Here is a 44,075-nt window from a genome sequence, read left to right on the forward strand (position 1 = left end):
GGGTTGGGGTGAGGGGGGGCGCATTGACGGCTGGCCCGACGTGGCATCCAGCGATTGCAGATCAGTCCTGGGCGCCCTCCGCCCTGCGCGATGCGCTGCGCCTTCGCGCCTGGGTGAACCGTCTGGTACGCGAGTTCTTCTTTGCGCGCGACGTGCTGGAAATCGAGACGCCGATGATGTCGCGCGCAGGCAACACCGACGCGAACATCGCCTCGTTCTCGCTGGACTTCTCCGGCCGCACGGACGGCGCACCGCGCACGCGCTGGTTGCGCACCTCGCCGGAGTTTCCGTTGAAGCGCCTGCTGGCGGCCGGCGTGGGCGATTGCTTCGAACTGGGGCGGGTGTTCCGCGATGGCGAGGCGGGCGGTCGCCACAACCCGGAGTTCACCCTGCTCGAGTGGTACCGCGTGGGCTGGACGCTGGAGCCGCTGGTCGACGAGACGGTCGCGCTGGTGCAGGCGGCGCTGTCGATGATCGGGCGGGAGGCGACGGTGTCGCGCATCCGCTTCCGCGAGCTGTACATGCAGCAGCTCGGCTTCGATCCGATGACGGCCGAGCTGGACGTGGTGCGCAATGCCGCTTCCGGCATCGCCATCGACGGCGAGGGACTGACCCGCGACGACTGGCTGGACCTGTTGATGACGCACCGGCTGCAACCGGCGTTTGCGCGCGACCACATCACCGTCGTGCACGACTATCCGGCAAGCCAGTCCGCGCTGGCGCGCGTGGTCGACCGCGATGGCGTGGCGGTGGCGGAGCGCTTCGAGCTGTACCTGGGACCGCTGGAACTGGCCAATGGCTACCACGAGCTGACCGATGCGGTGGAGCAGCGTGCGCGGTTCGAGCGCGACGTCGCGCTGCGGCAGGCGCGCGGTGACGCGGCGCCGCCTTTGGACGAAGCCCTGCTGGCGGCGCTGGGACACGGCATGCCGGCCTGCGCCGGCGTGGCGCTGGGCGTGGACCGGCTGCTGATGGCGATGCTGGATACGCCGCGCATCGCCGATGTGCTGGCCTTCGATTTCGCGCGCGCCTGAAAGCCTGCAGAACTTCGCGCGCAGGTCGTGTGGACTGCGGGCGGTTTCGTGAGGTCGTGTTCATTTCCGACAAGGGCCGCACGCGCAGCTGCGCGGTCGACGGCCGCCGCGTGGACCTGGTGCGACCGCTGTCGAGCAGCGCCTGCATCGAAGGCCGCAGCTGGGGCCGCGACAAGCGGGGCGTGCGGGTGACGTCGGGATGCCGGGGCGAGTTCCGCGGCTGGTGAGTTCCACGAGGGGAACGGCCCGCTCACGGCGGGCCGGTACAATGCGGGCATGAACGACGCCATCGATTACGCCCGCTACGACCGTATCCGCCCCATCCGCTGGACCGGCACCGCACTGGAACTGCTGGACCAGCGCAAGCTGCCGTTTGTGGTGGAGTACCTGAGCTGCACCACCAGCGATGAGGTGGCGGCCGCCATCCACGACCTGGCCGTGCGCGGTGCGCCTGCCATCGGCATCGCCGCCGCCTGGGGCGTGGTACTGGCCTCGCGCGAGGTGCTGGCGGCGACGCCGGCCGAGGCGCTGGAAAAACTGCAACCGGCGCTGCAGCGCCTCAATGATGCGCGGCCGACGGCGGTGAACCTGGCCTGGGCCCTGGCGCGGATGCGCGCGGCCCTGCGTACCGCCGGCGGCGACTGGCGCGGCGTGCTGGAACTGGAGGCGCTGGCGATCGCCGAGGAAGACCTGGCCGCGAACCGCCACATGGGCGAACTCGGTGCGGCGCTGATCGGCGAGGGCAGTGGCGTGCTGACCCACTGCAATACCGGCTCGCTGGCCACCGCCGGCTTCGGCACCGCGCTGGGCGTGATCCGCGCCGGCGTGGCACAGGGCCTCATCGGCAAGGTGTATGCCGGCGAGACGCGGCCGTGGCAGCAGGGTGCGCGGCTGACCGCGTGGGAACTGCAGCAGGACGGCATTCCCGCCACGCTGATCGCCGACTCCGCCGCCTCGCACCTGATGAAGACCGGTGCCGTGCAGTGGGTGATCGTCGGGGCGGACCGCATCTGCGCCAATGGCGACACGGCCAACAAGATCGGCACCTACCAGCTGGCCATTGCCGCGCGCCACCACGGCGCGAAGTTCATGGTGGTCGCGCCGTCGTCCACGGTGGACATGGCCACGCCGAACGGCGACGTCATCCACATCGAGGAGCGCGACCCGGCCGAACTGCTCGGCATCGGGGGTACGCGCATCGTCGCGGAAGGCGTGGAAGCGTGGAATCCGGTCTTCGACGTGACGCCGGCGTCGCTGATCGATGCCATCGTCACCGAGAAGGGCGTGATCGAGCAGCCGGACGAAGCGCGCATGCGGGCCGCGTTCGGCGGATGACGCCCCAGGCCCGCGTGCCGTCAACTATCGACGCGGCACGTCAGCCGTGTGCGGTCGCCAGCATGGCGGTGGCGTGCGTGCCGGCTGACGCACACGGCCCGGCGCGGCGACCGATGAGGTGGCACGCGCATTGCATCGCGGGGGATGTCCCGTCCTGGAACCGCGCATGCACGTACGACTCGTCCACGCACCGATCGCGGTTCCCGGCCTGATGCACGACTTCCGCGTGCTGCTGTCGCGCCGCTCGACGCGTTCACTGGATGCGGCCGAGCGCGAGGACCTGGCCAGGGCCCAACTGCGTGCCACGCGTCCCATCGTCAGCGGCGTACTGCTGTGCGGTGCCGTGCTGATGGCGATCATCGCGATCTTCGAACTGGTGGACGTCACGCCGTCGATCGGCTATCCGGTATGGGCGCAGGTGCTGGCGGCGTTGGGCGTGGCGGCCTGTGCCGCCGGCGTCGCGCGCCTGGTGCAGTGGCAGCAGCGCCTGGTGCTGGTGCTGGCCGGCACGCTGCTGACAGGCGTTTTCATGAGCATGCCGTTGCCCGGTGCGACCGGCCAGCTGGCGTTGCGCACGGGCCTGTTCCAGCTGTTGCCGCTGGCGCTGATGGCGCTGATGGTGCGTCCGGTGTCGCTGCTGGCGCTGGCGCTGCTGATCGTGGTGATGGCGCAGCTGCGCATCGTGCTGCATGGCGCACCCGGCACCGGCACGGCGCTCTACTGGCTGTACACGTTGACGACGATCGGCTTCGGCCTGGTGCTGGCCGGGTATCGCACGGATTTCGCCGTGTCCGCCTGGCAGATGCGCCGACGCCTGGTGCAGCAGGCGCATACCGACGAACTGACCGGATTGCTCAACCGCAATGGCTGGAGCGAGCGTGCGGTCGCCCTGCATGCGCAGGCGCTGAGCGCCGGACGACCGGTCGCGGTGGTGGTACTGGATATCGACTACTTCAAACGCATCAACGATGACCACGGCCACGATGGCGGCGATGCGGTCCTGCAGCGCCTGGGCGGCATCATGCGCGCACGCGTCGGAACGGACGGCTGCGCGGCCCGTATCGGTGGTGAAGAATTCGCCGTGCTGCTGGCCGGGGACGATGCGGTCTCCGCGCAGGCGTTCGCGGAGCGCCTGCGCAACGAGTTCGGCAAGGCGCAGGCGGATCTCGTGGCGACCTTGTCCGCTGGCGTCGCGCATCACCAAGCGGGCGAATCCCTGCGCGAGCAGATGCGGCGTGCCGATCTGGCGCTGTACGAAGCCAAGCGCGACGGGCGCGACCGCGTTCATGTTGCCGGCGTTTCCTGAACGACCTGTTTCGATTCCAAATGTGACATGCCTGCGCTAGCATCGCTGGATACTCGCGCAGGCAGGTCGTTGCCTTGACGCGTCCAGTCGACGCCAGGGGAACATGAACGAAGAACGCGCCCGCACGATGTGGGGAAAATCGCGCCTGCCGGTATTGGGGCTGGTGATCCTGCTGATCGTGGTCGCGCCGGTCATGCTGTTGCAGCGGCTGTCCCGCGCCAACCAGAACGCGACGGACGTCGTCATCCATACCCACCAGGTGGAAGCCGCGGTGCTCGGGCTGGCGCTGGATGTGCGTGAAATGGAGAGCGCCGGCATGCTGATCGCGCTGGGTGCGGACCACCCGCTGGCCCGCCAGCGCCTGGTCACCGGGCGTACGTCGCTGCCGGAGCGGTTCGAGACACTGGTCCGGCTGACGGCGGACAACCCCGAGCAACTGGTGCGCATCGGACGCCTGCGTGAACTGGTCGATGCCCGCATCGAGGTGGTCGACCAGTTGATCGAGGCGCCGGAGGCCTACCGCGGCAGCGTGGTCGCGCCGCTGGCCACGCGTTTCCCGATCCGTGGCCTGCTGAACGACATCCTCAACGATGAGCGCGCGCTGCTCAGCCAGCGGACCGGCGATGCGGTGGAGCAGCGCAAGCGCATCGAATGGATCCGGATGATCGCGCTGGGTGCCCAGCTGCTGCTGCTGTCGCTGGTGCTGATGTCGCTGGGCCGGCAGGTGGCGCGCCGGCTGAATGCCGAGAGGAAGACCGCGCAGGCGAGCCAGCGCGCGCTGGTCGTGCTGGATACCGTCCGCGAGCCGATCGTGCTGCTGGACGGCGAGCAGCACATCCAGATGCACAACGCGGCGTTCGCGGAGCTGTACGGCATCGAGAAGGACCATCGGGTTCCCTCGCTGGATGATCTGGGCGTCGCGTGGCAGGACAAGATCATGCGCCAGCGGCTGCACGACGTGCTGGCGCGCGGGCGCGAGCTGTGGGATTACGAATTGCAGCAGGAAACCGCGGACGGCCTGCGCCGCACCGTGCTGCTCAATGCGCGTCGCATGCCGCTGCCCGATACGGACGACCACGCGGTACTGGTGACGGTCAGCGACATCTCGCTGCAGAAGACCGCGCAGCTGGAGATCGCCGCGCTGAACCGCCAGCTGGAAGGCAAGGTGGAGCAGGTGTCGGAAGTGAACCGCGAACTCGAGGCTTTCAGCTACTCGGTGTCGCACGACCTGCGCGCGCCGCTGCGTCACGTGGCCGGCTTCTCCGACAAGCTGGGCCGTCACCTGGGCGACGGCATCGACGACAAGAGCCGGCACTACCTCGGCGTGATCGGCGACTCCGCGCGCCGCATGTCGCAGTTGATCGACGATCTGTTGGTGTATTCGCGGCTGGGTCGCAGTGCGTTGCGCCTGCAGGCGGTGGACATGCAGTCGCTGGTCGCCGAAGCGCGCGCGATGCTGGATGCGAACGAGGACAACGACGGCCGCGCGGATCGCGTGCAGTGGCGCATCGCGCCGATGCCCATCGTGCTGGCCGACGAGAACATGATGCGCCAGGTCTGGAACAACCTGCTGGGCAACGCGCTGAAGTACAGCAGCCAGCGCGAGCGGTCGCTCATCGACGTGGAGCATCGCATCCAGGAGGACGGCAGCCACCTCTTCAGCGTGCGCGACAACGGCGCGGGCTTCGACATGGCCTACGCGGGCAAACTGTTCGGCGTGTTCCAGCGCCTGCACAAGGCCAGTGATTTCCCCGGTACCGGCATCGGCCTGGCCAGCGTCCGCCGGGTGATCGGCCGGCATGGTGGCCGCATCTGGGCCGAATCGGCGCCGGACGAGGGCGCCACGTTCTATTTCACCCTTCCTGCGGCGCTCGATGCTCCGCCTTCCAGAGAGAAAGACGCATGAGCGACATCCGCACCATCCTGCTGGCCGAAGACAGCCTGGCCGACGCCGAAATGGCGATCGACGCGCTGCGCGAAGCCAACCTGGCCAACCCCATCGTGCATGTGGAAGACGGCGTCGAAGCGCTGGATTACCTGTTCCGCCGTGGCGCCCATGCCGATCGTGAGGACGGCATGCCGTCGGTGCTGCTGCTCGACATCAAGATGCCGCGCATGGACGGGCTGGAAGTGCTGAAGCACATCCGCTCGGACGAGAAGCTCAAGCACCTGCCGGTGGTGATCCTGTCGTCGTCCCGCGAGGAGAGCGACCTGGCGCGCAGCTGGGACCTGGGCGTGAACGCTTACGTGGTGAAGCCGGTCGACATCGACCAGTTCTTCCAGGCGGTGAAGACGCTGGGCACGTTCTGGGCCGTCATCAACGAAACCCCGGCCGGAGGCTGACCGGTGCCGCAGTCCGGAACACCGCTGGGCCCTGTCCGCATCCTGCTGGTGGAGGACTCTGAACTCGATGCCGAGTTGCTGGTCGAGCAGTTGCAGGATGCCGGCATCGCCGCCGAATTCGTCCGCGTCGATGGCGCGGACGACATGCGGGCGGCTCTGGCTGGCGCTCCGTTCGACCTGGTCCTGTCGGACATGGAATTGCCGGGCTTTTCCGGTTACCAGGCGCTGCAGATCCTGCGCCGGCACGATGCACGGCTGCCGTTCGTGTTCTTCTCCGGCACGATCGGCGAGGAAGCGGCGGTCAAGGCCTTGCAGGAAGGCGCCAGCGACTATGTGCTGAAGCACTCCCCCGTACGATTGCCGTCGGCGGTGGCGCGTGCCATCCGCGAAGCGCGCACCGAGCGCGAGCGCGAGCATGCCGAGCGCGAGCTGATGCGTTCGCAGCGGCTGGACTGCCTGGCGATGCTGGCCGCGGGCCTGAGCCACGACCTGCGCAACATCCTGCAGCCGTTGCTGATCGTGCCCGACCTGCTGTCGACCTACAGCGACGACCCGAAGATCCTGCGCCTGGGCGCGGTGATTTCGGAAAGCGGCAAGCGCGGCCACGAAATGGCCGATTCGATGCTGTCGTTCGTCCGCGGTTCGCGCAAGGCCAGCGAGACCATCAGCGTGGCGGCGCTGTTCAGCGCGGTGCAGCTGCTGCTGCAGGGCAGCCTGTCGCGTCAGGTCCGGCTGACGGTCGAGCAGCCGCCGGAAGATCTGGTGATCGAAGGCAACTACACCGAGTTCCAGCAGTGCCTGATCAACCTGTGCCTCAACGGCATCCAGGCGATGGCGGAGCGGGGTGGCCAGCTGACCCTGTCTGCGCTGCCCGCGGTGGCGGCCGACGGCCGCGACTATGTGGTGCTGCGCGTGGCGGACGAAGGCAGCGGCATGGACGAGGCGACGCGGCAGCAGCTGTTCACGCCGTTCTTCACCACCAAGTCCAGCGGCACCGGCCTGGGCCTGATGTCGTGCAAGCGCATCGTGGAGTCGGTGCAGGGGCGGATCGAGGTGCGCAGCGCGCCAGGCCAGGGCAGCGCGTTCGAATTGCACCTGCCGGCACCCGCCATCGACGAATGGATGGGACTGGACGACACGACCTTCCTCGACGGCGAGGGCCGGCGCATCCTGCTGGTCGATGGCGACGCCACGCGCCTCTCGCTGCTGGGCAATGCGCTGGCGGCGCAGGGCTACGACCCCGTCATGGCGCCCGACGGCGCGAATGCGCTGCAGCAGATCGCGCGCGATGGTCTTCCCGCACTGGCGATCATCGACGACGACATCCTGCTGCTGTCGGCGGCGGATGTGTTGGCGGTGTTGCAGGAGGCGGGCTTCGACGGGCCGGTCATCCGCCTGCGCGAACCCGGCAGGCAGTCCGATGGGCGCGATTGCGCGGCCGCCGTGGTGAAGCCGGTGCAGGTGCAGTCATTGTTCGGTGCGATCGAACACGCGCTGGGGTTGCGCGCCTGACGATCCCGACGGGACGCAGGCGCGCGTGAGGACCTCGATCAGACGCGACCCATCGTGGGCGTCGGCTTCAAGCGCTGCCACACCGCGCGCATGATCGGTTGCGCGCGGTACCAGCCGATCGGCGTGTCCGGGCAATCGCGCTGCAGGCGGTCGCGCAGCGACGGCGCGATCTCCTCGAATTCCTGCCGGTGGTGCAGCAGGTAGGCGTCGTAGCCGATCTTCAGGCACCGCTCGAGATCGCCGACCGTGGCCCCGACCACCTGGAACGTGTCTTCATTGAGTCGCGTCTTCCAGTACGCCAGTTCGGCGTCGATATCGACGATCTGTGCGGTGGAATGGGTGCTGCGAGCGTACTGGCTGACCATGGTGATCCCCGTTTCGACATGGTGGTGACGGAACGGAGTTTTTGTTTTCCGCGGTGATGCTTAAGTGAAATAAAGGGCTTTTTAACCGGCATTTAACCCGGTGCAGGCGCATCGGTTCACTTTTGAAAAAGCCGCGTGATGGATGCCGTCAACGACGACGCACGGCGTCCGCCAGCAATGCGCGTTCCTCCATCGCGCCGGACGGCGGCAGGAACAGCGGAGGATCTTCCTCGAGGGGTGCGTTCAGGCGCTCCCATACGCGCGCGATGACGGCATGCGCCAAGGGCCAGTCCAGGCGCACGCCGCACACGATGCCGGCGTCATAGCGCGCGCGCAGCGTCGGCAGCAGTTCCTGCAAGGAACGCCGGTGCGAGAGCAGGTAGGTGTCGTAGGCGAACTTCAGCGTCGGCACGTAATGGCGGAAGGGCGTGCCGGGTCGGTGGAACGTCTGGTGCGCATAGGTGTCGGCCCAGAAGTGCAGTTCGGTCTGGATGTCGATGACGGCGCAGGGCATGGCCTCGTCGGACCACGCATGGGCAAGCGGATCGTGCAGGCATGGCATGGGGTCCCCTCCATGGCGCGAGGCCAGGCAGTGCGTGGACCGCATGGATGGATGACGGCCGGCGTGTGGACGCTGCGACCGCCTGCACCGCTCCGCTGCGACTGCGCGAAGCCCCTGTCGGCAACGTGGTACTCCATCTCCCCCGAAGGAGATGCGTGGCCCGCGACCCTGCCGGGTCTTGTGGTGGTCGCCCCTGCAATGAGGAACACGGCCGCCGGCGAGCAAGCCGGCCAGCCGTTCGTCGTCATCGGTGCCGCAGGTGCATCCGTTCAGTCGTTCAATGCGTGCGCAGGGGCTCGATCTCGTGCTCATCCAGCCATCGCCATGCTTCGCGCAACAGCGTGCGCGTCACCGGCCAGTCCGGCCCGGCATCGCCGCGCAGCCGATCCCAGTGGTCTTCCAGCGCGAGTTCGGTATCGAGGTCGAGCTGGCCTGCATGGTCGGCATGCGAGGCCGCGGCGAAGGCGTAGGCGCGGCATGCGTCTTCCCAGGCGACGTCCGGGTGCAGGCGGCGACGGCGTCCGTAGTCGTAGGCCGTGAAGGCGACGAACGCATCGTCATTCAACGCGGCGAGGCGGGGCGGCGTCTGACGGAGGGTGTCGAGCTGGGCGCGATAGAGCTGTCGGTCCATGGGGGGTCTCCATTGTCACCGTGACGTGGTATCGCGCCACCCGTTACCCGTGGGTGAGAAATCCCTTCGTTGCCCGCTCACAAAGCTGAGAGGGCGATGGCCGATCAGCGCGCGGTCAGTCTCAGTGGTTGAGACGACGGCGACGTCAGATGGCAGTCCGTCGACGAGAGACCGCCATGCCTGCCCAGACCGCCCTGATCCGTCGCCATGCCGACGAGGCCGCGCTGTTGCCCGCCACCACCGCCGATGGCCGTGCCCTGGCGGAACGTCTGTCGGGCAAGTATCGCGATCGCGTCACCGGCCAGTTCGTCATTCCCGCACGCGAAGGACGCTACGAGGCGCTGCCCGACGACTTGCCGGCGGCACTGGCCGACGCATTGCGCCAGCGGGGCATCGAACGCCTGTATTCGCATCAGGCCGATGCCTGGCGGCACGCGCAGGCGGGCGATCATCTGGCCGTGGTCACGCCGACCGCCTCCGGCAAATCGCTGTGCTACACGCTGCCGGTGGTGGCGTCGGCGTTGTCGAAGCGGGGCAAGGCGCTGTACCTGTTCCCGACCAAGGCACTGGCGCAGGACCAGGTGGCGGAACTGCTGGACCTGAGCAAGGCCGGCGACCTGGGCCTGAAGGCGTTCACCTTCGACGGCGATACGCCGGGCGATGCGCGGCAGGCGATCCGCCTGCACGGCGACATCGTGGTCAGCAATCCGGACATGCTGCACCAGGCCATCCTGCCGCACCACACCAAGTGGGCGCAGTTCTTCGAGAACCTGCGCTACGTGGTGATCGACGAAGTGCATACCTATCGCGGCGTGTTCGGCAGCCACGTGGCCAACGTGCTGCGCCGGCTCAGGCGGGTGTGCGCGTTCTACGGTGCCACGCCGCAGTTCATCGTCTGCTCGGCCACCATCGGCAATCCGCAGGCGCATGCGGAAGCGCTGCTGGAACTGCCGGTGCACGCGATCACCGAGTCCGGCGCGCCGAGCGGCGAGAAGCACGTGCTGCTGTGGAACCCGCCCGTGGTCAATCCCGACCTGGGCCTGCGCGCGTCGGCGCGTTCGCAGAGCAACCGCATCGCGCGGCTGGCGATCAAGGCCGGGCTGAAGACGCTGGTGTTCGCGCAATCGCGCACGATGGTCGAAGTGCTGACCAAGTACCTGAAGGACGTGTTCGACAGCGATCCGCGGTTGCCGGCGCGCATCCGTGCCTACCGCGGCGGCTACCTGCCCACCGAACGGCGCGAGGCGGAGCGCGCGATGCGCGACGGGCGCGTGGACGGGATCATCTCCACGTCCGCGCTGGAACTCGGCGTCGACATCGGCAGCCTGGATGCGGTGGTGTTGAACGGCTATCCCGGTTCCATCGCGGCGACGTGGCAGCGCTTCGGCCGGGCAGGGCGCCGGCAGCAGGCCTCGCTGGGCATCCTCGTCGCCAGTTCGCAGCCGCTGGACCAGTACGTGGTGCGGCATCCGGAGTTCTTCGCCGACAGTCCGCCGGAACATGCACGCACCGCGCCGGACCAGCCGATGATCCTGCTCGACCACGTGCGCTGCGCCGCGTTCGAGCTGCCGTTCCTCGCCGGCGAGCCGTTCGGTCCGGTCGATCCTTCGCCGTTCCTGCAACTGCTGGACGAGGACAGCGTGGTCCATCGCGAAGGCGACCGCTACGAGTGGATCGCCGACAGCTTCCCGGCCAATGCGGTCAGCCTGCGCTCGGTGGCCGACGGCAACTTCGTCGTGGTCGACCGCACCGATGGCCGCCAGGAGATCATCGCCGAAGTGGATTTCAGCGCCGCACCGCTGACGCTGTACGAGGGCGCCATCCACATGATCCAGTCCACGCCGTACCAGGTGGAGCGGCTGGACTGGGAAGGCCGCAAGGCCTACGTCACCCGCACGCACGTGGACTACTACACCGATGCGATCGACTACACCAAGCTGAAGGTGCTGGAGCGCTTCGACGGCAGCATCGCCGGGCAGGGCACCTGCCACCACGGCGAAGTGCACGTGGTGCGGCGCGTGGCCGGCTACAAGAAGATCCGCTACTACACGCACGAGAACATCGGCTACGGCCCGGTGAACCTGCCCGACCAGGAGATGCACACCACCAGCCTGTGGTGGCAGCTGCCGCCGGCGTTGCTGGAATCGGCATTCCAATCGCGGCAGGACGCGCTGGATGGGTTCCTCGGTGCCGCGTACGCGCTGCACATCGCCGCCACGGTCGCGGTGATGGCCGAAGGCCGCGACCTGCAGAAGGCGGTCGGCGATGGCGACGGCGCATGGTTCGCGCTGCCGGATACGCAGGGGCGTGGCCAGTTGCGCGGTAGCGAGAGCCAGGTGCTGTCGCCGGTGTCGGGCGAGCGCTTCGTGCCCACGGCCTATCTCTACGACAACTACCCCGGCGGCATCGGCCTGAGCGAGCCGCTGTGGCGGCGCCAGCGCGAACTGGTGCAGCGTGCGGTGCGTCTGGTGTCTTCGTGCGACTGCCGGGGCGGATGTCCGGCCTGCGTCGGTCCGGTGCTGGCGAGCGATGAAGGCGCCGAGACGTCTCCGCGCGCGCTGGCCGCACGCGTGCTGCAGCTGCTGGATGTCGCATGAGCGTCAGCCTGGAGAAACTGCAGCGGCTGCGACGCCAGGCCGGGCACGAGGGGGCTGTGTCGTCGCCCGCCCGGTTGCCGCCGGTGCACGATCCCTTGCCGGCGCTGCGGCGCATGCTGGGAATCCGCGAACGGGCGCAGGCATCGAGGGTCGTGCGCGCATGCGACCGTGCGCTGCCGGGCGACGAGATCGCGCCGGGCCTGCTGCGGCTGGAAGAGATCCTGCCGTTCGCTGCGGTGGCCCCGCACATCGACGGTACGTTCGCGCGGACGGGCATGCTGCCCACGGCGAACATGCTGTTCTTCGACACCGAGACCACCGGCCTGTCCGGTGGCACCGGCACGCGCGCCTTCATGGTGGGTGCGTTGGATTTCGTGCCCGGGGGATTGCGCGTGCGCCAGTTGCTGATCACGCACCTGTCGGCGGAGCCGGCGATGCTGCGCGAATTCTCGCGCTGGCTGGCGGAGGACACGCGCCTGGTCAGCTACAACGGACGCTGCTACGACGCGCCGCTGCTGGCCGCGCGCTACCGGCTGGCGCGGCAGGGTACGCCGCTGGCCGGTCTCGAGCATCTCGACCTGCTGTTCCCGGCGCGCCGGCGCTACCGCGGCGTGTGGGAGAACTGCCGGCTGGCGACCATCGAGTACCGCGCGCTCGGCATCGTGCGCGAGGACGACCTGCCGGGATCGGAAGCGCCCGGCGCGTGGCTGCAGTACCTGCGCGGCGGCGATGCCGGGCTGCTGCGGCGCGTGCTGCAGCACAACTTCCAGGACGTGGTGACGCTGGCGCACCTGCTGCTGCACCTGTCAGGCAGTGCGCCATCGCACGGATCCGGCGCCGATGCCGCACGCTGTCGGGAAACTTCCGACAGCGGAGTGTGAAGCGCTGCGCATTCCCCGCATCGTGTCTCAAGAATGTGCCGTCGCGGCCGACACCCTTGCTAGATTTCATTCAGTCCGTGCCTCCGCAACCAGGGAGGCGCGCGTTGGAACTTGCACGAACGATCCAAGGGGAAGTGCTTTGCGCATTCTGTATGTTGGCGACACCGCCTGCCTGCCCGCCGACCTGGCCGACTACATCGGCGACATGGGGGATGCATGGACCGTCGAATCGGTGGCCGATGGCAAGTCGGCGATGTTCGCGGTGGCCAATGGGCCGGTCGACGTGGTGATGGTGGGGCCGGCGGTGTCCGACCTGCCGCCGGCTACGTTGCTGGGACAGATCCGCACGCTGCGCCCGGAAACCATCCGCATCGCCTTGCTGGAAGGCAGCACCGACAGCATGGCCGCCCCGATCAAGCTGATCGGCGTGGCGCACCGCTTCCTGCCGTTGCCGCTGTCGTCGGAAACGGTGCTGGAATCGATCCACAGTCTGGAAGAGCTGCGCGACCTGCTGGACAGCCCGCGCCTGCGTCGCGCCATCGGCCGCGTCGAACACCTGCCGTCGCCGCCGCACCTCTATTTCGCGCTGACCCGCGCGCTGGAAGAGGACGAAGGCACGGCGAACGATATCGCCACGCTGGTCGCCGGCGATCCGGCCATCGCCGCCAAGGTACTGCAGCTGTGCAACTCGGCCTATTTCTCCAATGGCCGTTCGATCACCGACATGCGGGCCGCGGTGACGCGGCTGGGACTGGGCACGCTGCGCGACCTCGTGCTGGCCAGCGAAGTGTTCTCGATGAAGACCGCGTCCAGCATCGACCGCGGCGCGCTGCAGCAACGTGCATTGCTGGCCTCGCGCCTGGCGGCGAAGATCCTGCCGCGCACCAGTTCCGAACTGGGTGCCACCGCTGCGCTGCTGGCCGACATCGGCCTGCTGCTGCCCGGCGTGCGCGACGAGCGCGACATGCCGGCGGCCGAGGACGACGACCGTCCTGGCCACACCGAGGCCGGCGCCTACCTGCTGGGCCTGTGGGGCCTGCCGATGCCGATCGTCGAAGCGGTGGCGTTCCACCGCCAGCCGCAGCGTTCCAGCCTGCGCAGCTTCTGGGTGCCGGGTGCCGTGCACGTGGCCGGCGCGCTGGCCAGCAACGAGCCGGTGGACGAGGGCTACCTGAAGTCGCTGGGCGTGCTGGACCAGTTGCCCAGCTGGCGGCAGATGGCCGAAACCATGGTCGAGCGCGCCGAAGAACAGGCGGCCTGATCGTGCCATCGGCGGGGTGTCGCTAACCGATCGGCGGCGCCCTCGCCAGTCTCGCCTTGTGCGACCGATGGGTGTACAAATGTACACCCATGGATCCTGTCGACCTGCCTCCCCAACGTGCCGCCGTCCTGGCCTTCCTGCGCCGGGAACTGGCGGCCGGGCGCGCGCCCAGCCTGGCGGACATCGCCGACGCCTTCGGTTTCGCTTCGCGCAATGCCGCGCAGAAGCACGTGCAGGCGCTGGTCGCCGACGGCCTGCTGGAGCAGGCGCCGGGGCAGAAGCGCGGGCTGCGCCTGCCCGGTGGCATGGCCGACCTGCTGCCGCTGCCGGTACTGGGACGTGTCGCCGCCGGTCAGCCGATCGGTGCCGACATCGGCCTGGACGAACAGCTGTGGCTGGACCGCCGGCTGTTCTCGCCACAGCCGGATTACCTGCTGAAGGTGCAAGGCGATTCGATGATCGACGACGGCATCGTCGACGGTGATCTGGTCGGCGTGCATCGCACGCCGGACGCACGCGATGGGCAGACCGTGGTGGCGCGCATCGACGGCGAGCTCACCATCAAGCGGCTGCAGCGCGAACGTCGCCGCATCCGTCTGCTGCCGCGCAATCCGGCGCATGCGCCCATCGAGGTCGCGCCGGGACAGGACTTCGCCATCGAAGGCGTCTACTGCGGCCTGGTGCGGCGCGGCTGACATGGGCGCCGTTGTCGCCCTCGACACGTTGCTGGCGGCGCGCACGCTGTGGCATGCCGGCCGCAGTGCGGCCATTGCCGCCGACGGCGAACCCACCGGCCACACTGCGCTCGATGCGCTGCTGCCGCAGGGCGGCTGGCCACGACGCTCCCTGACCGAACTGCTGCTGCCCGCCGATGGCGTGGGCGAGTTGGCGCTGCTGCTGCCCACGTTGGCGCGGATGACGCAGGCCGGCAGTACGGTGGCGGTGATCGCACCGCCCTACATTCCGTATGCACCGGCGTGGCAGGCCGCCGGCGTGGACCTGGCGTTGCTGGAAATCGTCGACGCGGCACCACGCGATGCGCTGTGGGCGTTCGAGCAATGCCTGCGCAGCGGCGCCTGTGCCGCCGTGCTCGGCTGGCCGGTGCAGGCCGACGGGCCTGCACTGCGCCGCCTGCAGGTGGCGGCCGACAGCGGCGAATGCCTGGGTTTCGCACTGCGCGACCGTCGCCATGCCGCCAATCCCTCGGCCGCCGCGTTGCGACTGGAAGCCGTCAACGATGCGCAGGGCGGCAGTACCTGGCAGGTGCGTAAATGCCGCGGTGGGCCGGCGCCTGCGCAATCCTTCGCGCCAGGGTCTGTTGACGCGATTGGAAACGGCAACGTGACTTGTCCCAATCGCGTCAACAGACCCTCGGCGCATTGAGGCCCGCCGATGCTCTGGGCCTGTGTACTGCTGCCGCAGCTGGCGCTGGACGCCGTCCTCCGGCGTTTGCCTGATCCCGACGCGCCGCTGGCGCTGGTCGGTGGCTCTGCACAACTGCGTACGCTGCATGCGGTGAATGCAGCCGCTGCACAGTCGGGCTTGCGCGGCGGCATGCGGCTGACCGCCGCGCATGCGTTGCTGCCGGAGTTCGCGATGGTCGACTACGACCCGCAGGCCGAAGCGCGATCGCACCGATTCCTTGCGTCATGGGCGTACCGGCACAGCTCATTGGTCAGTGCGCAGTGGCCGGGTTGCCTGGTGCTGGAAGTGCGCGCCAGCTTCCGCCTGCTGGGGCCGTGGCCGCGCATCGAGGCGCGCTTGCGCGAGGAGCTCGGCGCACTCGGTTTCCAGCACCGCATCGCCTTGGCGCCGACGCCGCGCGCGGCGCACGTGTTCGCCGGCCTGCGCGATGGGCTGGCGGTGATGCAGCCGGCGGCGATGGCGGAACTGCTGGATCGCGTGCCGGTGCGGCGTGCGCGATTGCCGGACGACAACGGCGAGCGCCTGCATCGCATGGGCATCCGCGACCTGCGCACGCTGCGCGCATTGCCGCGCGACAGCCTGCGCCGCCGTTTCGGCCTGCCGGTGCTGGAACACCTGGACCGGCTGTACGGGCCGGCCGACGATCCGCTGGCGTACTACGCGCCGCCGGACCATTTCGACGCACGCATCGAACTCGGCTACGAGGTCGAAAGCCACATGGCGCTGCTGTTCCCGCTGCGCCGGTTGATCGGTGACCTGTGCACCTATCTGTCCATCCGCGACGGCGGCGTGCAGCGCTTCGTGCTGCGGCTGGAACATGAGGAAGGGCACACGGACGTGGAGGTCGGCCTGCTCGCGGCCGAGCGCGAACCGGCGATGCTGTTCGAGCTCACCCGCAACCGGCTGGAGCGCGTGCAGATCGAGCATCCGGTGGTCGGCGTGCGGCTGCTGGCGCGCGAGCTGCCGCCGTTCGTGCCGGCGGCGCGCGACCTGTTCGATACGCGTCCGCAGCAGCAGCTGCCATGGCCGCAACTGCGCGAACGCCTGCGTGCGCGTCTGGGCGACGATGCCGTGCATCGCGTGGCGCCGGCGGGTGATCCGCGTCCCGAACGCGCCTGGCGGCGTGTGCAGGGCGACGGTGCGCACATCACGCCGGCACCGGTACGACCACCACGGCCCGCCTGGCTGTTGCCGCAGCCGATCCCGCTGCGCGATCCGCATCCGCGCATCGTGTCCGGCCCGGAACGGCTGGAAAGCGGCTGGTGGGATGGCGAGGATGCGCGCCGCGATTACTACGTGCTGGAAACCTCGCAGGGCCAGCGTGCCTGGGTATTCGCGCCGCCGGGCGAGCAGGGCGGCTGGATGCTGCACGGGTGGTTCGCGTGAGTCGCGAGGAGGAACGCGGCGATCATCCCGGTGCGCACGTGCCGCGCGCGTGGGAGACCGCGCAGCGGCTGCGTCTGCATGTCGCGGCCAACGACGATGCGTCGCCCGGGGATGGATTGCCGGCCTATGCCGAACTGCACTGCCTGTCGGATTTCTCGTTCCTGCGCGGTGCGTCCAGCGCGGAAGACCTGTTCGTTCGCGCCACGCAATGCGGTTACCAGGCGCTGGCGATCACCGACGAATGCTCGCTGGCCGGCATCGTGCGCGGACTGGAAGCCTCGCGCGCGACGAAGCTGAAGCTGATCGTCGGCAGCGAGTTCACCCTGGTATGCGGACTGAAGTGCGTGCTGCTGGTGGAGACCCTGCACGGATACAGCCGCCTGTGCGAACTGATCACCGTCGCGCGCCGTGCCGCGACCAAGGGCAGGTACCGGCTTACGCGTCAGGACGTGGAACAGTCGCTTGGGTCGGATGATCCCGATGTGGGCGGCCTGTTTGTGCTGTGGCTGCCTGGCCATGCGCCGGACGACATGCAGGGGCGCTGGCTGCAGCAGGTGTTCGGCGCGCGCGCGCACCTGGCGGTGGAACTGCATCGCGAGCAGGACGACACTGCGCGTCTTCAGCGATTGCTCGATCTCGCAACGCAGCTGTCGATGACGGCCGTCGCCAGCGGCGACGTGCACATGGATGTGCGCCGGCAGCGGGCATTGCAGGACACGATGATGGCGATTCGCCACGGCCTGCCCCTGTCGGAGTGCGGTGGGTACCTGTTCCGCAACGGCGAGCGCCACCTGCGCACGCGGCGGGCGTTGGGCAATATCTATCCCGCCGCATTGCTGCAGAACGCCGTCGCGTTGGCACGGCGCTGCACCTTCTCGATGGGGGAAGTGGAATACCGCTATCCGGCCGAACTGGTGCCGGATGGTCATACGCCGACCAGCTGGCTGCGCGAGCTGACCGAGCAGGGGATGCGCGAGCGTTGGCCCGAGGGCACGCCGTCCTCGGTGGTCGAGCGGATCAATGGCGAACTGGCGCTGATCGAAGAACTGAAGTACGAAGCTTTCTTCCTGACGGTCGAAGACATCGTCCGCTTCGCCAGATCGCAGGACATCCTGTGCCAGGGGCGCGGTTCTTCCGCCAATTCCGCAGTCTGCTTCGCGCTGGGCATCACCGTGGTGGATCCGGCGGAGAGCCGGCTGCTGATGGCGCGCTTCCTGTCCAGGGACCGCGGCGAACCACCGGACATCGACGTGGACTTCGAGCACGCCCGCCGCGAGGAAGTGCTGCAGTACGTCTACAACAAATATGGCCGTCGACGCGCCGCACTGGCCGCCACCGTCATCCGCTACCGCGGCAAGAGCGCGGTACGCGACGTGGCCAAGGCCTTCGGGCTTCCGCCGGATCAGATCGGCTTGCTGGCCGAGTGCCATGGCTGGGGCAATGGCGAGACGCCGATGGAGCAGCGGCTGCACGAAGCGGGCTTCGATCCGGAGAATCCGCTGATCCACCGCGTGCTGGCGGTGACCGGCCAGTTGCGCGGCCATCCGCGCCATCTCTCGCAGCATGTCGGCGGCTTCGTCATCAACGACGGACCGCTGTCCGAGGTCGTGCCGGTGGAGAACGCGGCGATGGACGGCCGCACCATCATCCAGTGGGACAAGGACGACCTGGAGACGATGAAGCTGCTGAAGGTCGACTGCCTGGCGCTGGGCATGCTGACCTGCATCAAGAAGGCCGTGGACCTGGTCACGCAGCATCGCGGCTACACGATCGACCTGGCCCGGCTGCCGCCGGGAGACAAGCGGACCTACGCGATGATCCAGGCCGCCGATACCGTCGGCGTGTTCCAGATCGAATCGCGCGCGCAGATGAGCATGCTGCCGCGGCTGAAGCCGAAGAATTTCTACGACCTGGTGATCGAAGTGGCGATCGTGCGCCCCGGCCCCATCCAGGGCGGCATGGTGCATCCGTATCTGCGGCGGAGGCAGAAACAGGAGTCGGTGACTTATCCGTCCGAGGGGATCGAGGCCATCCTCGGCAACACGCTGGGCATTCCGCTGTTCCAGGAGCAGGTGATGGAACTGGTGATCCATGCCGGCTATACGCCGTCGGAAGCCGATGGCCTGCGGCGCTCGATGGCCGCGTGGGGCAGGGGCGGCGACATGACACCGCATCGCGACAAGATCCGTCGGCTGATGGAGGAAAAGGATTATTCATCCGAGTTCATCGACCAGATCTTCGAGCAGATCAAGGGCTTCGGTTCCTATGGATTCCCGCAGAGCCACGCCGCCTCCTTCGCCAAGCTGGTCTACATCAGCTGCTGGCTGAAGCGGCACGAGCCGGCGGCGTTCGTCTGCGCACTGCTCAACGCGCAGCCGATGGGGTTCTATTCGGCCAGCCAGATCGTGCAGGACGCGCGGCGGGGCCATTGGGCGGGGCGACCGCGTGTCGAGGTCCGTCCCGTGGATGTGGCCAGCAGCGACTGGGACAACACGTTGGAGGGAGGGAGGATGCGGAGCGAGGCGGTCCGCGGAGGGCAGGCCGCCGTGCGGCTCGGCTTCCGCCAGATCAGCGGGCTGTCGGAGACGGTGGGCAAGGCGATCACGGTCGCCCGCGCACAGCGGCCGTTTGCCGACGTGCGCGACCTGTGCCTGCGCGCCAGCCTGGACGAGAAGGCACGCAATGCGCTGGCCGAGGCGGGCGCCTTGCAGTCGCTTGCCGGCCATCGTCATGCGGCGCGATGGGCGGTGGCCGGCGTCGAACGCCAGCGACCGCTGCTGCCGGGAAGTCCCGATGAGGACGAGATCGTGCTGCCTGCGCCTGGTCCGGTCGAAGATGTGCTGTCGGACTATCGCGTCACCGGGCTGACACTGGGCACGCATCCGCTGGCGCTGCTGCGCGACCGCCTGCGCCGTGAGCGCGTGGTCGATTCGCGGCAGTTGCAGCACCTGCCGCACGGGCGCGGCGTGCACGTGGCTGGCATCGTCACCCAGCGCCAGCGGCCGGGCACCGCCAGCGGCGTCATCTTCGTCACGCTGGAAGACGAGCACGGCGTGATCAACGTGGTGGTCTGGGCGCGCATCGCCGAGCGTCGGCGCAAGGCCCTGCTCGGCGCGCGGCTGCTGGGCGTGCGCGGCCGCTGGGAACACGTCGATGGCGTGCGCCATCTGATCGCGCAGGACCTGCATGACTTCAGCCACCTGCTGGGCGAGCTGCAGACCAGTTCCCGCGACTTCCACTGACGATCATGATGCACGCGCTCTCCACCCTGACCGACGACCTGTTCGCGCCTGCCATGGTGCAACTGGTGGACGATGCCGAAGGCGGCATCTGCTACTGGCCCGACGTGATCGATCCCGTGACGGCGCGTGCATGGTTCGACCGGCTGCAGGCAAGCGCGGCGTGGACGCAGCTGCAGCGACCGATGTACGACCGCATCGTCGACGTGCCGCGGCTGCTGGCGAACTACGCCGTCGACGCGCTGCCGGACGACCTGCCGCTGGCGCGCCTGCTGGCCTGCGTACAGAGGAAAGCGCCGGCACCGTACTCGCGCATCGGCATGAACCTGTACCGCGATGGCAGCGACAGCGTCGCCATGCACGGGGACAAACTGCATACCGTGGCGACCGGCCATCCGATCACGCTGGTCTCGCTCGGCGCCCCACGGCGCATGCTGATCCGTGCCTGTGCGGGAACGCGCGATACCGTCGCCATCGACCTCGCGCCCGGCAGCATCCTGTCGATGAGCCACGCCTCGCAGAGCACCCACGAGCACGGCATCCCGAAGACGCGGCGTGCGCAGGGCGCGCGGATCAGCGTGGTGTTCCGGGTGAGGCCTGTTTCTCCCTCGCCCCGCGTGCGGGGAGAGGGTGCCGAAGGCGGGTGAGGGGCGAGCGGAGAGGAGACGCTTCCACCGACATCGACGGCCAGCATTCGTCTGTCATCAGCGTGTGGATTTTCTGCGCGAAGAGCGCCCCTCATCCGCCCTCCGGGCACCTTCTCCCCGCAAGCGGGGAGAAGGGAAAGAGCAAAAAAAAGCGCCGCGAGGGCATCGCGGCGGGAGGGCAAGGACTGCTTGAAAGGGCTAGGGCCGTCGTCAGCCCATCAGCTTGAACAGCGACAGCTGCTGCATCTGCATGAAGACCGTCTGCGCGGCCTGCAAGGCGGTGTTTTCCATCTGGTAGCGGCCGATGGCCTCGGCCCAGTCCAGGTCGCGCAATCCGGACAGGGTGTCCTTCAGGGTGATGTTGTTGGCTTCGCGCAGCGACGCGGCGGTCTCGATGGCTGACAGCTGCGCGCCACCGCTGGCGCGGGCGTCGATCATCCTGCCCTGCGCGGTACCGACGTCGCGCATCGCGGCCTGCAGGCTGTTCTGCATGGCGGCGCGCTGCGCGTCCGTCGTCGGGCTGGTATCGAGCGTATCGATCAGCCCCTGCACGGTGGCGAAGATGTCGCGGCTGCCGGACGGTCCCAGCGTGAAGCTGTCGCCGTTGGCGGGCTGGCCATCGATCTTCATCTGCACGCCGGCGAAGGCGATGCTCTCGCCCTTGGCGTAGGTGCCCGACGTCACCGGATTGCCGCCCGCGTCCACCACCTGGTAGGTGTTGCCGGCGCCGAACGACAGCGTATAGGTGCCGCCGTTCCACGCCGTGGAATCGGTAACGCTGAAGCCCATCAGCAGGCCGGTGCCGGTGTTGCCGCTGGCGGCCGCGCCATCGATGCGGCCGTCGCCGGTCCGCAGGCGCAGGAAGACATCGCTGCCGGGCAGGGTGTCGGCGACGAACATGTCCGGCGCCACCTCCACTTGCCGCTGCGTCTGGTCGCCGCTGTAGAGCACGTTGCCGCCGGCGATGGCGAACGGCGCGCTGCCGTCGCTGGTACCGCCGAACAGGTAGCGGCCGGCGCCGTCGGTGCTGTTGGCCAGGTCCAGCAGGCCCGCGTAGATCGCCTTCAGCTCGGTGCCGATCGCCTGGCGGCTGTCGTCGCCCATGGCGGCGTTGTTGGCCTGGATGACGAGTTCGTTGACGCGCGCCATTGACTCGCCGACGCGGGTCAGCGCGTTTTCCTGCAGGCCCAGGCGGTTCTGCACCGCGTTGGCGTTCAGTCCGAAGCGTTCCAGTTCGGCGACCGCGCGGTCCAGGCCGACGGCGGTGCCGGCGGCGACGGGATCGTCCTTCGCGGTCACCAGTCGCTGGCCGCTGGCGAGCTGCTGCTGGGTGTGCGCCAGCTTCGCCTGCTTGGCCAGCATCGTCGAGATCGACTGCTGGTACATCATGTTGGTCGAGATGCGGTTGTTCATCGGCGGGTCGCGGCCAGGAGTGACTGGAACAGGGTGTCGGCGGTGGCGATGATCTGCGACGCGGCCTGGTAGGCCTGCTGCAGGCGCATCAGGTCGGCGGCTTCCTCGTCCAGGTTCACGCCCGAGATCGCATCGCGCGAGGCCTGCGCCTGGTCGTTGATGACCTGCTGCGCCTGCGCGGAATAGTCGGCCTGGCGCGCGGCCGAACCGACCTGCGTGGTCAGGCCGCCGATGGCGCCGTTGAGGGTCAGCGTGCCGCCATTGAGCACACGCGCGTCGTCCAGGTTCGACAGCAGCTTGGCATTGCCGTTGTCGCTGGAATTGGCGCCGGTCGGCCCCACGCGGAAGCTGTCGCCGGCCGCCGGTGCGCCGTCCAGCACCACGCTCCAGCCGTTGTAGGCGACGGTCTGGCCAGGCGTGTAGGGGAACGGGCCGGTGCCGTTGATCGTGTACTGGGTGGCGTCGAGGAAGTTGATGTCGACCGGCGACAGCAGGTTGGCGTTCGCCGCGTCAGTGACTTTCAGGCCACTGGCCTTGCCGCTGCCGGTGTTGGTCAGGTCGGTGGTGGCCTTGACCGGCGTGGCCGCGGCGATGCGGCCGGGGTCGCTGATCGCCACGCCGAGATTGCCGGCCGCGCCGGCGGTGGGTTGCAGCAGGAAGCGGTCGTTGGTGCCCGGCGTGGTGCCGGTCGCCAACCGCAGTTCGATGCCGTTGACGACCAGCGGATCGGTCGCCGTGCCGGTGCCGGTCATCGGAATACTGGCGCCGGTATCGGGGTTGGTCGCCACCCAGGCGGCGCCGTCGAAGCGCAGCAGCACGTTCTGCGAATTCAGTGCGCCGACGCTGCCCAGCGACGTCTGCAGGACGGCGTTGCCGGTGTTGCCGGCGTTGGGCGAGATGCGTGGCGCGGGCAGGCTGAAGAAGTCCGCGCCCGTCTGGCCGTACTGGTCCATGCCCGCGCGATGACCGGCGTTGAACGTCTGCGCCAGCGAGGTGGCGACGCGGCCGAGCTCGGCCGACGCCGGATCCAGGACGGTGGCACGGAATTCGATCAGGCCGCCGATCTGGCCGCCCAGTGCACGCGCATCGAGCGTGGTGCGCTGGCCGTTGGTTTCCAGCGCCACTTGCAGGCGTTCGGGCCGGTACGGGTCGGGCACGGTGACCAGCGTGCTGGCCGCGGCGCCCACCACCAGCGGCTGGCCGCCGGCACTGAAGACGTTGACCAGGCCGCCGTCCTGCACGACGGCGTTGCCGCCGGTATAGCCGACGAGTTCGCTGATCAACTGGTCGCGACGGTCCAGCAGGTCGCCCGACGGGCTGGTGCTGCCGCCGATGCGGCCGTTGAGCTGGGCGATTTCCTTGGCCAGCCGGTTCACTTCACCGGTGGCGGCGGTCAGTCCCCCGTTGACCTCGGCGCCCAGGCCATCGAGGTTCTGGTCGATCTGGCGGAAGCGGGTGACCAGCGCATTGGCCTGCGCCAGCACGCTTCCACGGTCGGCCGATCCGGCGGCGTTCGACGACAGCGCGTTGACCGAATCGAAGAAGCTCGACCACGGTGCCGCGATGCCGGTGGCCTTCTCGGAGAACAGCTGGTCCATGCGCGTGGACAGCGTGGACAACTGCTGCAGGCGCGCGAGTTCGCCGCTGCTGTCGAGCAGGCGCGAGGTGGCCAGCGAATCGGCCATCCGGCGCACGTCGACGATCTGCACGCCGTTGCCCTGGTAGCCGTTGCCGAAACTGGTGCCGTCGCGCGCTTCGAACTCCACGCGCTGGCGCGAGTAGCCGGGCGTGTTGATGTTGGCGACATTGTGGCCGACGGTGGACAGGGCGCGCTGGAAAGCGATCAGGGCGCTGCTGCCGGTGGCGAGTAGGTTCGACATGCGTGTTCCCCAGGTCAGCGCCGCAGCGCGTTGCCGATGGCGTTGCCCACGGCATTGCCGACCTTGCCGCCGACGGTGTCGCCGATCGCCGACAGCACCTTGCCCAGCGTGGGGCCGTTGGCGATGGAGGCGATCTTGTTGGCGTAGGTGGGATCGGTGGCGTAGCCGGCGCGTTGCAGGCCGCGTGCGAAGCCGGTGATGTCGTTGCCGGCGGCGAGGGCCTGCTGGTAGCGCGGGTTGTTCTTCAGCAGCCGCACGTAGTCGGCGAAGCTGTCGGCGGGCGAGGCATAGGCGCGGAAGTCCGCGGTTTCCGTGCGCTTCACGCCGTTGCTGTATTCGTGGGTGGCGGTGCTGGCGCGCTCGCCCTTCCAGCCCGTGGCCTTGATGCCGAACAGGTTGTTCGCGCTGCCGCCGTCGCCGGTCTTGATCTGGCGCTTGCCCCAGCCGGTTTCCAGCGCGGCCTGCGCGACGAGCGCGCGCGGGTCCACGCCGAGCTCCTTCGCCGCCTGCTTGGCGTAGTCCCAGATCTCGGCGACGAAGCGTTCCGGCGTGTTGCGCGCGTACTTCGACGGATCGGCCGAGGCGACCTGTTCCACGTCGTCGCAGGCGGTGTCGGGGCGCACGGTGATGGTGTCCAGCGTGATCGTGCCCGGCGACGACGTGGTATCCCGCGCGCTCGTGCCGATGCCGCGGCCGGCGATGGCGTCGAGCATCGAATCGGATTCGCGGCCCGGCAGCAGGCGCTTGTAGGCCGACAGCGCGGTGCTGGCCGGCACTGCGGGCGTATTCGTATCGGTGGCGCCCAGCTGGCGCGCGATCATCGGCGCCAGGCCCAGGCCGCGGCCTTCGCTCATCGTCTTGGCGATCTGCTGGTCGTACATGTCGCGGAACATCTGGTTTTCACCGGGGAACAGCGAGTCACCGAAGCCGGCCTCGCGCATGCACTTGATCATCATCTGCGCGAACTGGCCTTCCAGCTTCTTCGCGACCTCGTGGATGCGCGCGTTGTCCGGCTTGCCGCCGGCGTCGGCCAGCGGGAGGGCGGGATTCAGCGTTCCGATGGGCATGCTCGCCATGTCAGATCACCTCGAGCTCCGCGCGCAAGGCGCCGGCCTGCTTCAGGGCTTCCAGGATCGCGATCAGGTCGCCGGGGGCGGCGCCGACCTCGTTGACCGCGCGGACGATTTCATCCAGCGAGGTGCCGCCTTCGAACTTGAACATGCGGTTGCCCTCCTGGCTGATCGACACGCTGGACTGCGGCGTCACCACCGTCTGGCCACCGCGCGAGAACGCGTTCGGCTGGCTGACGTTGGCCGATTCGGTGATGGTCACCGTCAGCGAGCCGTGCGTCACCGCGGCCGGCATCACCTGCACCTGCGCGCCGATCACGACCGTGCCGGTGCGCGCATTGACGATGACCTTCGCCGGCGCGCTGCCCGGCGTCAGCTCCAGGTTCTCGACCTGGGCGAGGAAGTTGATGCGGCGCGAGATCTCGGCCGGTGCGCGCACGGCCACCGTGACGGCATCCAGCGCATAGGCATTGCCGGCGCCGAAGTTCTGTTCCAGCGCCGCAACCATGCGCGACACCGTGGTGAAATCGGCGCGGTGCAGGTTCAGCGTGATGGTGCCTTCGCCGCTGTCCAGCGCGTTCGGGATCGCACGCTCGACGGTGGCGCCGTTCGGAATGCGACCCACGCTGGGCACGTTGACCGAGACGCGCGAACCGTCCTTGCCCTGCGCGCCGAAACCGCCGACCACCAGGTTGCCCTGGGCGATGGCGTAGACCTCGCCGTCGGCGCCACGCAGCGGCGCCATCAGCAGGCTGCCGCCGCGCAGCGAGGTGGCGTTGCCGATCGAGGACACGGTGATGTCGATCGGCTGGCCGGGCTTGGCGAAGGCGGGCAGGTCGGCGTGGATCGCCACGGCGGCGACGTTCTTCAACTGCGGATTGACGTTGGCCGGAACGTTGACGCCCAGCTCGCCCAGCAGGTTCTTCAGGCTCTGCACGGTGAAAGGCGCCTGGCTGGTGCGGTCGCCGCTGCCGTCCAGGCCGACGACCAGGCCGTAGCCGACCAGCGGGTTGCTGCGCACGCCACCGACCTGCGCCAGGTCCTTGATGCGTTCGGCACGCGCGGCGGGCGCCAGGCACAGCAGCACCAGCCCGATCCAGGCCAGCAGGCCCAGCCAGGTGTAGGCGTCGATGCGGCGCGGCTTCTTCGTCGTCGTTGGCGCGGCGCGGCGGGTGTCGTTGGCGTCCATCACGCGGTGCTCAGTTCGGAAAGATCGGGGAGTTGAAGAAACGACCCAGCCAGCCCATCGAGTTGGACTGCGCGATCGCGCCGCGGCCGCCATAGGCGATGCGTGCGTCGGCGACCTTGGCGGAGGAAATGCTGTTGTCCGGGCTGATGTCGGCAGGCCGCACGATGCCCTGGATCTGCACCAGTTCGTCGCCCTGGTTCAGGCGCATGTTCTTCTGGCCCTGCACGACCAGATTGCCGTTCGGCATGCGCTGGATCACGGTGACGGTCACGCTGCCCTGCAGGCGGTTGCTCTGCGCACTGTTGCCTGCGCCGTTGAAGCCGCGCTCGCCATTGACCGACGCGCTGAGGATGTCGCGGCCGTTGAGGGTGAGCGGTGCGCCGGCGATGTTCGGTGCGGCGAGTGCGATCTCGCTCTTCTTGTCGACCGAGGTGGTGGCCGACGTCTGCGCGTTGGTGTTTTCCACCAGGTTGATCGTCAGCAGGTCGCCCACGTCGCGCGCGCGGCGGTCGGCGTACAGGTTCAGGCCGGGGCCGGCGCGGTAGATCGATCCCGCGGTGGCGGGTGCCTGCGCAGCGACGACGGGCTGGATCGGCTGCATCGGCGCGTACGGGCGCACGTCGCCGTAGTAGCGCGCGCAGCCGGGCAGCAGCATCAGGGCGCAGACGAGGGTGGTGGCGGACGTGGAGCGCTTCATGGCGTGTCTCGTGGCGTGACGGGTGGGTGCGACGTCAGACGTTGTTGTTGAGGTAGCCGAGCATCGAATCGGTGGTGGAGATGGCCTTGGCGTTCATTTCGTAGGCGCGCTGCGTCTCGATCATGCTGACCAGCTCCTCCACGACATTGACGTTGGAACCTTCCAGCGAGCCCTGCACGACGCTGCCCAGGCCGTTGAGGCCGGGCGTGCCGTTCTGCGCGGGACCGGAGGCGGTGGTTTCGACATAGAGGTTCCCGCCCTTGGCCTGCAGGCCCGACGGATTGACGAAGTCGGTGAGCGTCAGCGAACCGATTTCCAGCGCCTGCGCCTGGCCCGCCATCGTCACGCTGACGGTGCCGTCGCTGCCGATGGTCATCGACTGCGCGCCTTCGGGAATCTGGATGCCGGGCTGCACGGGGTAGCCGCTGTTGGTGACCAGCTCGCCCTGTGCGTTGATCTGGAACGAGCCGTCGCGCGTGTAGGCGGGCGAGCCGTCGGGCAGCAGCACTTCGAAGAAGCCGCGGCCGTTGACCATGACGTCCAGCGAGCGGCCGGTCTGCTGCGGGTTGCCCTGCTGGAAGTCCTTGGAGGTCGACACGACGCGCACGCCGGTACCGAGTTGCAGGCCCGAGGGGAGCTGGGTCTGCGAGGACGTGGAGCCACCGGGTTGGCGGACCTGCTGGTACAGCAGGTCTTCGAAGCTGGCACGGTCGCGCTTGAAGCCGGTGGTGTTGGTGTTCGCCAGGTTGTTGGAGACCACGGACATGCGCGTCTGCTGCGCGTCCAGTCCGGTCTTGGCGACCCAGAGGGCTTGGGTCATGGCGTGGTTCCTCGCGTGTGGAAGGGGCGGAATCGCGTGCTGCGGTTCCTCACCCCCTCTCAGGCAAGTCCTGTGCCGAAACACGTGTCGTGGTTCTGGCGCTGGGATCCATGCCGAAGTGGGACGGGGGTCATGGTCGCGGCGGAATGCCGGCGGGCCAGGGTGTCAGCCCCTCTCCCACCGGGAGAGGGGTTGGGGTGAGGGGCAACGGAGTCTGTGTCATCGGGCTTCCCTTGCTGTCACCACATCCACGATGGCTCTTTGGTTCGATGGCCTTGCGGGAAGCGTCTCCTATCCGTTTTAGATGGCGCCGCCTGCCGCGGGGGCCTTACTTTTCTTTGCTTGTGCAAAGAAAAGTAAGCAAAAGAAACACACCCCGGCGGTCCGCCCGCCGCAAGCGGCGGGTTCGCAGTCCCGGCGGGAATTTTCGTGCAGGGCATCCTGCCCTGTACGAAAACGGCGCACATCCCTGTGCGCCGCCCCTGCGGGGTTTTACCCGCCGCGACTGCCGGACCTCGGGGGCCTCAAGAGCCACACTTGGGACATCCGAGGCTGCCGCTTTGCTTTTGCTTGCCTTCGGATCCCCATGAGGCACGGCGAGTGGTCCGGGCACAACCCGAAGGGCGCCGTCATGGATGACGGCGTTTCCGTATGGCACATGGATGTGCCTTACGGAAATTCCCGGACCGCTCGCGGACCCTGCGCGCAGCGCAGGGCGTGCCGCCTGGGGTGTGTTTCTTTGATTCTTTCTTTGCACAAGCAAAGAAAGAATGCCCTCCGCGGCGAGCGGCACCATGCGTAAGAAAGGAAAATCCGTCCCGCGAGGCCATCAAACCCAGAGTCCTCGCGGACGTGGTGACAACACTGGGAGGCCTGAAGACACGGACTCCGTTGTCTCTCACCCCAACCCCTCTCCCGGCGGGAGAGGGGCTCAAAAAAGCGTCAGCCGCCCAACCGCAGCAACTGATTCGACGACTGCGCCATCTCGTCGCCGCTGCGGATCACCTTCACCTGCATCTCGAACTGGCGCTGCAACTGGATCATCTGCACCAGCGCACCCGCCGCATCCACGTTGCTGCCCTCCAGCACGCCCATCGTCAGGCTGTTGCCGTTGGCCACCGGCAGCGCCGGCGCCTGCGGATCGGAGGGACGCATCAGCCCATCGCCACCACGGGCGAGTTGCGACTGTGCGGCTTCCACGAGGCGCATGCGGCCGATCACGGCCATCGTCTGCGGGCCTTCGCCCTGCGGGATGATCGAGACCGTGCCATCGGCGCCGATGTCGATCGACTGCGCCGGCGGCACCGCGATCGGATTGCCGTTGTCGTCCAGCACCGCGCGGCCGCCGGCGGTGACCAGCTGACCGTTCGGGGTAACACTCAATTCGCCGTTGCGCGTGTAGGCCGTGCCACCGTCGGCAGCCTGCACGGCCATCCAGCGGTTCGGCTGCAGCGAGACGTCGAGCGAACGGCCGGTGACCACCTGCGAGCCGGTGCGGCCGTCGAAGCCCGGATCGATCGACACCGCGTCGATGCGCGACGGGAAACCCTGGCCCGGGATCTTGAACGCCTCGGTGCCGGCCAAGACCGCCTTGAAGCCCTTGGTGTCCACGTTGGCCAGGTTGTGCGACACGGTGCCCTGCGCCTGCAGCGAAGCGCGGGCGCCGGTCATCGCAACGTAGAGGGCCTTGTCCATGCGTCAGTCTCCGTCGGCGTCGGCTGGATCAGCGGATGTTGATCACGGCCTGGGTGATCTGGTCCTGCGTCGACAGGGCCTGCGAGTTGGCCTGGAAGTTGCGCTGCGCCACGATCATGTTGACCAGCTGTTCGGTCAGGTCGACGGTCGAGGCTTCCAGTGCGCCGGAGGCCACCTGGCCGAAGTCCGACGTACCCGGTGCGCCGATGCGCGGCTCGCCCGAGGCGTAGCTGTGCGTCCAGGTGTTGTTGCCCTGCGACACCAGACCCTGCGGGTTGCTGAAGTTCGCCAGCGCGACCTGGCCCAGCGCACGATCCTCGCCGTTGGAATAGCGCGCGTAGACCACGCCGGTTTCCGACACGCTGAACTCGTTGAGTTTGCCGGTGGCGTAGCCGTCCTGGTTCTGGATGCGCTTGGCGAACTGCTCGCCGTACTGCGTGGTGCCGCTGATGTTCATCGTCATGTTCAGCACGCCGGCACCGGTGCTGGGCGTGAACGGCGCCAGCGTGATCTGGCCATTGGCCGGCGCGGTCAGCGTGCCGTTGTTGTCGAACTGTACCGTCGTCGGCGCACCTGTCGAGATGCCGTCCACATACGTGTTCATCTGCCACTCGTTCGGGTTCGGCGTCTTCACGTAGTACACGGTCTGCTGGTGGGCCACGCCCAGCGAGTCGTAGACGGTGACCGAGGTCGTTTCGTTGTAGCTGGCGCTGTCGGTCGGCGAGAACGGCGTGATCGTCGGCTGCGCGGCATTGCCGGGCAGGGTGACGCCCAGTTCGACGTTGGTGGTCGGCGACGGCGGACTGTCGGTGGTCAGCAGGCGCAGGTCGCTCATGTTGCCGGTGTCGAAACCGACGCCATCGGCGCGCGGCGGGAACACCTGCAGGCGGTAGCCTTCCGGCGTGGTCACGTAGCCGCTCGCGTCGCGCTGGAAGTTGCCGGCGCGCGTGTAGACGTTGGTGCCGTTGTTGTTGACCGTGAAGAAGCCTTCCTTGTCGACGGCCATGTCCAGGTAGCGGCCGGTCTGGTTGATGTCGCCCTGGGAGAACTGCTGGGCCACGTTGGTCAGCCGTACGCCAGCGCCGATGCCGTTGCGCATCAGGCCGTAACCGGTGGACGAGAACACGTTGGCGAACTCGGCCCGCGACTCCTTGAAGCCGGTGGTGTTGACGTTGGCGATGTTGTTGGAGGTGACGTTGAGGTCGGCATTGGCCGCCCTCATGCCGGACAGTGAACTATTGAATGCCATGGAAGACTCCTTGCGGAAGACGGTGGGCGTGCGGGGTTCAGGACGTCGACTTGCCGACGCGCAGCACGTAGTCGAGCGGTGCGGTGCCCAGGCCGGGCAGGTTGAGGTACAGGCCGTCCGAGCCGATGGTCACGCTGTCCACGGTGGCGTCGACGTAAGTGTTGAGCGCGCTGCTGGTGCCGTCGGTGGCGGTGTGGGTGGCCTTGATCGAATAGGTGCCGGAGGCGGCGCGTTCGCCATTGGCCTTCAGGCCGTCCCACGAAAACGCCGTTTCACCCTTGGCCGTGGCGTCGACTTCGACGGTATCCACGACGATGCCGCCGGCGTCCTTGATTTCGAAGGTCACCTTGCCGGCGCCCGGCGACATCACCAGGCCGCTGGCATTGCCGGAGGCGGGCAGGGCGATCGATTCGGACGGCACCACCACCGAATATCCGACCAGCGCGGCGCCCTTCAGCACCTGGTCGCCGGTCAGCGCCGCCGTGAAGCCGTTGACGGTGCCGTTGAGGTCGCTGATGCCCTGCACGGTGGAGAACTGCGCCAGCTGGGCGACGAACTCGCTGTTGGACAACGGCTTCAGCGGATCCTGGTTGCTCAGCTGCTCGGTCATCAGGCGCATGAAGTCGGCCTGGCCCAGCGTGTCGGCCTTCTTCTTCGGGGTTGCACCGGTGCCGCTGGTGTTGAGGGCGGCAAACGGATCGCCGTTGACAGTGGTCATGTGCGTGCTCGGTCAGGGGGGGCGGGTCAGCGGCCCATCGTCAGGGTGGCCAGGGCGAGTTCCTTGGCGGTGTTCAACATTTCCACGCCAGCCTGGTAGCCGCGCGAGGCGGAGATCAGGTTGACCATTTCCGCAACCGGATCGACATCCGGTGCGTAGACATAGCCATCGCCATCGGCCATCGGGTGGCCGGGTTCGTAGCGCTTGATCGGCGGCGCGTCGCCCTGGGTGATCTCCTTCACCTGCACCGAGGTCAGCGAACCGTCGGCGTTGAGCTTGCGCGCCTGGAAGATCGGCTCGATCGGTTTGTAGACCGTGTCCGGCGAGGAGGCGATGGAGTCGGCGTTGGAGAGGTTGCTGGCGATCGTGTTCAGGCGCACGGACTGGGCCTGCAGCGCGGAACCGGCGACGTCGAAGATCGGGAGGTTGCTCATGGCGTTGCCTCTTACTGGCCGGTGATCGCGGTGAGCATGGTGCGCACCTTGGATTCGATGAAGCTGAGCGAGGCGCGGTACTCCAGCGCCGCGCGGCCGTAGGCGGCGCGCTCGGTGTCGGCATCGACGGTGTTGCCGTCCAGACTGGGCTGCATGCCGGCGCGTTCGAAGAGGCGCGGCGAGGCATTCAGCAGGGTGAGGTGCTGCTCGTTCGTGCCCTGCAGTGGCGCGGCCTTGGCGGCGGCCTGCTCCAGTGCGGCCTGGAAGTCCAGGTCCTTGGCCTTGAAGTTGGGCGTGTCCGCGTTGGCCAGGTTGCTGGCGATCAGCTGCATCCGCTGTTCACGCAACGGCAGGGCCGCGGCATGGACACCGAGATAGTTGGAGATGGGATTGGACATGGCACCGCTCCGGCAGACCGTTGCCGGGGCAGCTGCAAGGCGTGTGCCAGAACCGGGATCTTCCTTCTCCCTGCGGCGCGGGGAGACGGTGCCCGAAGGGTGGATGAGGGGCGCTTTTACGCCGCCATGCGCGCCGAAACCACCTGGTTCAACCGGAACAGCACGTGTTCCGCCAGCTCGTGCGGGCTGTACTTGGCCACGAAGGCATTGGCACCCACGCGTTCGACCATGGCGTTGTTGAACACGCCCGACAGGGACGTGTGCAGCAGGACGTACAGGCCGGCCAGGCCCGGGTGGCGCCGGATTTCCGTCGTCAGGGTGTAGCCGTCCATGGCCGGCATCTCGATGTCGGAGATGACCATGGCGTAGCGCTCGGCCGGGTTCTCGCCGGCGGCGTGGACCTGCAAGAGATGGTCCAGTGCCTGGCGGCCATCGGAGAGCAGGGTGGCGGTGACACCGAGTTGCTCCAGCACACTGCGGATCTGCGAGCGGGCGACACGGGAGTCGTCGACCACCAGCACCTGCATCGGCGGGGCATCGGCGGGCAGGGCCATCTCGGGGGCGAGGGTGGCATCCATGCGCGACTGGCAGATGTCGGCCAATACGCTTTCCACGTCGATCACCTGGATCAGTTCGCCCTGGAACCGCGTGACCGCGGTCAGATAGCTGTTTTCCGCGCCCAGTTCCGGCGGGGGATGGATGTCTTCCACCGCGATGTTGACGATGCGCTCCACGCCACTGACGAGGAAACCCTGCACCGAGCGGTTGAACTCGGTGACGACCAGGTAATTGGGGGCGTTCTCGGGATTCGGGTCGCGCTCGGGGTGGCGGATGCTCAGGCCCAGGTCGAGCACGGGCACGGACCGCCCGCGCACGTCCGCGACACCGACGAATTCGCTGGGCAGGCCGGGCAGCTGGAACAGGTCCGGCCGGCGCAGCACTTCCTGCACCTTGAAGACGTTGACGCCAAAAAGCTGACGCCCGCCCAGGCGGAACAGCAGCAGGGCGAGGCGGTTGTGACCGGCCAGGCGGGTGCGCTGGTCGATGCGGTTGAGCAGGTCCTGGGTCATGTCCAGCATATCGGCCATAGGACAGGGGTCTTGAGCGGGAGGCACCAGCTCAAAGCCCTCTCCCCGCGTCCGAGCCCCTCTCCCACCGGGAGAGGGGTTGGGGTGAGGGGCAACGGAGTTCCTGTCTTCAGGCCTCCCAGTGTGGGGACCACGTCCGCGATGGCCTCTGGTTCGATGGCCTTGCGGGCGGATCTTCTTTTGCTCAGGCATGGCGCCGCTCGCCGCGGGGGCCTTCTTTCTTTGCTTGTGCAAAGAAAGAATCAAAGAAACACACCCCAGGCGGCACGCCCTGCGCTGCGCTCCGGGTCCGCGAGCGGGCCGGGAATTTCCGTAAGGCACATCCGTGTGCCATACGGAAACGCCGTCATCCATGACGGCGCCCTTCGGGTTTTACCCGACCCACTCGCCGTGCCTCATGGGGACCCGGAAAGCGTGAGCAACAGCGGAATCAGCTCTTCGGCCCCTGAGGTCCGGCAGTCCCGGCGGGAAAAACCCGCAGGGCGGCGCACAAGGATGTGCGCCGTTTTCGGCCAGGGCAGGATGCCCTGTCCGAAAATTCCTGCCGGGACTGCGAACCCGCCGCGCAGCGGCGGGCGGACCGCCGGGGTGTGCTTTCTTTGCCTACTTTCTTTGCACAAGCAAAGAAAGTAGGGCCTCCGCGGCGAGCGGCACCATGCTGGCATGCCAGAAAACACATCGCCGCAGGCCCCACGTTCTGGCACACCGCTTGCACCTCTTCCGCCGATGAACCGACGGAGCCCGCCCATGTTGCTGCTGCGCCTGACCACCGCCCTGATCGGCGGACTGACCGCGTGCGCCGTGCTGGCTGCGGACTTCCAGCCGGTCGACAGCATCAAGGATGCCGCCATCGGCGCCCTGCCTGCCGGCAGCGACGCCGACGCCACGCTCGATCCGGCCCTGCGCCTGCCGCGCTGCGGCGCCGCGCTGGTCGCGCGCGTGCAGGGCAGCAACAGCGTGGAGGTCAGTTGCCCGCAGGACGCCGGCTGGCGCCTGTTCGTGCCGGTGCGTGTGCGCCGCAGCCAGACCGTGCTGGTGCTGGCGCGTGGCATCGCACCGGGCGAAACGATCACCGCCGATGCCTTCGTCGAAGAGCGCCGTGACGCCTCGCGCATCGTCGGTGCCGCCGTCGCCGATCCGTCGCAGGCCGTGGGCCGCGTCGCGCGGCGCATGCTGTCGGCCGGTGCGGTCCTTGCCTCGACCGATCTGGTCGCACAGCGCCTGGTGCGTCGTGGCGACAACGTGGCGCTGGTCTCCCGTCGTGGCGGGGTGGAAGTCCGCGTGGCGGGCAAGGCGCTCGCCGATGCCGGGGAGAACGAGCGGGTGACCGTCGAGAACCTGTCCTCGCGCCGGGTGGTGCAGGGCATCGTGGGTGCGGGCGGTGACGTCTGGGTGAGTCGATGAAAAAAATTCCACATTCGCCCTCAAGATGTCCTGGAGGGGGCCGATACCGACGCTGGGTGGAAGGACATCGGGCGGAATCCGATGCCCCCTCGGAATTGTGCGATCCGTCACTAAAGTCCACCGGGTGCCGGCCGATAACTCCCATGAACCCTGTTACAGGCGACTGACATGAACCAGAAAATCGAAGGCACTCCCCCTGCCGCCATCCGCACCACGGGCCCCGTGAGTGGCCGTGTGGCGTCCGCCGGCGCCGATCGTTCCAGCCCCGTGGAAGCCAGTGCGGCAGGCGACAGCCTGCGTCTGACCGGTGAGGCCACTAGCCTGCAGGCGATGCAGCGCGAACTGACCACGGCACCGGCGATCAACGAAGCCCGCGTGGCGGCCGTGCGCGAAGCGCTGCAGTCCGGCACGTACAAGATCAACGCCGAGGCGATCGCCGACGGCATGCTTGGCCTGGAAGACCAGCTGGGCGGCTGAGCGCGATGAACCACGCGTCCCTCCAGCGACTGTCCACCGCCCTGGAAGAGGAGCGCCGCGCCATCGTCGAGCACGACGTGGAGGCCCTCGTGCGCTGCACGCAGGACAAGCTGGACGCGCTGCGCGCGCTGGAAACCGCCGCCGCCGGCTTCGGCTTCCCCGACGACCTGCGCGAAAGCCTGGCCGAGCTGGCCGAAAAGAACCATGCGAACGGCATCCTGCTGGCACGTCGTCGCCGCGAAGTGAACTGGGCATTGCGCCACCTGGGTCGCACCGAAAGCCACGGCGCCTATGACGCGCAGGGCCAGACCTCCACCGCCAGCGCGCCGCGTCCGCTCGCCGTCGCCTGAGCCCGGTGCCGGATCCGCAAACTGCGACCCCGCACCTTGCCGCTCCCGCGGCCGCGCCCGATACTGGCGCCCCTTCGACGCCACCCGATGCACCCGTGGCCACAGTCCCCCCCGTGAACCCTTCGTCCAGCGCCTGTGCCGTGGACGATATCCCGAGCTTCGCCGATCTCAAGGCGCTGGCCGAACTGATGGACGATGGCTATCTGCTGTGCCGTGGCGATGGGCGTCCGTTGCACGCCAACGCGGCGGCCCGCGCCCTGGTCAACGATGACGGTGACGCCCTGGCTGCGCTGGCCCGTCTGCTGCCGCCGGATGCGATCCGCACGGCGCGCGACACCGGACGCTGGAACGCCGACCTGACGCTGGCCGATGGTCTGGTGTTGCAGGTGCGCGCCTACTTCCACGGCAATCCCGGCAGCGGGCATTGCATGGTGGTCTTCCATGACGTCAGCGAGGCGCATGCGCGCCAGCAGGAACTGCAGCGCCGCCACGCGCAGCTGCGCCAGACGCTGGTGCGCCTGGCCGGTGCGCAGGAACAGCTGGTGCAATCGGAGAAGATGGCGTCGATCGGCCAACTGGCCGCCGGCGTCGCGCACGAGATCAACAATCCCATCGGCTACGTGCATTCCAACCTCGGCTCGTTGCAGGAGTATCTTCACAGCCTGTTCTCGCTGATCGAACTCTACGAGCGCGCGCTGCGCCTGCCGGACCCGAAGGCGATGCTGTCCGAGATCGAGGACCTGCGTGCACGCGCCGACATCGACTTCATCACCGGCGACCTGCCGCAGCTGATGTCCGAATCGCGCGAAGGCATCGAGCGCGTCACCGCGATCGTGCGCAACCTGAAGGATTTCTCGTACTCCGGCCGCGACGACAGCTGGAAGTCCGCCGACCTGCACGCCGGCCTGGATTCCACCATCAACATCATCTGGAACGAGCTGAAGTACAAGGTCACGCTCGAAAAGCATTACGGCAAGCTGCCGCTGGTGCAGTGCCGGCCGTCCGAGTTGAACCAGGTGTTCATGAACATCCTGCTCAACGCCAGCCATGCCATCGACGAGCGCGGGACGATCAGCGTGAGCACCGGCGTGGAAGGCAACGAGGTGTGGATCGATGTCCAGGACAGCGGCCACGGCATTCCCGACGAGATCCTGCAGCGCATCTTCGATCCGTTCTTCACCACCAAGCCGGTCGGCAGCGGCACCGGCCTGGGCCTGTCGATCTCCTACGGCATCGTGAAGAAGCACAACGGCCGCATCGAGGCGCGCAATGTGCCGGATGCCGGTGCCTGCTTCCGCATCACCCTGCCGATCCGCCAGCCAGCCGCCGACGCGGCGTGAGCAGCGAACGCGCGCTCCTGTAGGAGCGACGTAAGTCGCGACCGGGAGAGTGCCGTTGTCCTGGGGCCATGGACGTGCGAACCCGGTTGGATCCGGTCGCACGCTGCTTGTTCGTTTTCCGCGGTCGCGACTTACGTCGCTCCTACAGGGGGCGACTCGAAGAACGCCAGCTTCTTCGCCCTGGGCAACCGCTTCAGCTGCGCTTCCGCGCGCGACGCCGCACTGCGGTCCGGATAGGCGCGGCTCGCCAGCAAACGTACCGGCGGATTCGCGCGCGTGTACTTCGCGCCGGTACCGGCGACATGCGCGGCGTAGCGCGCGTCCAGGCGATTGGTGATGCCGGCATAGAAGGCGCCGTTGCGGCATTCCAGCAGGTACAGGCACCAGCCGTCCGGCGTCGCCGTGCCGGTGTCAGGCATGCGCGCGATGGTGCGGCTGGTTCTCGTAGGTGGCGAAGGCCTGGCGGATGTGCTCGCGCAGGTCGTCGTCGTTCCACGGCTTGGTCAGGAAGCGGTAGATCTCGCCGCGGTTGATCGCCTCGGTCACGGTCGCCAGGTCGGTGTAGCCCGACAGCACCAGCCGCACGGTATCCGGATACAGCAGGCGCACGCGGCCGAGGAATTCGGTGCCGCTCATGTCCGACATGCGCTGGTCGGACAGGATGACCTGCACGTCGTTGGTCGCCAGCAACTCGAAGGCATCGGTGACGTTGCTGGCGGCGAGGATGCGGTAACCGTCGCGACGGAACAGGCGCACCAGCGAGCGCAGGATGTTTTCTTCGTCATCGAGCAACAGCAGCGTGCGGTCGGGCTTGGTGGCGGCGAACGCGTCGGCGCGCAGGTAGCGGCGACGCAGCACGGCACCGGCATCCTCGGCCGACATCGGTTCGCCGAACAGGTGGCCCTGGAACATGTCGCACTGGTTGCGGCGCAGGAAGCCGAGCTGCGTGTCGGTCTCCACGCCATGCGCGATGACCTTCATGCCCAGCTGGTGACCCATCGCGATGATGGCGCAGGTGATCGCCACTTCGCGGTTGCCGGACGGCACGCCCTTCACGAAGTTGCGGTCGATCTTGATCTTGTCCACAGAGAAGCGGACCAGCGAATCCAGGTTGGAATCGCCCATGCCGAAATCATCCAGCGTCAGCCGCACGCCTTCGCGATGCAGTTGCGCCAGCGTGCGGTGGACCAGGTTCATGTCCTTGGCCAGCGCGTTCTGGCGGACCTCCAGCACCACCATCTGCGGCGGGATGCCGGCCTCCTGCATGGCTTCCAGCACCTCGGACACGAAGCTGGGACGCAGCAACTGCAGCGTGGAGACGTTGACCGCGATCTCGAAGTCGTCGAAGCCCCAGTCGCGCCAGACGCGCGCCTGCTTGAACGCATTGCGCAGCACCCAGTCGCCGATCTGCACGATCACGCCGAGCTTCTCGGCCACGTGCATGAAGCGTTCCGGCACCAGCAGGCCGAGCGCGGGCGAATACCAGCGCAACAGGGTTTCCATGCCCACCACACGCCCATCGTGCGCGTTGATCTGCGGCTGGTAGAACAGGCGCAGCTCGTTGTGGTGGATCGCATTGACGATCTGCCGCGCGATGATGCTGTCGCTGCGCGCGGTGATCGCCGCGCCGCGCCGGTACAGGCGCACCAGGTTCATGCCTTCGTGCTTGGCCTGTTCCATCGCGCTTTCCGCGCACTGCAGCAGGCCCGACGCGGTATCCGCATGTTCCGGGCACAGCGCGATGCCGAGCGTGCCGGTCAGGAACAGCGTGTACGGCAGCACCGTCATCGGCAGTTCGATCTGCTCGCGCAGCAGGTCGCCGAAGCGCTCCGGCGGCAGCGTGCCGGGCAGGCGCGGTACCGCCACGATGAATTCGTCGCTGCCGTGGCGCCAGGCGCGCGCGTCGGCGCCCAGCGCCTGCTGCAGGCGATCGCTGAGGATGGCCAGCGCTTCGTCGCCGACTTCCACGCCCATGTTCTCGTTGATCGAGCGGAAGTGGTCGATGTCGAGGTACAGCAGCATCAACGGCGTGCCATCCGCACCGGCGGCGTCGATCATCCGTTGCAGGTCGGGTTCGCCGGCGCCAAGGCGCGGCAGGCGGGGCAGGTGGGCGTGCTCGGTGTTCACGCGGGATCGGCAGAGGTCGCGGACGTGGCCGCATAGGGTAGGCGAAGTCGCCAGTGCGTGCCGTCGGCACCGTCCAGCCCGCCGTCGACGGCGATGGCCAGTGCCTGCAGCAGCGGCAGCTCGACGACATCCGCATCGACATCGGCGTCCACGTCCAGCGTGAAGCCGCCGGCCGCACCGGTATCGCCAGCAAGGGCCAGCGACAGCTCGCCGCGGGCCTGCGCGATGGCCCGCATCAGCACTTGCGCGATGCGGAATGCGACCAGCGCGACGTCGGGCGATGGTGCATGCGGCAGCGGCGCCAGCGCCACGGCGGCACCCGGAAAGAGCCGTTCGCTCTCAGCACGCAGCGCCGCATCCAGCCCGATCGACTCCAGTTGCGGCGGATGCAGGGTGGCGTGCAGGTCACGCGTGAGGGCGACGGCCTCCTCGCTGGCGCGGATGATCTCCTGCAGGTCTTCCCGACGAGCGTCGGCATCGTCCTCGGACTGCACCAGGTGCGCGCCCATCTTGATCGCCGAGAGCGCCTGTCCGATCTGGTTGTGCAGGGCGCGGCCGACGTGCCGACGCTCCGCCTCCTGCAGGCGGAACAGTTGCAGCAACACGGCGGGCGTGATCGGTGGTGGCGCGGGCATGCCGGCAGTATGCCAGCGGCGTAAGGGTGCAGGGCAGCCGCGTGCGGCAAACGAAACGGGGCGGCCCGTCATGGCCGCCCCGTGGGATCGCGCGTTATGTGGCGGTGCTGCCGGTCAGAACAGCTCGACCGTGCCCGCGCCCATGTTCTGCTGTGCGACCGGCTTGTGCGGCGGCCGTTCCCACTCGGTGCGCTGGTCGCGCAGGCGGTTGCCGATCAGGCGCAGCGCGCTGAGCAGTTCGTTGTCGGTGGCGCCGCCCGCGCGGTGCAGCAGTTCCTGCAGGGCGAGCGCTTCCTTGTTGATCGCGGTCAGGCGATCCAGGTGCGTGTTCGCGCTGCCCAGCGATTGCGTGGCGATGTCTTCGAACTGCAGCGAGCGCACGGCGTCGGCGACACTGGCGTCGATGGCGTGGCCGCACATCGAGACCTCGCGCATGCCGTCGCCCAGCGAAGCGTTGATCGCGGCCACCTGGTTCAGCATGCCGGCCGCTTCCGAGCGCGCTTCACGCGAGCGGTCCAGGTCGCGCGAGGCCATGTTCGACACGGTGTCGCGTACCTTGGCGATGGATTCCTTCGAGCTGTGGGCCAGCTTGCGGATCTGTTCGTTGAAGGCGGTGGAGCGCTCGGACAGGTTGCGCACTTCGTCGGCGACCACCGCGAAACCGCGACCGGCCTCGCCGGCGCGCGCCGCTTCGATGGCGGCGTTCAGCGCCAGCAGGTTGGTCTGGTCGGCGATCGACTTGACGTCTTCCAGCAGCGAGAAGATGCCGTCCAGGTGCTGCGCCATGTCGTCGATGTGGTGCACGGTGGTGCCGCTCTGGCCTGCGACCTGTTCCAGTGCTTCCACCAGTTGTTCCATGCGCTGGCTGGCGTTCTGGGCGAAGCGCGCGACGTCCACGCCGGCCCGGTCGCCTTCGCCGTTGCGGTCGATGATGCGGGAGATGGCGGCGCTCTGTTCGCGCGACTTGCGGTTCATCGCATCGAAGCTGCCGCCCAGGTTGTTGACGGCATCGCGGATCAGTTCACGGGCGCGCTCGATCTCGCTGCGCGAGCCTTCGATCTCGTTGTTGACGAAGCGGCGCAGCTCGGTCAGCAGCGCATCCTGTTCACGCACGACGCTGGCGTGCTCGGGCGATGTCTGGTGCGCGGTGACGGCCGTCAGCCAGGCGAAGATCAGCCAGGCCAGGGTCAGTGATGTCAGCAGGGCCCATTGCAGGGCGTTCGGCCACTCGAAACCGACCGACAGGGGGAACAGCAGGGTGAGGATGAGGGGTGCCGCCAAACGAACCAGGATGCGCGAATACATGGGTGCTCTCTGCTGAAGCTCACTGATGAGTATCGGCCGTGCGGATCGGCTCTTTAGGCTGGAAATCCGGCGGTTTCGGGGTTGCGGGCGATCTGTGACGGAAGTTGCCGCTCCCCGGCCACGCTGTTGCGGGAGCGACGCAAGTCGCGACCGCGCCAAGGAGAGGTCATGGCCCTGTAGGGAGTGACATCGCTGCCCGTCACCGCTTCTTCTCTGCGCTGAACATCGGTGAGCCGGTGTGGCCGTGCGGTCGCGACTTGCGTCACCCCTGCAGTCGCCCCTGTGAAGATCCTCAGGCGATTGCCGCCGCCAGGTCCAGCAGGCGCTGGGCAACGCGCTCCAGCGGCACGGCTTCCTTGGCCGCACCCAGGCGCATCGCGGCGCCGGGCATGCCCCAGACGACGCTGGTCGCTTCGTCCTGTACCAGCGTGGGAGCGCCGGCCTGGCTCATTTCGAGCAGGCCGCGTGCGCCGTCGTCGCCCATGCCGGTGAGGATGGCGCCGACCGCATTGCCGCCCGCGCTCTGGGCGACGGAACGGAACAGCACGTCGACCGCCGGCTTGTGGCGGTTCACCGCCGGGCCGTCGTCGATGCGGCAGCGCCAGCGGGCACCGTCGCGGATCACGCGCATGTGCTGGCCGCCGGGCGGCAGGTAGGCATGGCCGGGCAGGATGGCTTCGCCATCGCTGGCTTCGCGCACCGCCATGGCCGAATGACGGTCCAGCCGTTCGGCGAACGCGCGGCTGAAGCCGGCGGGGATGTGCTGCGTCAACACGATGGCGGGCGCGTCGGCCGGCATCTGCTCCAGCACCACGCGCAGCGCCTCCGTGCCGCCCGCCGATGCGCCGATGGCGATCAGGCGGTCGGTGGTGCGGAAGCGCAGTGCCGGCGGGGCCGGCAACGTGGCTTCCAGGTTCACGCGTGGCGCGCCGGTGCGGGCCAGTGGGCGCACCCGCGCCTTGGCCGCCGCCTTGACCTTGGCGATGATCTCGTCGGAATACGCCTGCAGGCCGCTGGCGACATCGAGCTTGGGCTTGGAGACGAAATCCACGGCACCCAGCGCCAGCGCCTGCAGCGTGGTGTCGGCACCACGCTCGGTCAGCGAGGAGATCATCACCACCGGCATCGGCCGCAGGCGCATGACGTTCTCGAGGAACGCGAGGCCGTCCATGCGTGGCATCTCGACGTCCAGCGTCATGACGTCGGGGTTGAGGCGTTTGATCTTCTCGCGCGCGAGCAGCGGGTCGGCGGCGGAACCGACGACGTCGATGCCGGGTTCGCGCGAGAGGATTTCGGTCAGGATCTGGCGCACGACCGCCGAGTCATCGACGATCAGCACGCGGCAGGGAGTCGTACTCATCAGAACAGCTCCACGCCCCCGGTGATGGGGGCCTTGGACAGGCGGGCCCGTGCCGCCGACTCGGCGGCCAGCACTTCGGCGTCGTGTGCATGCGGCAACCGCTGCACGACGGCGCGCCCGGTGTGCGGGAAATACCAGACCTTGCGCGGATGGATGCCGCGCAGGTCCTCGGCGATCACCGGGATGCGCTCGGCTTCCAGGTAGCGGCGGACGAATTCGGCGTTGCGCGTGCCGACCGGATTGCTGGTGAAGCCCTTCAGTACGTTGGCGCCGCCGAACACCTTGGCTTCCAGCCGGCTGCGGGAGGCGCCGCGCTTGAGCAGGTCGTTGATCAGCAGTTCCATCGCATAGCTGCCGTATCGCGCCGGCGCGCCGTCGCCGACATTGCCTTCGGGCAGCAGGAAGTGGTTCATGCCGCCGAGCTTCAGCAGCGGATCGCGGATGCACGCCGCCACGCACGAGCCCAGCAGCGTCACCAGCGCGGTGTCGTCGTCGATCACCAGGTACTGCGTGGGCAGCAGCTTGGCGGCTTCGGTCTTGAAACGGGCATCGTGGTACCGCATCACGCGGCCATCGGCGAAGGCGGCGGCCGCGGCGCTCATGCCGGTGTTCCGGCGCGCCGGTACAGCGTGCGACCGCAGGGCTGGATGATGTCCGCCGCGTGCAGGTAGTTTTCCGAATGTCCGGTGTAGAGCATGCCGTCGTCGGCCAGGTGCGGCACCAGGCGCGCGAGGATGCCGCGCTGCGTCGGCTTGTCGAAGTAGATCATCACGTTGCGGCAGAACATCGCCACGAACGGGCCGCTCACGTCGTAGCGCGGCGCCAGCAGGTTGAGCGGACGGAACTCGATCATCTGGCGCAGCGCCGGATGCACACGGCATTTGCCCTCGTTGGGGCCGCTGCCGCGCTGGAAGTAGCGCCGCTTCAGCGCGTCATCGAGGCCGGCGATGCGTTCGATGGGATAGACGCCACGTTCGCCGGTGGCCAGCACCTGCGTGTCGACGTCGGTGGCCAGAATGCGCACCGGTGGCGTCAGCGTGCGGTAGGCCTCGCAGGCCGAGATGGCGATCGAATACGGCTCTTCGCCGGTGGAGGCGGCGCAGGACCAGATCTTCAGCGGGCCGTCGTGGACGCGCTTGGCCAGTTCTTCCTGCAGGCGCTCGAAGTGATGCGGTTCGCGGAAGAACGACGTGAGGTTGGTGGTCAGCGCATTGGTGAACGCCTGCCACTCGTCGCCGCCATCGCGTTCCAGCTGGTCCAGGTAATCCTTGAAGCTGCGCAGGCCGAGGGCCCGCAGCCGGCGCGACAGGCGTCCGTAGACCATGTCGCGCTTGCCGTCCGCCAGCGCGATGCCGGCGCGTTGCCGGATCAGCTCGACGACGCGGCGGAAGTCGCGGTCGTCGAACTCGAAATCGCGCGTGCCGCTGGCGGGCGCATCGTCGGCGGGAGGCGGGGAAGTCCGTCGGGTCGAGGTCACCGGAGCGATGGAGCGGGTACTGACGGACATGGGCGTCTCGAAAGAGCGGGTGCTGATGGAGTGCTGGACCGATGCGCCGCCACGGGGGGCGCATCGATCATCGGCCGGACTGATGCAAACCGCGTGCCTCAGAACTCCTGCCAGTCGTCGCCGTCGGCGAGCGCCGGCTCCAGCATCGCCGGCGTGGCGGCGCGGGCGACCGGCTTGGCCGGGGCGGCAGCGGGAGCCGCCTTGGCTGCTGGCCTGGCGGCCAGTGCCGGCGCCGCGTGGGCATGCAGCTTGAACACCGCGACGGATTCGCTGAGCGCTTGCGCCTGTTCTTCCATCGAGCGCGCGGCCGCGGAGGCTTCTTCCACCAGCGCCGCGTTCTGCTGCGTGGTCTCGTCCATCTGGGTGATGGTCTGGTTGACCTGCTCGATGCCGGC

At 68.2% G+C, this 44,075-nt stretch carries 40 protein-coding genes and 2 pseudogenes; 19 read left to right on the forward strand and 23 right to left on the reverse strand.

Translation table 11 applies throughout. The annotated features are described in order from the left end of the window. Positions 1 to 53: 53 nt before the first annotated feature. The 7 genes from epmA (at position 54) to AX730_RS05330 (ending at position 7,530) form a co-directional block, all read left to right on the forward strand. Positions 54 to 1,034, forward strand: a complete 981-nt coding sequence (gene epmA / locus AX730_RS05305; protein WP_062353159.1) for an EF-P lysine aminoacylase EpmA — start codon at positions 54 to 56, stop codon at positions 1,032 to 1,034. 29 nt (positions 1,035 to 1,063) lie between these two features. Beyond that, a complete protein-coding gene (locus AX730_RS18370) occupies positions 1,064 to 1,261 on the forward strand; it encodes a DUF3011 domain-containing protein (protein ID WP_269746984.1) in 198 nt (65 codons plus the stop codon). Between the two features lie 49 nt (positions 1,262 to 1,310). Then, positions 1,311 to 2,369: an S-methyl-5-thioribose-1-phosphate isomerase gene (gene mtnA / locus AX730_RS05310; RefSeq protein WP_062353058.1), complete on the forward strand. Its 1,059-nt coding sequence runs from the start codon at positions 1,311 to 1,313 to the stop codon at positions 2,367 to 2,369. A 166-nt stretch (positions 2,370 to 2,535) separates the two neighbouring features. Continuing rightward, positions 2,536 to 3,675 carry a GGDEF domain-containing protein gene (locus AX730_RS05315; protein ID WP_062353071.1) on the forward strand — a complete coding sequence of 380 codons (1,140 nt, stop codon included), beginning with the start codon at positions 2,536 to 2,538 and terminating at the stop codon, positions 3,673 to 3,675. Between the two features lie 103 nt (positions 3,676 to 3,778). After that, complete coding sequence (locus AX730_RS05320) at positions 3,779 to 5,581, forward strand: ATP-binding protein (RefSeq protein WP_062353075.1); 1,803 nt, start codon at positions 3,779 to 3,781, stop codon at positions 5,579 to 5,581. Beyond that, on the forward strand, positions 5,578 to 6,018 hold the full coding sequence (locus AX730_RS05325; protein ID WP_062353078.1) for a response regulator: 441 nt from the start codon (positions 5,578 to 5,580) through the stop codon (positions 6,016 to 6,018). The genes AX730_RS05320 and AX730_RS05325 overlap by 4 nt, the downstream gene beginning before the upstream one ends. A 3-nt stretch (positions 6,019 to 6,021) precedes the next feature. Beyond that, the gene (locus tag AX730_RS05330; RefSeq protein ID WP_062353080.1) at positions 6,022 to 7,530 is read left to right on the forward strand and encodes a hybrid sensor histidine kinase/response regulator; all 1,509 of its coding nucleotides are present in this window, start codon (positions 6,022 to 6,024) and stop codon (positions 7,528 to 7,530) included. Positions 7,531 to 7,568: 38 nt separating this feature from the next. Here the strand turns inward: AX730_RS05330 and AX730_RS05335 are convergent, their stop codons facing one another. The 3 genes from AX730_RS05335 to AX730_RS05345 all read right to left on the reverse strand — a co-directional run bounded on the left by AX730_RS05335 (position 7,569) and on the right by AX730_RS05345 (position 9,088). Continuing rightward, complete coding sequence (locus AX730_RS05335; RefSeq protein WP_062353083.1) at positions 7,569 to 7,895, reverse strand: hypothetical protein; 327 nt, start codon at positions 7,893 to 7,895, stop codon at positions 7,569 to 7,571. A 148-nt stretch (positions 7,896 to 8,043) separates the two neighbouring features. Further along, positions 8,044 to 8,457, reverse strand: a complete 414-nt coding sequence (locus AX730_RS05340) for a hypothetical protein (RefSeq protein WP_062353086.1) — start codon at positions 8,455 to 8,457, stop codon at positions 8,044 to 8,046. A 277-nt stretch (positions 8,458 to 8,734) separates the two neighbouring features. Next, positions 8,735 to 9,088, reverse strand: coding sequence for a hypothetical protein (locus AX730_RS05345; RefSeq protein WP_062353088.1), 354 nt, complete (start codon positions 9,086 to 9,088; stop codon positions 8,735 to 8,737). 176 nt (positions 9,089 to 9,264) lie between these two features. Here AX730_RS05345 and AX730_RS05350 point away from each other — a divergent pair, with 176 nt between their 5' ends. From AX730_RS05350 to AX730_RS05385, 8 genes and pseudogenes are all read left to right on the forward strand, one after another. Further along, complete coding sequence (locus AX730_RS05350) at positions 9,265 to 11,685, forward strand: DEAD/DEAH box helicase (protein ID WP_062353091.1); 2,421 nt, start codon at positions 9,265 to 9,267, stop codon at positions 11,683 to 11,685. Beyond that, positions 11,682 to 12,566 (forward strand): ribonuclease H-like domain-containing protein, encoded by an 885-nt coding sequence (locus AX730_RS05355; RefSeq protein ID WP_062353094.1) that lies wholly within the window; start codon positions 11,682 to 11,684, stop codon positions 12,564 to 12,566. Before AX730_RS05350 ends, AX730_RS05355 begins: the two co-directional genes overlap by 4 nt. A 139-nt stretch (positions 12,567 to 12,705) precedes the next feature. Then, complete coding sequence (locus tag AX730_RS05360; protein ID WP_062353097.1) at positions 12,706 to 13,827, forward strand: HDOD domain-containing protein; 1,122 nt, start codon at positions 12,706 to 12,708, stop codon at positions 13,825 to 13,827. Positions 13,828 to 13,916: 89 nt separating this feature from the next. Then, the gene (lexA, locus tag AX730_RS05365) at positions 13,917 to 14,522 is read left to right on the forward strand and encodes a transcriptional repressor LexA (protein ID WP_062353100.1); all 606 of its coding nucleotides are present in this window, start codon (positions 13,917 to 13,919) and stop codon (positions 14,520 to 14,522) included. A gap of 1 nt (position 14,523) precedes the next feature. Then, a pseudogene (imuA, locus tag AX730_RS05370) lies at positions 14,524 to 15,126 on the forward strand (translesion DNA synthesis-associated protein ImuA); the annotation flags it as partial. Between the two features lie 93 nt (positions 15,127 to 15,219). Then, positions 15,220 to 16,638: a Y-family DNA polymerase gene (locus AX730_RS05375; RefSeq protein ID WP_062353103.1), complete on the forward strand. Its 1,419-nt coding sequence runs from the start codon at positions 15,220 to 15,222 to the stop codon at positions 16,636 to 16,638. Beyond that, a complete protein-coding gene (locus tag AX730_RS05380; RefSeq protein ID WP_269746985.1) occupies positions 16,635 to 19,880 on the forward strand; it encodes an error-prone DNA polymerase in 3,246 nt (1,081 codons plus the stop codon). Before AX730_RS05375 ends, AX730_RS05380 begins: the two co-directional genes overlap by 4 nt. Positions 19,881 to 19,888: 8 nt before the next feature. Continuing rightward, a complete protein-coding gene (locus AX730_RS05385; RefSeq protein WP_062353162.1) occupies positions 19,889 to 20,524 on the forward strand; it encodes an alpha-ketoglutarate-dependent dioxygenase AlkB in 636 nt (211 codons plus the stop codon). Positions 20,525 to 20,734: 210 nt separating this feature from the next. On the opposite strand, the gene flgL is transcribed toward AX730_RS05385, so the two are convergent. The 12 genes from flgL to AX730_RS05445 form a co-directional block, all read right to left on the reverse strand. Further along, positions 20,735 to 21,937, reverse strand: coding sequence for a flagellar hook-associated protein FlgL (gene flgL, locus AX730_RS05390; RefSeq protein ID WP_062353109.1), 1,203 nt, complete (start codon positions 21,935 to 21,937; stop codon positions 20,735 to 20,737). Further along, positions 21,934 to 23,817, reverse strand: coding sequence for a flagellar hook-associated protein FlgK (gene flgK, locus AX730_RS05395; protein WP_062353112.1), 1,884 nt, complete (start codon positions 23,815 to 23,817; stop codon positions 21,934 to 21,936). Before flgK ends, flgL begins: the two co-directional genes overlap by 4 nt. 14 nt (positions 23,818 to 23,831) lie before the next feature. Further along, the gene (flgJ, locus tag AX730_RS05400; RefSeq protein WP_062353165.1) at positions 23,832 to 24,884 is read right to left on the reverse strand and encodes a flagellar assembly peptidoglycan hydrolase FlgJ; all 1,053 of its coding nucleotides are present in this window, start codon (positions 24,882 to 24,884) and stop codon (positions 23,832 to 23,834) included. Between the two features lie 10 nt (positions 24,885 to 24,894). Continuing rightward, positions 24,895 to 26,076 carry a flagellar basal body P-ring protein FlgI gene (locus AX730_RS05405; protein WP_083537737.1) on the reverse strand — a complete coding sequence of 394 codons (1,182 nt, stop codon included), beginning with the start codon at positions 26,074 to 26,076 and terminating at the stop codon, positions 24,895 to 24,897. A gap of 10 nt (positions 26,077 to 26,086) precedes the next feature. After that, a complete protein-coding gene (gene flgH / locus AX730_RS05410) occupies positions 26,087 to 26,773 on the reverse strand; it encodes a flagellar basal body L-ring protein FlgH (protein ID WP_062353114.1) in 687 nt (228 codons plus the stop codon). A 34-nt stretch (positions 26,774 to 26,807) separates the two neighbouring features. Beyond that, positions 26,808 to 27,593, reverse strand: coding sequence for a flagellar basal-body rod protein FlgG (gene flgG / locus AX730_RS05415; RefSeq protein ID WP_062353117.1), 786 nt, complete (start codon positions 27,591 to 27,593; stop codon positions 26,808 to 26,810). 942 nt (positions 27,594 to 28,535) lie between these two features. Next, entirely contained in the window at positions 28,536 to 29,288 is a 753-nt protein-coding gene (locus tag AX730_RS05420; protein WP_062353120.1) for a flagellar basal body rod protein FlgF, read from the reverse strand. A 28-nt stretch (positions 29,289 to 29,316) separates the two neighbouring features. Then, positions 29,317 to 30,537, reverse strand: coding sequence for a flagellar hook protein FlgE (gene flgE, locus AX730_RS05425; RefSeq protein WP_062353122.1), 1,221 nt, complete (start codon positions 30,535 to 30,537; stop codon positions 29,317 to 29,319). A gap of 37 nt (positions 30,538 to 30,574) precedes the next feature. Next, the gene (locus AX730_RS05430) at positions 30,575 to 31,255 is read right to left on the reverse strand and encodes a flagellar hook capping FlgD N-terminal domain-containing protein (protein ID WP_062353126.1); all 681 of its coding nucleotides are present in this window, start codon (positions 31,253 to 31,255) and stop codon (positions 30,575 to 30,577) included. A gap of 26 nt (positions 31,256 to 31,281) precedes the next feature. Then, positions 31,282 to 31,689 (reverse strand): flagellar basal body rod protein FlgC, encoded by a 408-nt coding sequence (gene flgC, locus AX730_RS05435; RefSeq protein ID WP_062353129.1) that lies wholly within the window; start codon positions 31,687 to 31,689, stop codon positions 31,282 to 31,284. An 11-nt stretch (positions 31,690 to 31,700) separates the two neighbouring features. Beyond that, positions 31,701 to 32,087: a flagellar basal body rod protein FlgB gene (gene flgB, locus AX730_RS05440; RefSeq protein WP_062353133.1), complete on the reverse strand. Its 387-nt coding sequence runs from the start codon at positions 32,085 to 32,087 to the stop codon at positions 31,701 to 31,703. Positions 32,088 to 32,203: 116 nt separating this feature from the next. Continuing rightward, positions 32,204 to 33,157: a chemotaxis protein gene (locus AX730_RS05445; protein ID WP_062353171.1), complete on the reverse strand. Its 954-nt coding sequence runs from the start codon at positions 33,155 to 33,157 to the stop codon at positions 32,204 to 32,206. Between the two features lie 774 nt (positions 33,158 to 33,931). Here AX730_RS05445 and flgA point away from each other — a divergent pair. From flgA to AX730_RS05465, 4 genes are all read left to right on the forward strand, one after another. Next, positions 33,932 to 34,579, forward strand: a complete 648-nt coding sequence (flgA, locus tag AX730_RS05450; RefSeq protein ID WP_062353174.1) for a flagellar basal body P-ring formation chaperone FlgA — start codon at positions 33,932 to 33,934, stop codon at positions 34,577 to 34,579. A 168-nt stretch (positions 34,580 to 34,747) separates the two neighbouring features. After that, positions 34,748 to 35,056, forward strand: coding sequence for a flagellar biosynthesis anti-sigma factor FlgM (gene flgM / locus AX730_RS05455; RefSeq protein WP_062353137.1), 309 nt, complete (start codon positions 34,748 to 34,750; stop codon positions 35,054 to 35,056). 5 nt (positions 35,057 to 35,061) lie between these two features. Next, a complete protein-coding gene (locus AX730_RS05460; protein WP_062353140.1) occupies positions 35,062 to 35,406 on the forward strand; it encodes a flagella protein in 345 nt (114 codons plus the stop codon). Positions 35,407 to 35,594: 188 nt separating this feature from the next. Beyond that, entirely contained in the window at positions 35,595 to 36,746 is a 1,152-nt protein-coding gene (locus AX730_RS05465) for an ATP-binding protein (RefSeq protein ID WP_083537742.1), read from the forward strand. A 131-nt stretch (positions 36,747 to 36,877) separates the two neighbouring features. On the opposite strand, the gene AX730_RS05470 is transcribed toward AX730_RS05465, so the two are convergent. From AX730_RS05470 to AX730_RS05505, 8 genes and pseudogenes are all read right to left on the reverse strand, one after another. Beyond that, positions 36,878 to 37,165: a GIY-YIG nuclease family protein gene (locus AX730_RS05470; protein WP_062353144.1), complete on the reverse strand. Its 288-nt coding sequence runs from the start codon at positions 37,163 to 37,165 to the stop codon at positions 36,878 to 36,880. Further along, on the reverse strand, positions 37,158 to 38,873 hold the full coding sequence (locus AX730_RS05475; RefSeq protein ID WP_062353146.1) for an EAL domain-containing protein: 1,716 nt from the start codon (positions 38,871 to 38,873) through the stop codon (positions 37,158 to 37,160). The genes AX730_RS05470 and AX730_RS05475 overlap by 8 nt, the downstream gene beginning before the upstream one ends. Next, positions 38,870 to 39,508: a histidine kinase gene (locus tag AX730_RS05480; protein ID WP_198147037.1), complete on the reverse strand. Its 639-nt coding sequence runs from the start codon at positions 39,506 to 39,508 to the stop codon at positions 38,870 to 38,872. Before AX730_RS05480 ends, AX730_RS05475 begins: the two co-directional genes overlap by 4 nt. Before the next feature lie 114 nt (positions 39,509 to 39,622). Further along, on the reverse strand, positions 39,623 to 40,813 hold the full coding sequence (locus AX730_RS05485) for a methyl-accepting chemotaxis protein (protein ID WP_062353151.1): 1,191 nt from the start codon (positions 40,811 to 40,813) through the stop codon (positions 39,623 to 39,625). A 292-nt stretch (positions 40,814 to 41,105) separates the two neighbouring features. After that, the gene (locus tag AX730_RS05490; protein ID WP_062353153.1) at positions 41,106 to 42,173 is read right to left on the reverse strand and encodes a protein-glutamate methylesterase/protein-glutamine glutaminase; all 1,068 of its coding nucleotides are present in this window, start codon (positions 42,171 to 42,173) and stop codon (positions 41,106 to 41,108) included. Then, entirely contained in the window at positions 42,173 to 42,775 is a 603-nt protein-coding gene (gene cheD / locus AX730_RS05495) for a chemoreceptor glutamine deamidase CheD (protein WP_062353156.1), read from the reverse strand. The genes AX730_RS05490 and cheD overlap by 1 nt, the downstream gene beginning before the upstream one ends. Beyond that, complete coding sequence (locus tag AX730_RS05500; protein WP_083537739.1) at positions 42,772 to 43,680, reverse strand: CheR family methyltransferase; 909 nt, start codon at positions 43,678 to 43,680, stop codon at positions 42,772 to 42,774. The genes cheD and AX730_RS05500 overlap by 4 nt, the downstream gene beginning before the upstream one ends. Positions 43,681 to 43,778: 98 nt before the next feature. After that, positions 43,779 to 44,075: pseudogene (locus AX730_RS05505) on the reverse strand (methyl-accepting chemotaxis protein); the annotation flags it as partial.

It is taken from the genome of Pseudoxanthomonas mexicana, assembly GCF_001556105.1.
GTDB classification, from domain to species: Bacteria; Pseudomonadota; Gammaproteobacteria; order Xanthomonadales; family Xanthomonadaceae; genus Pseudoxanthomonas_A; species Pseudoxanthomonas_A mexicana_A.

Coding starts and splice junctions, on each gene's coding strand:
- flgM (WP_062353137.1), top strand. CDS start 34,748: ATGAACCAGAAAATCGAAGGCACTCCCCCTGCCGCCATCCGCACCACG.
- flgH (WP_062353114.1), bottom strand. CDS start 26,773: ATGAAGCGCTCCACGTCCGCCACCACCCTCGTCTGCGCCCTGATGCTG.
- mtnA (WP_062353058.1), top strand. CDS start 1,311: ATGAACGACGCCATCGATTACGCCCGCTACGACCGTATCCGCCCCATC.
- lexA (WP_062353100.1), top strand. CDS start 13,917: ATGGATCCTGTCGACCTGCCTCCCCAACGTGCCGCCGTCCTGGCCTTC.
- AX730_RS05350 (WP_062353091.1), top strand. CDS start 9,265: ATGCCTGCCCAGACCGCCCTGATCCGTCGCCATGCCGACGAGGCCGCG.
- AX730_RS05460 (WP_062353140.1), top strand. CDS start 35,062: ATGAACCACGCGTCCCTCCAGCGACTGTCCACCGCCCTGGAAGAGGAG.
- AX730_RS05355 (WP_062353094.1), top strand. CDS start 11,682: ATGAGCGTCAGCCTGGAGAAACTGCAGCGGCTGCGACGCCAGGCCGGG.
- flgK (WP_062353112.1), bottom strand. CDS start 23,817: ATGTCGAACCTACTCGCCACCGGCAGCAGCGCCCTGATCGCTTTCCAG.
- AX730_RS05480 (WP_198147037.1), bottom strand. CDS start 39,508: ATGCCCGCGCCACCACCGATCACGCCCGCCGTGTTGCTGCAACTGTTC.
- flgC (WP_062353129.1), bottom strand. CDS start 31,689: ATGAGCAACCTCCCGATCTTCGACGTCGCCGGTTCCGCGCTGCAGGCC.
- flgB (WP_062353133.1), bottom strand. CDS start 32,087: ATGTCCAATCCCATCTCCAACTATCTCGGTGTCCATGCCGCGGCCCTG.
- flgL (WP_062353109.1), bottom strand. CDS start 21,937: ATGAACAACCGCATCTCGACCAACATGATGTACCAGCAGTCGATCTCG.
- AX730_RS05345 (WP_062353088.1), bottom strand. CDS start 9,088: ATGGACCGACAGCTCTATCGCGCCCAGCTCGACACCCTCCGTCAGACG.
- AX730_RS05430 (WP_062353126.1), bottom strand. CDS start 31,255: ATGACCACTGTCAACGGCGATCCGTTTGCCGCCCTCAACACCAGCGGC.
- AX730_RS05470 (WP_062353144.1), bottom strand. CDS start 37,165: ATGCCTGACACCGGCACGGCGACGCCGGACGGCTGGTGCCTGTACCTG.
- AX730_RS05485 (WP_062353151.1), bottom strand. CDS start 40,813: ATGTATTCGCGCATCCTGGTTCGTTTGGCGGCACCCCTCATCCTCACC.
- AX730_RS05340 (WP_062353086.1), bottom strand. CDS start 8,457: ATGCCATGCCTGCACGATCCGCTTGCCCATGCGTGGTCCGACGAGGCC.
- AX730_RS05500 (WP_083537739.1), bottom strand. CDS start 43,680: ATGTCCGTCAGTACCCGCTCCATCGCTCCGGTGACCTCGACCCGACGG.
- AX730_RS05420 (WP_062353120.1), bottom strand. CDS start 29,288: ATGGACAAGGCCCTCTACGTTGCGATGACCGGCGCCCGCGCTTCGCTG.
- AX730_RS05465 (WP_083537742.1), top strand. CDS start 35,595: ATGGACGATGGCTATCTGCTGTGCCGTGGCGATGGGCGTCCGTTGCAC.
- cheD (WP_062353156.1), bottom strand. CDS start 42,775: ATGAGCGCCGCGGCCGCCGCCTTCGCCGATGGCCGCGTGATGCGGTAC.
- AX730_RS05320 (WP_062353075.1), top strand. CDS start 3,779: ATGAACGAAGAACGCGCCCGCACGATGTGGGGAAAATCGCGCCTGCCG.
- flgE (WP_062353122.1), bottom strand. CDS start 30,537: ATGGCATTCAATAGTTCACTGTCCGGCATGAGGGCGGCCAATGCCGAC.
- AX730_RS05325 (WP_062353078.1), top strand. CDS start 5,578: ATGAGCGACATCCGCACCATCCTGCTGGCCGAAGACAGCCTGGCCGAC.
- AX730_RS05405 (WP_083537737.1), bottom strand. CDS start 26,076: ATGGACGCCAACGACACCCGCCGCGCCGCGCCAACGACGACGAAGAAG.
- flgG (WP_062353117.1), bottom strand. CDS start 27,593: ATGACCCAAGCCCTCTGGGTCGCCAAGACCGGACTGGACGCGCAGCAG.
- flgJ (WP_062353165.1), bottom strand. CDS start 24,884: ATGCCCATCGGAACGCTGAATCCCGCCCTCCCGCTGGCCGACGCCGGC.
- AX730_RS05315 (WP_062353071.1), top strand. CDS start 2,536: ATGCACGTACGACTCGTCCACGCACCGATCGCGGTTCCCGGCCTGATG.
- AX730_RS05375 (WP_062353103.1), top strand. CDS start 15,220: ATGCTCTGGGCCTGTGTACTGCTGCCGCAGCTGGCGCTGGACGCCGTC.
- AX730_RS05335 (WP_062353083.1), bottom strand. CDS start 7,895: ATGGTCAGCCAGTACGCTCGCAGCACCCATTCCACCGCACAGATCGTC.
- AX730_RS05385 (WP_062353162.1), top strand. CDS start 19,889: ATGCACGCGCTCTCCACCCTGACCGACGACCTGTTCGCGCCTGCCATG.
- AX730_RS05490 (WP_062353153.1), bottom strand. CDS start 42,173: ATGAGTACGACTCCCTGCCGCGTGCTGATCGTCGATGACTCGGCGGTC.
- AX730_RS05445 (WP_062353171.1), bottom strand. CDS start 33,157: ATGACCCAGGACCTGCTCAACCGCATCGACCAGCGCACCCGCCTGGCC.